This window comes from Pantoea stewartii (genome assembly GCF_011044475.1).
GTDB lineage: Bacteria > Pseudomonadota > Gammaproteobacteria > Enterobacterales > Enterobacteriaceae > Pantoea > Pantoea stewartii.
This window is the reverse complement of record NZ_CP049115.1, coordinates 3,902,107-3,959,038: the sequence shown is the minus strand read 5'-3', so window position 1 is coordinate 3,959,038 and position 56,932 is coordinate 3,902,107. Positions and strand designations below refer to the sequence as shown.

The window sequence follows — 56,932 nt, the reverse complement described above, 5'->3', positions numbered from 1 at the left end:
GCAAATCGCTGCCTGAGTGCGGTTGTAGGCTGTTACCAACACATTTTCACCTCATTATCGTCACGCTTGTGTCATTTAGAATGAATAAACTCCTTCCTGACCGTACGCAACAGACCGTTGTATCGACCCATAACCGCGATAAGTGAGAAAAACAGCCTTCATCTTGCGCTTTTCGCGTATTTCCCTAATTTCTTTTGATAATCCCACAAATTATTCAGCGATGCCGCCTGATATGCATTAAACTCATTTGTTACAACCGGATACATTTACATCCAAGGAGACAGGCATGCATCACACCACACCGCTGATCACCACTATTGTCGGGGCACTGGTTCTGGCTTTCCTCCTTGGTATGCTGGCTAACCGGTTACGAATTTCTCCGCTGGTGGGTTACCTTGTTGCTGGCGTTATGGCTGGCCCTTTTACACCCGGCTTTGTGGCAGACACGAATCTGGCGCCGGAACTGGCCGAACTGGGCGTGATTCTGCTGATGTTTGGCGTCGGTCTGCACTTTTCACTGAAGGACCTGATGTCGGTAAAGCGGATAGCCATTCCCGGCGCGATTGCACAGATCGCGGTAGCCACCTTGCTGGGAATGCTGATGTCGTGGGCGATGGGTTGGTCGTGGATGACCGGCCTGGTGTTTGGCTTGTGTCTTTCTACCGCCAGTACCGTGGTGTTGCTGCGTGCGTTAGAAGAACGGCAGCTGATTGAAAGCCAGCGCGGTCAAATTGCTATCGGCTGGTTAATTGTCGAAGACCTGGTGATGGTGCTTACGCTGGTCTTGCTGCCCGCCATTGCGGGCATGATGGAACAGGGCAACGCCAGCGCCAGCCTGGTAATCTGGGATCTGCTCTGGACCATCGGCAAAGTTGCCGCCTTTATGGTGCTGATGATGGTGGTAGGCCGCCGTGCGGTCCCCTGGATTCTGGCGAAAAGTGCGGCCACGGGTTCACGCGAGCTGTTTACGCTGTCTGTCCTGGCGCTGGCGCTGGGCATCGCATTTGGCGCCGTCGAGTTCTTCGACGTGTCTTTTGCGCTGGGTGCGTTCTTTGCCGGAATGGTGCTGAATGAATCGGAGTTAAGTCAGCGCGCTGCCCGTGACACGTTGCCGTTACGGGATGCTTTTGCAGTGCTGTTCTTTGTCTCTGTCGGCATGTTATTTGATCCCATGATCATGGTGAAAGAGCCGCTGGCCGTGCTGGGTGCGTTGGTGATTGTCGTCATCGGCAAATCCGCCGCCGCCTGGCTGTTGGTTTCGCTGCTGGGTCATTCGCGTCGGACAGCGATGACCATCTCGGTGAGTCTGGCGCAAATCGGCGAGTTTGCCTTTATTCTTGCCGGTCTGGGCATTTCACTTGGCCTGCTTGATGAAGAGGGCCGAAATCTGGTCCTGGCGGCCGCTATCCTTTCTATCATGCTCAATCCGGTTCTGTTTACGCTGCTGGGGCGTTACCTCGCCAAAAATGAAACGATGGAGCAGCAGACGCTGGAAGAAGCGTTGGAAGAAGAACAAGAGATTCCTGTGGATGTCTGCAACCATGCCGTCATCGTTGGCTATGGTCGCGTCGGCAACCTGCTGTGTGAGCAACTGATCAAACTGAATATTCCGGTGGTGGTGGTAGAAAGCTCCATCCCGCGCGTAAAAGCCTTACGGGATCAGGGGATCAGAGCGGTGCTGGCGAATGCCGCCCGCGCCAATACCCTGGCGCTGGCCCGGGTGGACTGTGCCAGCTGGCTGTTAGTCACTATCCCTAACGGCTACGAGGTAGGCGAAATTGTGACGGCAGCACGACAGAAGCAGGCTGATATCGATATTATCGTGCATGCCCATTATGACGATGAAGTGGAGTATATTCTGGAGCGCGGTGCAAACCACGTCGTTATGGGTGAGCGGGAAATTGCCGCCAGTATTATTCAGAAGTTACAGGAAAAGCTAACGCTGCAGGAAGAAAAAACCGTCAGCGAAGGTCAGCACTAATCCATCCCAAACGGCTGTCGCCCCGCTGAACTCTCAGAGATTCAGCGGGGCGTCTGACTTGTCGGCCTTAACGATCCCAGTAGGACTCTTCCAAACTGTCTTCACGCTCAGGCAAACCGCGCGTCAGTCGGGGCGAATGCTGATTCAGGACCTGATAGCTGACCCGGTTAGCATATTTGCAGACCTGCGCCAGCGACGAATAGGTCAGATAAGCACGCGCATGTTTACTGGAGTTAGGTACGTTGCGGCGATGGTAGTTATTCGCCGTAATGTCATGCAGCAACGCTGCCAGCGCGCCGTCCCCTGCTCCATTGGTATTCATGATCTTCTCCGGGCCGCCCATGTAGGGCGCGATGTGCGAGAAAGTGCGTAACGGCTGCTGACAATCCTGTTTACGCATTGCGCGACTGAATTCGTACTGGTTGAATTCAGCAATCGCGCCCGGTAACAAAGGATGGTTGGTTTTACGCTTAAATTCGTCTTCGGTATAGCCCGCCATATATAAACCGGTCGGCCCTGCCGTGCACAGCACCAGATCCACCCACTCCAGCGCCCTGTCCGAGGCCAGTAACGGGTCGGCCTCGCCCGTCAGCGCCAGCGCCTCTTCTTCGTTCATCGCCACAATCGACACGTGGTCACGCAGGAAATCACGCCAGAACTGAGGATTGTCACCTATCACGTGTTTCGTGCCTAACGTCAGCACCACCGGCACGTTGTGGCGCTTTGCATACTCGATAGCCTGCAGCGTCGCCTGTGGCATCGGTTCACCGTCTTTGCAACGCACCAGATACGAGGTCAGAACCAGCGCGGAAGAGCCCGCAATTACGTCCTCAGGCACACTTTCCGCTTTGAGCTGGTTCATCTGGCCAGGGCTAATCGCAAAGGTCCGATCGCCCTGATCGCCGATCAGGGTGAAACAGCGGCCAATCGCTCCGTCCACACCCTGAAGATAGTTAAGATCCATGCGGCTCGACGTATTACAAAGGTAACGATACGCATAACCGCCAATCTGAATGTTATTGCACATCACGCCCAGCAATACGGAACGGTCGTCCGCCAGCACGGAGAAATTGTGCAGCGTGTTGCCAATCGTGCCGCCTGCGAACTGGTGAGTAATCAGTTCGTCACGCATCAGTTCAGCGTACAGCGCTTCTGCCACGGCATCGTCAATGACCAGCGAATGGCCGGCACTCAGACCATAGCGGACCAGAAAGGCGTCATCGACTTTCGCTTCGATATCGACCAACGTCTGATCGATGCCCACTACCCAACTGCCGTCTTCGTTATCGAATGACGAGGACTGGAGAAGGGGATCGCGCGCGCTGACGGGAAAATAGTGTTTGGATTTACGTTTGCCGGGAAATTTCATGGTGACTGCCGTGAGGAAAAACAGGCAGAGAAGCATATCATATTCTCTGCGACGACTTTAACGCTGCGCGCGAATCCGTAGCTCGCCCATCCCGCCCTGCCAGACTCCGGCGCATCTGACGTATCAGCGTATATTACTGGCAGGCCATCTGATGAACGCCGGGACGTGGCGCCTGCAGGTTCATGACAGCCTGTAGGAGGATGCAGCACGACAGTAATGCGGTTCCGTACCTGTCAGGCAGCAAGGGCCAGAAAACGGTCTGCGACAAGCGCGGCTGGCGTTCAGAGGACAACGAAGAAGGAAAACGCAGGAAAGTATGGGTAGATTCACTACAGCAAAAGGGGCCAGTCGTGCCGGCCCCTCTCTGCTTAGCCCAGAATTTTAGCCAGCTCTGCACTCACGTCGGACACATTACGTGTGCCGTCGATTTTGTGGTACTCAGTGTTACCCGCTTCGGCTTCTTTGCTGTAGTAAGCAATCAGCGGTGCGGTTAGCTGATGGTATTCCACCAGACGTTTGCGCACCGTTTCTTCCTGATCGTCTTTACGCGTGGTCAGCTCTTCACCGGTCACGTCATCCTTGCCTTCCACCTTCGGTGGATTGAATTTGACATGGTAAACACGGCCTGATGGCGCATGAACACGGCGACCGACGATGCGTTCAACGATCAGTTCATCCGGCACAGCGAACTCCAGCACATAGTCCACTTTGATACCGGCTTCTTTCATTGCGTCAGCCTGAGGAATGGTGCGTGGGAAACCATCAAGCAGGAAACCGTTTTTGCAATCTTCCTGGGCGATGCGCTCTTTAACCAGCGCAATCACCAGCTCATCAGTAACCAGCTTGCCGGCATCCATAATGGCTTTCGCCTGGTTGCCCAGTTCGGTGCCCGCTTTAACCGCTGCACGCAACATGTCGCCAGTGGAGATCTGCGGAATGCCGTATTTCTCCATGATGAATTGGGCTTGAGTCCCCTTACCTGCGCCCGGAGCTCCGAGCAGAATAATACGCATTGCGTAAATCCCCTTGCGAATCGCATTGATGAATCTGAGAAGCGGAAGAACATACCATTATGATCCGCGCACCACAAGGAAGGGGCGGATCAACGCAGATCAGTGTACTGACTTTAGCCAGCGATCGCAGTGAGCGATGTCAGTGAAAAGGCATTTTCGGACTGGTAGCGGGTGCAATGGGGCTTTTAAGGCGGTTGCGCAACAAATATGGGTGCCGGAAAGCAGGCAGGAAGACTGCAGCCAAAAAAAACCGGTGAGGATCTCACCGGTTTCGTCGTCTTACGCCGTCAGCAGTTGGTTCATCCGACGGATAAACTGGTTAGGATCGTCCAGCGTGCCGCGCTCTGCCAGCAGGGCCTGATCCAGTAACAGCTCAATCCATTCACCGAAGCGGGCTTCATCCTGGGTATCTGCCACGCGCTTCACCAGTTGGTGATCGGGGTTGATCTCGAAGATATATTTCACTTCCGGCACGTCCTGTCCGGCCGCCGCGAACAGTTTGGCCATTTGCGTGGTCATCTCGTTTGCATCGGTGGTCACAATCGCAGGCGTATCGGTCAGACGGTGCGTCAGACGGACTTCTTTCACACGTTCGCCCAGCAGCGTTTTCACGCGCTCAACAAAAGGTTCCAGCGCTTTTTCCGCTTCTTTCTGCGCTTCCGTTTCTTCGTCAGCCAGCTTATCCAGCGCTTCATCCGCTTTGCTGACGGACTGGAAGGCCTTACCGTCGAACTCGGTCAGATAGCTCATCATCCATTCATCGATACGATCGGACAGCAGCAGGACCTCAATGCCTTTTTTACGGAACAGCTCCAGATGCGGACTGCTTTTCGCTGCAGCATAGCTGTCGGCGGTAATGTAGTAGATCTTCTCCTGACCCTCGACCATACGGCTGACGTAATCTTCCAGCGACACGGTTTGCGCCGCGCTCTCGCTTTGTGTGGTGGCAAAACGCAGCAGTTTGGCAATCGTCTCTTTGTTGGCGTGATCTTCAGCGGGGCCCTCTTTCAGGACCAGACCAAACTCTTTCCAGAAGGTCTGGTACTTTTCGCTGTCCTCTTTCGCCAGCTTCTCCAGCATCTGCAGAACACGTTTGGTCAACGCGCCGCGCAGATTCTGGGTAACACGGCTGTCCTGCAGAATCTCACGCGATACGTTGAGCGGCAGATCGTTAGAGTCAATCAGGCCGCGCACAAAGCGCAGGTAGTTCGGCATAAACTGCTCGGCGTCATCCATGATAAACACGCGCTGCACGTAGAGTTTCAGACCATGTTTATGGTCGCGGTTCCACATGTCGAACGGTGCGCGAGCCGGGATATATAGCAGGCTGGTGTACTCCTGTTTCCCTTCTACGCGGTTGTGGCTCCATGTCGCCGGATCGCTGAAATCATGGGCAATATGTTTGTAGAACTCTTTGTACTCTTCGTCGCTGATCTCTGACTTGCTGCGGGTCCACAGCGCCTGAGCTTTGTTGATTTTCTCCCAGGTCGTGGTGCCGCTTTCTTCATCTTTGGTTTCGATTTCAACCGGCAGCGCAATGTGGTCGGAGTATTTACCAATGATGTTGCGGACGCGCCAGCTGTCGAGGAATTCATCTTCGCCTTCACGCAGGTGCAAGGTGATTTCCGTACCGCGATCGGCTTTGCTGATGTCAGCGATGGTATACTCACCTTCACCTGCCGATTCCCAGAACACGCCTTCGTCTTCGGCGGCACCCGCCGCGCGCGTGCGCACCGAGACTTTGTCGGCAACGATAAAGGCCGAGTAGAAACCCACACCGAACTGACCGATCAGCTGACTGTCTTTGGCCTGATCGGAGCCCAGGGATTCCAGAAAGGCTTTGGTGCCGGATTTCGCAATAGTGCCAAGGTTTTCAATCACTTCATCACGGCGCATGCCGATACCGTTATCGCTCAGCGTGATGGTGCGGTTATCCTTATCGACAGAGAGACGCACGCGCAGGTCACCATCGCCTTCGTACAGGCTGGCATCAGACAGCGCGCGGAAGCGCAGTTTATCCGCCGCATCCGAGGCGTTGGAAATCAGTTCACGCAGGAAAATCTCTTTGTTTGAATAGAGAGAATGGATCATCAGGTGCAGAAGTTGTTTTACCTCTGACTGAAAGCCACGAGTCTCTTGTCCTTTCATGGTCATTGCTACCTCAACAGAATCAGATTTAACGAACGTTGAGGAGGATGTGGGGGTACATGCAGGATTTTCAAGCCGGCGTTTTTCACAACGCCGGCAAGCGTTTAAAATTTAATCTTCTGGCGGCCTGCCAGTGAGTGGGATAGCGTGGTGCCATCCACCATTTCCAGTTCGCCGCCCATCGGAACGCCATGCGCAATGCGGCTGGCTTCAACGCCATACTGGCCACATAATTCTGCAATGTAGTTCGCGGTCGCTTCGCCTTCCACGGTGGGGTTGGTCGCCAGGATCACTTCCTGAATCGCTTCCTTCTCCAGACGCTGTTCCAGCCGATCGAGACCGATATCTGCCGGGCCAATGCCATCCAGGGGCGAAAGATGGCCCATCAGAACGAAATAACGGCCGGCAAATTGCCCGGTTTGCTCAATAGCATGGATATCTGCCGGACTTTCCACCACGCAGATCTGACCGTTTTGCTGACGCCGGGGATTGGCGCAGATAGTGCAGATTTCCTGCTCGGTGAAGGTGCGGCAATCGGCACAGTGACCGATTTCCGACATTGCCCGGGTCAGCGCCTGTGCCAGCCGCATTCCCCCACTACGATCGCGCTGTAGCAGTTGGAACGCCATCCGTTGCGCCGACTTCGGCCCAACGCCCGGCAAACAGCGCAATGACTCCATTAAGGACTCTAGCAGTGGGCTGGTTTGCATCAGAACGGCATCTTGAAGCCTGGTGGCAACTGCATGCCTGAAGAGACAGACGCCATTTTCTCTTTCTGCGCTTCATCAATGCGACGCGCCGCGTCGTTGAAGGCGGCAGCGATCAAATCTTCCAGCATGTCTTTGTCATCTTCCAGCAGGCTGGGATCGACTTCCACACGGCGGCAGTTGTGGGCACCATTGATGGTCACTTTGACCATGCCTGCGCCTGATTCACCCGTGACTTCCAGGGCGGCAATTTCTTCCTGAACCTGGGCCATTTTGTCTTGCATCTGCTGGGCCTGTTTCATCAGGTTGCCCAATCCGCCTTTACCAAACATAGTTTTCTCTCTCTGCTGAGGCTACAACGCGGTTTATTCATAACGTTGCAGCGTGTTCAAACGGGTCGAATGCTTTCCTCATCCAAATCGGCATCGAAAAAGCGACGAAGGGTTTGAATGTGGCTGTCACTCAAGATGGACTGACGCGCCTGCGCCAGCTTCTCTTCATAAATGGCCTGACGCCACTCCAGTGGCGTCAATACCGTAGGATTATCGTCTTCAATAACCGACAGTTCAACCTGGTGTCCGGCAACCTGACTCAATGCGGCGGTCAGGGCCTGCTGCGCGGAGGCCGAATTCAGGTGGCGCTGGCTGGAACGTAAATGCAGGCAAATACCCTGCTCGGTGGTCTCTTTCCAGGCATTCAACGCCAGCTGTTGAACCAGTTTAGGCAGCGGCAAACCGGCCACCTCAGCCGCCCAGGCATCACGCTGCTGGGCTTCTTCAGCCAGCCGTGCGGCCAGCTCAGGATTTTTCTCATGCTCCAGCGCAGAACGCAAGGCTTTTGGCGTGGCGACGGGCGCGGCCGCTTCGGTTACGGGCGTCAGCGCTTTCCAGCGGTACGCCTCTTTTTTTACCGGCGCTTCAGGGGCGCGCTCACGCACACGCTGCTGACTGCGCTCGGTCACCGAGGCCAGTCGCTCAAGGGCAGAACTGGCCGGCCGCGCACCTGGCGCTGCCGGCTCACTCTTTTTTGCTTTGTTTGCTCCCTGGCGCAGCAGTTGGGTGCGCGCCTGCAGGAGCTGGCTGGTGGAACTGGACAGTGACGGTTCGGGTGCCGCTGGCGAGACAGACTGCGCGGTTGGTGCCGAAGCGGGTTCGGGTGCCGCCATTTGTGGCCTGGCAGCGGGCGCCGATTCGGTTGGCGACGGCGGTACGTTCTGTACCGGCACCGGCGCTGACTGCGCGGTCAGCGTGGGCCGCGCGATCGGCTCCGCGACGGCCGCTTTGGGATGAAACGCCAGCGCGCGCAATAAGGCCATCTCAATGCCCATACGACGATCGGGCGCAAGGGGTAAATCTTTGCGCCCCATCAGCAGGGTTTGATAATAAAGCTGCAGATCGGCAGGCGGCACGACGCGCGCCAGTTCCCGCAGGCGCAACGCATTGCTTTCTTCATCGTCGTTAAGAGAGGCAGGCAGTAACTGTACCATGGCAATGCGGTGCAGCAGGCGCAGCATCTCAACGAGCAATGCCTCCCAGTCAACCCCGCGCGAAGCTGCCTGCGCCAGCAACGCCATCACCTGTTCTCCGTTGCCGTCGACTACGGCTTCAAGCAGCCCCAGGGGTTGTTCATCGTCAAGCGTCCCGAGCATCGCCCCGACGGTCGCGCTGGTCACGCTGCCCTCGCCCATCGCAATGGCCTGGTCGGTAAGGCTCAGCGCATCGCGCATACTGCCATCGGCAGCTCGGGCCAGCAGTTGCAGCGCCCGCGGTTCCCGGGCGATCTGCTCCTGTTCTAATACGTTGTCGAGCTGCTGACGGATCTGGTCAACATCCAGCGCTTTAAGGTGAAACTGCAGACAACGGGACAGGATTGTCACCGGCAGTTTCTGCGGATCGGTCGTCGCCAGCAGGAATTTAACGTGTGAAGGCGGTTCTTCCAGCGTTTTCAGCAGCGCATTGAAGCTGTGACGCGACAGCATGTGCACTTCATCAATAAGGTAAACCTTGAAGCGGCCGCGGGCGGGCGCATACTGCACGTTATCAAGCAGATCGCGCGTGTCTTCCACTTTGGTGCGCGAGGCGGCATCAATTTCGATGAGATCGACAAAACGGCCCTGTTCGATCTCACGGCAGTTATCGCACTGGCCACAGGGCGTGGCGGTGATCCCGGTTTCGCAGTTAAGGCCTTTTGCCAGCAGACGGGCAATCGTGGTTTTCCCTACGCCCCGTGTGCCGGAGAAGAGATAAGCATGATGGATGCGTCCCAGAGACAATCCATTCGCCAGCGCCGTCAGAACATGTTCCTGACCGACAACATCAGCAAACGCCTGTGGACGCCATTTTCGGGCAAGTACCTGATAGCTCATGTGGTTTCGACGAATTTGGATGGAAATGTGAGCGCAGACGCACTGCAACCCCTGTATATGATTGCAGTAGTCTAACAGCTACGCTTTCACCTATCACTCGTTATCTTGAAGCGGTAAAGCGGAATGGCCCCACAGGTGCGCGAGGCCAGAAGCGAGGCTTAGTGGCCGGGGAAATTGACCAGGCTGTAGCTGTCAACGCCCAGCGCCTTGAGGCGGGCTTCCCCTGCCAAATCGAACAGGTTAATAATAAAAGCAGCATCTTTCACTTCACCGCCTGCACGACGGATCAGTTTGATCGTGGCTTCCAGCGTTCCGCCGGTCGCCAGCAGATCGTCGACCACCAGCACGACGTCGCCCGGCTGGATCGCATCTTTGTGCAATTCCAGTTGGTCGGTACCGTATTCCAGCTCGTAGGATTCGCTGTAGGTTTCACGTGGCAGTTTGCCCGGTTTACGCACCGGGACAAAACCCAGCCCCAGCCCCAGGGCAACCGGCGCACCAAAGAGGAAGCCACGCGCTTCTGTGCCGACAACTTTGGTGATGCCTTTATTACGGTAGCGCTCAACCAGCAGGGCGATGGACGCTGCATAGGCGTTCGGGTCTTCCAACAGGCTGGTGACGTCACGGAAAAGAATACCCGGCTTCGGGTAATCAGGAATACTTTTGATACTGTTTTTAATCAGTTCAAGCTGCTGCGCAGTGTCGGTCATAATCTTAAGCCTGGTAAAAAAATTCTGTTTTGCGCAGCTTCAATAGCGCCAATACCTGATTAAAGGTTCAGCGGAAATACATTCATAATGGGAAGCCGCACACGAAGAGGCCCAAATCTAAGCAAATGGCCGGCTAATTGCAACTTTATCGCGGAGGTAAACTGTCGTCTGGTGTTTCTGCCACCACCGGCATCCGCCACATAAACAGCAACAGAAGGCACAACATGATGCCCAGCATGATCCGTACCCACAGCACAGGCACCAGCCACAAGGATAACGCAAATGTCGCCACAATCAGTACGATGGCGCGGCTTTTTGCCCCTGGCGGTATGCCACGATGCTGTTGCCAGTGGCGAATATAGCGACCAAAGGGCGATTTCCAGAGCAGCCAGTGATGAAAACGTGGTGAAGAACGGGCAAAACACCACGCTGCCAGCAGCATGAATGGCGTTGTAGGTAATAAAGGTAATACAATGCCCAGTATGCCAAGCACTATCGCCAGCCAACCCAGGGTTAATAAGACAATGCGTTGCATACCTGCCACCCAATGCGTTTTCCGTTGCATGACTTTAGCATACCTGCGTTGGGCGCAATGAGTAAGCATCCGACGCGGCAAAGGCTGCATCACTGCCTTCTCACCTTGCGCCAGGCCATCCACAGCCATCCCGACGGCGAGTGTCGCTCGCCGCGTTTTGACAACCAACTTTTTACGACGAAAGGGACCCGACTGGCCGATTATCTGCAGGAGATTGAGCACAACTATCAGCGCCTTTGTCAGGCCGGCGAGGATGTGGAACGTAGCCAGTGGCTGGCGGGTCATCTGGTGGACCAAATCGCCGCCCTGCAGCGTGAAGCCAGTACCCAGCAACTTCGTAGCCGCGCAGAACGTGTCCGGCCTTCCGCCCGTCAGCAAAAATATCTGGAATACCGGGAATATGAGCGTCGACTACAGGCGATGATCGACCAGCGGGAGCAACGGCTGGCGCTGGCAGAAACCTTTGCCGTTCAGCAGCAGTTGAAAAAAGACCTGGAGGTACTGGAAGGCCGTATGGCACGCTGCCGGCAGGCGATCCGCTCGGTGGAGTGGGCAATGTCACTGTCAGACAGCCCGTTTAGCAGTTAATGCGCTATCTTTGCAAGACCGCCATCGCAGGATGGCACGCTTATCAGGCCCATGATACAACGTCGCAGGAGGAATGATGTCCCTGGAAACGGCCCCCGAAGAGGTCAAACTGGCGGTAGATTTGATTCAGCTGTTTGAAGAACACCAACTGTCGGTGGAAACGGTGTTGTCCGCCCTGGCCATTGTTCAGCGCGATTACGAAAAGAAACGCGACGAACAGCGCAAAGACTAAGCCTTTTTTGCCAGCGTCGGACTTAAGCGCAACATATCAATCAGGGCATCCACCAGTTCGGGCGCATCGGCAACCAGATCAAATTTGCCAGGCGTAAAAAGCCAGCTTTCCATCATGCCATTGACATAGCTGCGCATGATTAACGCCGCCTGTCGGGTCTGGAACGTTTCTGGAAGTTGCCCGGCATCAATGCACTGACGCAGTACGTCTTCTATTTCGTTGTAACGCTCAAGCAACAGACTTTGCTGGATACTTTTTACGGCAGCCATTTCCCCGACAAATTCGCATTTATGAAAGATGATTTCCATCAACGCACGGCGCTGCGGATCGCGCGCAGTCGCCTGAAAGATATAGACCAGCATCGCCCGTAAAATGGAGAGTGGATCACCGGGGTATTTTGTTTGATACTCAAGTTTCACTTCATTAAGCCCGGCATCGCAGCGAAGCCATATTTCGTTCAACAAATCGGCTTTGTTTTTGAAATGCCAGTAGATAGCGCCACGGGTTACGCTGGCTGCAGAAGCGATGTCCGCCAGGGAGGTGGCTGAAACCCCCTCTTTCGAAAACAGAGCAAGGGCGGCGTCCAGAATTTGATGCCGGGTTTCAAGAGCTTGCGCTTTGGTTTTTCGTGCCATAGGGGACTTTTTTTACAAACAGGTAAGTTTACATACATTTGTGAATGTATGTACCATAGCACGAGCTAAAATAATACGCAGCAATGGGTTCATGGCTTTGTGATCCATTGATCATTTGATATCGGACTCTAGAGGTTTATTTATGAACAAATTCAGAGGGTTAACGCCTCTGGCGGCCGTCCTGATGCTCTCAGGCAGCTTTGTGTTAACAGGATGTGACGGAAATAAATCCGACCAGGCCGCCCAACAACAGCCGCCGGAAGTCGGTGTTGTCACCGTTAAAAGTGAACCCCTAAAAATTTCGACCGAACTGCCTGGACGTACTCTGGCTTACCGTATTGCCGAAGTGCGTCCGCAGGTTTCCGGTATCATTCTGAAGCGTAACTTTATTGAAGGCAGTGAGATTAAAGCCGGTGAATCGCTCTATCAGATCGATCCCGCGACCTATCAGGCATCCTATGACAGCGCCAAAGCCGATTTAGCGAAAGCAGAGGCTAATGCACGTATAGCGCAACTGACGGTCAATCGTTATAAGCCACTGCTTGGCACCAAATATATCAGTCAGCAGGACTACGATAATGCCGTCGCCACCGCGGCACAAAACAATGCGGCCGTTCAGGCCGCGAAGGCTAACGTAGAAACCGCACGCATTAACCTGGCGTACACAAAAGTCTCTTCGCCTATTAGTGGCCGCATTGGTAAGTCATCCGTTACAGAAGGTGCGCTGGTACAAAGCGGGCAAACCACAGCGCTGGCCACGGTGCAGCAGTTGGATCCGATGTATGTCGATGTTACCCAGTCGAGTGAAGATTTCCTGCGTCTGCGTTCAGAACTGGAGTCCGGTCAGCTGAAACAGAACGATGGCAAAGCCAACGTTACCCTGCTGATGCAGAATGGTAAAAACTATGCTCAGCCGGGTACGCTGGAGTTCTCGGATGTGACCGTTGATCAAACCACCGGCTCGATCACCCTGCGCGCGATCTTCCCTAACCCTGATAAAGCCTTGCTGCCAGGGATGTTTGTACGTGCCCGTCTGGATGAAGGCACCAATCCAAACGCCCTGCTCGTTCCTCAGCAGGCGGTAACGCGCACACCAACCGGTGACGCCTCTGTCATGGTGGTCGGCGCGGACAACAAAGTTGAAGCACGTAAGATCAAAGCAGCCCAGGCTATTGGCGATAAATGGCTGGTAACAGAAGGTCTGAAAGCGGGCGAGCGTGTGATCTTTACAGGTCTGCAGCGTGCAAAACCGGGTGCACAAGTTACACCTAAAGAAGTCACAGACGATGCAAAAGCCGCAAAAGGTGATCCCTCTCAGGCCCAGTCTGCTAAAACATCGTCCTAACAGGAGCCGTTGATACATGGCTAAGTTCTTTATCGATCGCCCAATCTTTGCGTGGGTGCTGGCTATTATCGTCATGCTGGCGGGCGCGTTATCGATTATTAAATTACCGATTGAGCAATATCCCAATGTTGCGCCACCGGCCATTGAGATTCAGGCCAACTACCCTGGTGCTGACGCGAAAACGTTGCAAGACTCGGTGACTCAGGTCATCGAACAAAACATGAACGGTATTGATGGCCTGATGTATATGTCATCAAGCAGTGATTCCTCGGGTGCTCTGACGCTGACTATCTCCTTCCAGTCAGGGACTGACGCGGATATCGCGCAGGTTCAGGTGCAGAACAAACTGCAGCTGGCAATGCCACTGCTGCCTCAGGAAGTGCAACAACAGGGGATTCAGGTTAAAAAATCCTCCAGTAGCTTCCTGATGGTAGCGGGTTTCATCAGCGATGATGGCAGCATGACGCAGAACGATATTGCTGACTATGTTGCCTCTAACATCAAAGATCCTATCAGCCGTACGCCTGGCGTGGGTGATACCCAGGTCTTTGGTGCGCAGTACGCGATGCGCATCTGGATGGATCCGAGTAAGTTAAATAACTATCAGCTGACGCCGGTTGATGTGATCAATGCGCTTAAAACCCAGAACGCCCAGGTGGCTGCCGGTCAGTTAGGCGGAACACCGCCGGTACCGGGACAGCAGCTGAACGCCTCAATTATTGCGCAAACGCGTCTGACCTCCACCAAAGAGTTCGGCAACATTCTGCTGAAAGTGAATAACGATGGCTCTCAGGTGCGTCTGCGCGATGTGGCACAGATCGAACTGGGTGGTGAAAACTACGAGATCATTGCGCGCTATAACGGTAAGCCTGCGTCCGGTATCGGTATCAAACTGGCGACTGGCGCTAACGCCCTGAATACCGCCGAAGCCGTTAAAGCCGAACTGGCTAAGCTGCAGCCAACGTTCCCGGCGGGAATGAAGGTCGTTTATCCTTACGACACCACACCGTTCGTTAAAATTTCTATTTTCGAAGTGGTGAAAACACTGATGGAAGCGATTCTGTTGGTGTTCCTGGTGATGTATCTGTTCCTGCAAAACTTCCGAGCCACGCTGATTCCGACTATTGCCGTCCCGGTTGTGTTGCTGGGGACCTTCGCCATTATCGGCGCCTTTGGTTACTCGATAAACACCCTGACGATGTTCGGGATGGTGCTGGCCATCGGCCTGTTGGTGGATGACGCCATCGTGGTGGTCGAGAACGTCGAGCGCGTCATGGTGGAGGAAGGACTGCCACCGAAAGAAGCGACCAAGCGCTCGATGGAGCAGATTCAGGGCGCACTGGTCGGTATTGCCCTGGTGCTGTCAGCGGTCTTTATTCCCATGGCTTTCTTTGGTGGATCGACCGGCGTGATTTATCGTCAGTTCTCCATCACCATCGTGTCGGCCATGGCGCTGTCAGTACTGGTTGCGTTGATTCTGACGCCCGCACTCTGCGCCACTATGCTCAAGCCGGTAAAAAAAGGCGATCACGGTGCCACCAAAGGCTTCTTTGGCTGGTTCAACCGCCTGTTTGACAAGAGTACGCATCACTATGTTGACAGCGTAGGTCACATCGTTCGCGGTACGGGTCGCTATCTGCTGCTTTATCTGCTGATTGTGCTGGGAATGGCGTTTCTGTTCCTGCGTCTGCCTTCATCGTTCCTGCCGGAAGAAGATCAGGGCCTGTTACTGGCTCAGGCTCAGCTCCCTGCCGGTGCTACACAAGAGCGCACGCAGAAAGTGCTGGATCAGGTTTCTGATTACTTCCTGACGAAAGAAAAAGACTCGGTGAAATCTGTCTTTACCGTTGCGGGCTTTGGCTTTGCGGGCCGTGGACAGAATACCGGTATTGCCTTCGTCAGCCTCAAGCCGTGGGATGAGCGTACCAGCAGCGACATGAAAGTGCCTGCGATCCAGGGACGTGCAATGCAAGCGCTGGCGCAAATTAAAGACGGTATGGTCTTTGCGTTTAACCTGCCTGCCATTATCGAGTTAGGTAACGCGACCGGCTTTGACTTTGAACTTATCGATCAGGGTAACCTGGGGCATGAAAAGCTGACGCAGGCACGTAACCAGCTGTTTGGCATGATCGCACAACATCCGGATACGCTGGTCGGTGTGCGTCCCAACGGTCTGGAAGATACGCCGCAGTTCAAACTGGATATCGATCAGGAGAAAGCCCAGGCGCTGGGTGTCTCACTCAGTGATATCAATACCACGCTGGGCGCATCCTGGGGCGGCTCTTACGTTAATGACTTCATTGACCGCGGTCGTGTGAAGAAAGTCTACGTGATGGGTAAAGCTGATGCGCGTATGCTGCCTGACGACATCAATAAGTGGTATGTCCGAAACAGCAACGGCGAGATGGTGCCCTTCTCTGCCTTCTCATCAGCACGCTGGCAGTATGGTTCACCGCGTCTGGAACGTTACAACGGTTTACCGTCTATGGAAATCCTGGGGCAGGCAGCCCCTGGCAAGAGCTCCGGTGATGCCATGAACCTGATGGAAGAACTGGCTTCGAAACTGCCGTCGGGCATTGGCTTTGACTGGACCGGGATGTCCTATCAGGAACGTCTGTCGGGTAACCAGGCACCTGCCTTGTATGCCATTTCACTGATCGTCGTGTTCCTGTGCCTCGCGGCCCTGTATGAGAGCTGGTCCATTCCGTTCTCGGTCATGCTGGTGGTTCCGCTGGGCGTGGTCGGTGCATTGATCTTTACGACCTTGCGCGGACTGAGCAATGACGTTTACTTTGTCGTGGGGTTACTGACCACTATTGGCCTCTCGGCGAAGAACGCCATCCTGATCGTGGAATTTGCGAAGGACCTGATGGAGAAAGAAGGCAAAGGGCTGGTGGAAGCCACGCTTGAAGCCTGCCGTATGCGTCTGCGTCCTATCCTGATGACCTCACTGGCGTTTATTCTGGGCGTACTGCCGCTGGCCATCAGTACCGGTGCCGGCTCTGGTGCACAGAATGCGGTCGGTACAGGCGTCATGGGCGGGATGGTGACCGCGACCGCGCTGGCCATCTTCTTCGTACCGGTATTCTTTGTGGTGGTGCGTCGTCGCTTTGGTAAAAACAAAGCCGAGATCGAAAAGGGTCATCCCGTCGATCATCCTGACCACTCGCATTAATCTGTAAACTTAAAGGCCGCATCAGCGGCCTTTTTTAATGCCTCACGCCGTCTCTTTTTTGACAGCCGCAGGGATTAACCGCTGCCACGATGACGCTGGCTTGTATTATCGCGATAACTTCCTGTTCACTCGGGGTGAACGCTGCCTTCCTCACCCTCTTTTACATTCAGGCTGGTCACGTCCGGCGCGATCCCGGATGACCTGACGAGTCACTTTGCTTCTTTTCGGTCTTAACCGGTTCACGCTGATTTCACACCCGCTTCTTTCTCTTGTCTCTGCCCGGCTTCTTACCCTCTCGTCAGACTGCGCTGACGTGTCACGCGGCTGACAAGCGTGTCTGAAGCCACTTTGTCTTTGTGGCAGCGCAAATCTGTTCTTTCCTGTCTGCCTGAAGCACGGTCTGCCCTGCGCCTGTTCTCAGTCAGCGACAGCGTGCTGTCCGTTGCACGGTTTGCCCGCCATCGCCGCCCCGCTGTTTCCCCTGGGTTTTACAGGGTTGCATTCATATCGGCCACGGCGCATAATATTGTTATATTATAACATTGCATTGGTGAGAAGTATGAAAACGAATATTCATCCCTCCTATCGTGCCGTGGTGTTCCATGACACCTCGGCTGATGTCTTTTTCAAAATCGGTTCAACAATCAAAACCGACCGTACCGTTGAGTTTGAAGGCGAAACCCTGCCGTATGTGACGCTTGATGTCTCCTCGGCCTCTCATGTGTTTTACACCGGTAAGCAGAAAGACTTTGCCAAAGAAGGCAGTACCGCGCGCTTTAATCAGCGTTTTGGGCGTTTTCTGGGTCGGAAATAAGCGAGGGCAACATGCAGGTACTCAGCTCACTCCGTTGCGCAAAGCGTCGCCATCGGGATTGCAAAGTCGTTCGGCGTAAAGGCCGTATCTATGTCATCTGCAAAACGAATCCGCGCTTTAAAGCCGTGCAGGGAAGAAAGAAAAAACGTTGATGTGTCGTGAACCTTAGCCGGACTGTCTCTTTCGAGCCATTCCGGCTTTTTTTATGCTTAGCGCATGCTCTTGAGCATCACGTCAACGTTGTGTTTAAACGCGGCTTCATAGGTCGGCGCCGGTCCGGACGCGGTGGACAGCGCTTCCGGATAAAGCTCACCACCCGGCTTCGCGCCTGTCGCGCTGGCAATCTGCTTCACCAGACGGGGATCGGTCTGATTTTCCATAAAGTAGGTTTTGATATGCTCCTGCTTAAGTTGGGTGATCAAACTGGCTACATCGCTGGCGCTGGCTTCCGCTTCGGTGGAGAAACCAACCGGCGCAAGGAACGTGACGCCATAGCGTTGCCCAAAGTAACCGAAAGCATCATGGCTGGTCAGCACCTTACGTTTTTGCTGCGGAATGGCGGCAAAAGAGGTTTTGGCCCAGGCGTCCAGCTTTTGCAGTTGCTGAATATATTTTTCGCCGCGCTGACGGATATCTTCAGCGTCCTGGGGATCGGCCTTGATTAACGCATTCATTACGTTTTTGGCATAAATGGTGCCGTTATACATGCTGTTCCACGCATGGGGATCGGTAATGGTTTTGCCATCCTCTTCCATCGTGCGGGTTTCAATCCCTGTCGAGGCCACTACGGGCTCCCCTTTATAACCTGAGGCCGTCACCAGACGGTTCATCCAGCCCTCCAGACCAAGTCCGCTGACAAACACCACATCGGCTTTTGCCAGCGCTTCGCTGTCCTGCGGCGTCGGTTCAAAAGTATGGGGATCGCCATTGGGCCCGACCAGGCTTTTAACATGAACATGATCGCCGCCAATTTGTTTGACGATATCGGCCAGCACGGTAAAACTCGCCACCGCATCGATCGTTTTCGCCATGGTGAAGGGGCTGACGACTAATGCACCGATTGCCAGACTAATGGGTAATATCTTCATCGCTACCTCTGATTAATGGCGGCGCAGAATGCCACCGCACGGCCCTGTTAAGATGGAGAGAAAAAACAACATTGCGGCACTCAACACCACCGCCGGTCCGGCCGGCAGTGAAAAGTGCCAGGAAAGGACTAACCCCGTAAATGCCGACAGGACAGCCATCAACATGGCCGCGCCCAGCATCAGTACCAGATGACGGCTCCAGAATCGCGCGCTGGCGGCAGGCAACATCATCAGCCCGACCGACATCAGCGTGCCCAGCACCTGAAAACCCGCCACCAGGTTAAGCACCACCAGCGTCAGGAAAATACCGTGCACCAGCGGTGCGCTCCATTTACCTTGCGCACGCAGAAAATCCGCGTCAAAAGCGTCAATAACCAGAGGGCGATAGATCACCGCCAGCATCAAGAGGGTAAACGCGGCGATGCTGCCCACCACGATCAGGGCCGGGTTGTCCACCGCCAGCAATGAACCGAACAGGACGTGAAGCAGATCCACGCTGGAGCCACGCAGTGACACTAACGTCACGCCCAGCGCCAGCGAACCCAGATAGAAGCCGGCAAAACTCGCATCTTCTTTCAGTGGCGTATAACGGCTGACTGCACCGGACAATAACGCCACCGCCAGCCCCGCTATCAGCCCACCCACGCCCATCGCAACAAGGGATAAGCCTGAGATTAAATAGCCAATGGCGGCACCGGGCAGTACGGCATGGGATAACGCATCACCGATCAGGCTCATACGCCGTAAGGAGAGAAAGACGCCCAGCGGGGTGGCACTGAATGCCAGAGCAATACAGGCCACCAGCGCCCTGCGCATAAAGCTGAATTCAATAAAAGGTTGAATAAGCGTCACGGGGCAATGCTCCGTAACGGCGTCATAGCAACCGCACTGCGCTGATGCGATCCCTCATCCATTGACAGCACATCCGTAAAATAACGTTCAACTAACGGACGGTCATGCAACACGACCAGCAGCGTCGTGCCCGCCTGCTGCTGCTGCTGCAGAATTGACATCAGTAACGCCACCGTTTTGCTGTCAATGCCGTTAAAAGGCTCATCCAGCAGCCACAAGCGACTACGTTGCAGCATGAGCCGGGCAAACAGGACACGCTGTAGCTGGCCGCCAGACAATGTCGCGGGCTGAGCATCCGCATAATCACGCATCTGCACCGCATCCAGCGCGGCGTTTATCTCATTGCGCAGTGCCCGGTTAATGCCGCCAAACCAGCCACAGCGCGGCCAGCAGCCAATAGAAACCAGCTCAAACACGGTGAGCGGGAAACGCGTTTCCAGTTCGCTACGTTGCGGCAACCAGCCCACTTCACGGCGCGAGATCCGCACATCACACTGCCCGCTTACCGGGGGTAATAATCCGGCGATCGTCTTTATCAGGGTAGATTTACCGCTGCCGTTGGCACCGATTAAGGCGGTCATACTGCCCTGCGCCAGTTCTGTTGTCACAACGGGCGTGACCGCGCGTCCCTGATAACCTGCCTGCAAATGCCTGAACGTTATCACGGCTGCATTCCCCACCACATCGCCAGCGCCAGTACGGCGATTAACATCAATGCCACCAACAGCCGTCCACCGAGTGACATCAGCAGTCCACTTTGATTCATCACTACACCAAAAATGTTATAACATAACAACCATCATACCCGATGTTGTCCGCCCACTGGCACGGCAATGTGTTTCAAAAAATAAACCAGGGCACAAATTGCCCGTATAAGGCCCAATAAGAAGCAGCAGTGAATCAATCACTTGCTTAAATGAGAGCATCACAGAGCAATATTGCTGAAGAGGGGGACTTGCAAAGCGACAAAAGAACATCAATGATGGGTCTGAAGACATTTATTATGAGTACGCTATGTCAGTAAGCATTGAATGTGATGTTGCGCAGAATGAAACGGATTGCGTAAAATTAGCTACAATCATTGAACGGAATATTCTCAAAATAACAGAATCTCTGGTTGGCGATTTGCAATGGTATTCCGCAAACGCTCAGTTAGTACCAGACAGTTTAAAAGTTATTGATGTTCAGATGACCGGACCGAATAGATTTAAGTTACTTTACGATTTCCAGTGGAATTTATTTAATCCTTGTCTGGATTTAAATGAAACCATTACGCAAAATGAACAAGTCAGTTTTCATATCGGCCCTGCCGCGCTTGTGTTTGAGCCCATTGAGAATCACCGTCCCTCACCCGGAGATGAATTGTAATATTTAGTAATGGAGGTGAGCAGAACTAATGATTTTACACTATCCTTAATGCAGTCCGTTAATTATAAGCCCAACCACCACTTCCTGGCCGCTTCACCGAACCTGGCCGCATTGCGGTAACTTTGCTAGCTACGGAGGGGAAAAAGATGGACGAATACTCACCGAAACGGCATGATATTGCCCAGCTTAAATACGTGTGTGAGAGTTTGTTTGACGCCAGTATGGCAACATTAACCGACAGCCATCATGGCTGGGTAAATGACCCTACTGCCGATGGTAATTTACAGCTGAACGATCTGATAGAGCATATCGCCTCTTTCACTATGAATTACAAAATTAAGCATGCAGAAGACGAAGCGCTGATTACCCAAATCGATGAATATCTTGATGATACTTTTATGCTATTTAGCAACTATAGCGTTAACACTCAGGATCTGCAGCGCTGGCAACGTTCAGCAAAACGTTTATTTAATCTGTTTCAAGAAGAGTGCGCTTATCTTCAACAGCCAAGCCATTCATTATAGTACTGACGTGAGAACGGTTTATTTATGAACAAAACCCTGACTAAAACTGATTATTTGATGCGACTGAGACGTTGTCGCTCAATTGACACGCTCGAAAGAGTGATTGAGAAAAATAAGTATGAATTGTCCGATGATGAATTAGCCGTATTTTACTCCGCAGCCGATCACCGCCTGGCTGAACTGACGATGAACAAACTGTATGACAAAGTCCCCGTGTCAGTATGGAAATTTGTACGCTGAGTTAATTTTTGCGTTACGTTTAATCTGATTTAACCCGCCCGTTTCTGTTCGACTCGCCTGCCGGCAATGGATCGGCCCAGGCGAGCTTTGCCTGCCTGCGAAGAAAGAGGCGTGTCAAAAAAAGCGAGTGACAAGAGAGGAATCGGGTGGAGACAAAATGGTGGAGGCCCTGCCAGCTACATCCCGGCACACGCGTCACCTGCTGCGGCTGCTTCCTTCCGGACCTGACCGAGTTCACAAGCTAGCATTGCGGGAGAACCAACAGGGCCCCCATTGACAAGCCCTCATATCGAGAGCGCAGGCATTATCGGGGAAGCCTATGGCAATTGCAAGCCTGGCACGGATGACCGTTGGTTTCTTGTACGATCCCTGTAAATTACCCCCTTTATGTTAGCATTATGGTTCTTTTACTGGCAGGTAAGCCTATGAACTCAACCACTGACGGCTTTAAACAACGTATCTGGCAAATTGTGGCCGCCATTCCGCCCGGCAAGGTTACCACCTATGGCGATGTGGCATTACTGGCAGGCTCGCCCCGCGCGGCGCGCCAGGTGGGCGGCGTTCTGAGCCGCTTACCGGAAGGCAGTACGCTTCCCTGGCATCGGGTGATTAACCGTCACGGTACGCTTTCGCTCCAGGGCGAACGTTTTTTTCGTCAGCGTGAAGCGCTGGAAGCGGAAGGCGTGGAAGTTACGGAGGCAGGTCAGATCGATCTGGCTAAGTTTCGCTGGCAGTTTTAATACTGCAGGGCGGCACAGCGCGCCGCCCTGCCTCAGAGCCTTACATCGTTGTCGGTGCCGGCACGGCGGCGGACGGCGTAACCTGCGTGGGGGATGTCGGTGGCACAGTGGTGACGGCGCCAGGCTGAGTCTTCATCGGTACAGAAGGCACGGGCACTAACACCAGATCGGCTTTGGTGCCGCCCTGATTCACGACCGGTTTCACTTCTTCCGTAACGAAGGCCAGCTTGCCATTAACCGTAATTGCTGCGCTCAACAAAATGCGTGCATTTGGCTGAACATCCGCTGGGTTAAACGGCAGTATGAAATGGAACGGCGCCTGTTTCCCGTCGGTGCGAACCACGCGCTGTGCCAACACTTTGGACGGTGCATCTGCCACCGATGCATCAGACAGGGTCACTGTCAGGGCTGCATCAGGCGGTAACGCGATACGCTGACGAATATAAACCGCCCCGCTTACATTAGGCTGAGCGATGGTCGCCGTTTGTCCTGCGACCGCAGAGCCCAATGTCGGTGTCGGTACTGGTTTTCCTTTATGGGCACAACCTGCGAGAGCCATGGCCATCGCGACGCCACTTAACACATGCCAGAATTTCATCGATGTCGTCTCCTTTTGATCAGAATGATTTTTAGCAGTGAATCTTTATTACAGCGTTTCACTCGCCGTATAGCTTTAATGTTGGCACAAAATCAAAAGTTTGCCTGGTTGGATGAAAGTCCAAAAGTGTGGTTGACGGAAACTGGTCGGATCTTTCACACTTAACAAAATACATTTTCTCAGGATAGCGCCATGAGTCAGGCACTCGAAAATCTGCTTAATCTTATTCATCTGGAAAAACTCGACGAGGGGTTATTTCGCGGCCAGAGCGAAGATTTGGGCCTGCGTCAGGTATTTGGCGGTCAGGTCGTTGGACAGGCTCTCTTTGCGGCCAAACAGACCGTTCCAGAGGATCGGGGCGTTCACTCCTTTCACAGCTATTTTCTTCGCCCCGGCGACAGCCAAAAGGCGATTATTTACGATGTTGAAAGTCTGCGCGACGGCAAAAGTTTTAGCGCGCGCCGCGTCAGTGCCATCCAAAATGGTCAGCCGATCTTTTATATGACGGCATCCTTCCAGTCTCCGGAAAGCGGGTTTGAACATCAAAAACCGATGCCGCAGGTTAAAGGACCGGAAAACCTGGCCAACGAGCAGCAAATGGCGCAAAAAATGGCGCATATGCTGCCGGAAAAATTACGCGAAAAATTTGTCGCTGAACGCCCGCTGGAAATCCGCCCGGTACAGATCCACAACCCGTTAAGAGGCCATGTCGATAAACCGCAGCGTCAGGTGTGGATTCGGGCCAATGGCACCCTGCCCGACGATGTGCGTATCCATCAGTATCTCCTTGGCTATGCGTCCGATCTCAACTTTCTGCCTGTGGCCTTACAACCGCATGGTAAAGGTTTTCTTGAAGCCGATATGCAGGTGGCGACCATTGATCACTCTATGTGGTTCCATCGGCCACTGAACTTCAATGACTGGCTGCTTTACAGCGTGGAAAGCACCTCAGCATCGGGTGCACGCGGCTTTGTTCGCGGGGAGTTTTACAATCAACAGGGTGAGCTGGTCGCGTCTACCGTGCAGGAAGGCGTTATGCGTCAGCGCAGCGAATAGCAAAAAGGGGCGAATCATCGCCCCTTTTTATTTATTCAGACTGACAAGTTACTGGTTGTAAGCGTTCTCGCCATGGCTGTTGACGTCCAGACCTTCGCGCTCCTGCTCTTCCGGTACGCGCAGACCGACGATCATATCGGCCAGTTTAAAGCCAATAAAGGCAACGACGGCAGACCAGACAATGGTAACGCCCACGCTCAGCAACTGAATCGCAACCTGATGGCCCATGGTCACGCCAGGCGCATAACCCACGCCGCCAAGTGAAGATGAAGCAAACACGCCGGTCAGGATACAACCGATGATGCCACAGACACCGTGGACACCGAACACATCGCAGGGATCGTCAACGCGCAGCCATTTTTTCAGCGTTGTCACGCCCCAGATACCTGCCAGACCACCCACGATACCGATGATCAGCGCGCCGCCAACACCGACATAACCACAAGCCGGCGTGATGGCAACCAGACCAGCAATAAAGCCAGAACAGGCACCTAACAAAGACGGTTTACCACGCAGCGCCCACTCGCCAAAAGTCCAGGCCAGCACCGCACCCGCCGTCGCAACCACGGTATTCAGGAAGGCCAGAGCAGCAATTTCATTCGCAGCGGAAGCTGAACCGGCGTTAAAACCAAACCAGCCAACATACAGAATCGCAGTACCGGTGAACACCATCGGCAGGTTGTGTGGTTTGAATGCTTCTTTGCCAAAACCGGCACGTTTGCCCACCAGGTAAGCACCAACCAGACCGGCTACCGCAGCGTTAATGTGCACCACCGTGCCGCCCGCGAAGTCCAGTGCGCCATCCTGAGCCAGTAAGCCGCCCGCCCAGACCATATGCGCAATGGGAAGATAAGCCAGGGTCAGCCAGACACCGACAAAAATCAGCACCGCGGAGAAACGGATACGTTCCGCCAGCGCACCGACGACCAGACCGACCGTGATACAGGCAAAGGATGCCTGGAACGCGACGTGAATATATTGATAAAAGGTGCCCATGACGGCGGTCAGTGCAATGTTTTTCAGCATGGCCCAGTTGAAGCTGCCAAAGAAAGCATTGCCTTCGCTGAAGGCCAGTGAGTAGCCATAAACCACCCACAGTACGCACACCAGCGAGAAGGTCACCGCAACCTGTGTGAGCATCGACAGCACGTTTTTACTGCGGATCAGGCCGCCGTAAAACAGTGCAATCCCAGGAATTGACATAAACAGCACCAGTGCGGTGCAAATCATCATAAAGGCGTTGTCGGCTTTGTCCGCTACGGCAGGTGCCGCCATCGCCAGCGACGGTAACAGTGCCAGGCTGGTCAGGCCCAACTTGGTCAGCATTTTATTCATTTTTTTCCATCCCATCACATTACTGAGTCTTGTTTACAGTGCGGCTTCGTCGGTTTCGCCGGTACGTATGCGAATCACGCGCTGCAGTTCAGCAACGAAAATCTTGCCGTCGCCAATTTTTCCGGTGTAAGCCGCTTTACTGATTACGTCCACTACTTCGTCCAGTTGGTCATCGGCAATGGCGATATCAATTTTTACTTTCGGCAGAAAATTTACGCTGTATTCCGCCCCGCGATAGAGTTCAGCATGTCCTTTCTGACGCCCAAAACCTTTAACTTCGGAGACGGTCAGTCCCTGAATACCAATTGAAGACAATGCTTCTCGCACATCTTCCAGCTTGAACGGCTTAATCACGACGGTAACCAGCTTCATAGCCTCTCCTTAAGGATTAAAATAGGTCGGTCTCATGGACACGGAGAGACTTAAGCAAAGCCTGTGCCAGATATAATCAGTGGGCAAAATCACTATTCAGGCTGCGATAGAATCAGGGTTAGGAAACGCAGAATAAATAAGCAGGACGCAGTGACGGGATGACTAAGCGAAGCGGATGCACGCTTTTGGTGCTGTTAAGCACAAAGACGTGCATCCAAACGGGTCAACAAGGAAAAAATGCGCAAAAAAGGTGCAAATCATCCGGCACTGGTCAGCACCTCATCCGATTCGAGCCGATCACCTGCCTGCTGCAGCTGGTACATTTGCCAGTAACGGCCCTGCAAGGCCAGCAGCTGCTGATGATTCCCCTGCTCGACAACGCGGCCACGGTGCAAAACCAGAATCGTATCGGCCTCGGTGATAGTGGAAAGGCGGTGAGCAATCACTACCAGGGTCGTATATTGACGTAAGGTGCGCAGCGTGTGTTGGATCGCCTGCTCCGTGCCGGAGTCAATATTCGCGGTAGCTTCATCCAGTATTAAAATCTGCGGCAGTTGCACCAGCACCCGAGCCAGGGCCAGTAACTGTTTCTGCCCTACCGAGAGATTATTACCCTGCTCTCCCAGTCGGGTATGGATACCGTCAGGCAAGGCGCGCGCCAGCGGGGCCAGCTGTACCTGTTCAAGTACCGACCAGACCGCCTCTTCACTGATATCCCGACCCAGCCGTACATTCGCTAACAGCGTGTCGGCCAGCACCACCGGATCCTGCTGTACCATCGCGATACCGCGACGCAGTGCCTCATGGGAATACTGGTTAAGCGGACGATCGTCCAGGCGCACCTCGCCGCGCGTGGCGGGGTAATAGCCCATCAGCAAATTTGCCAGTGTGCTCTTGCCGCTGCCGGTATGTCCCACCAGGGCGACAAAGCCCCGCGAAGGCACGTCGAGATCAATATTACTCAGCACCTCACGATCGTCCCGGTAGGCAAAGCTCAGGTTCTCCAGCGTAATGCGCCCCGATTGCAGAGGCCGATCGTCATGACCGTAATGCTGCTGTGGCGCATCCATGAGTTCAAAAATACGTTCGCCCGCCACGACCGCCTGTTGCAGCATCGACTGCTGGGTGGTCAGTTCGATCAGCGGTTCATTGAGGCGCCCCAGATAGGTAATAAAGGCGTAAAGTACCCCAACTTCAAACACACCCGGCACCGAAAAGCTGAACAGCAACAGTAATCCGCAGAGTATCAGCGCGGAGAACAGGCTCAGCAGCGGTCGTAGCAGGAAACCATCCAGTCTGAGCGTTTCCATGCGCGCCAGATAATGTGAACGGCTGGCCTCCAGCATGCGTTCACCAAAGCGCGCCTGCTGGCGAAACTGTTGTATCACGCTCATTCCGCTGATGACTTCATTGAAGCCATTATTAATGTCTGCCAGGTAGCTGCGTACACGACGGGCTATCGGCGTGCTGTAGCGCTGATAAATCAGCATCACAATGAGCACCATCGGGAAAATTAACATCGCCACCAGCGCCATGCGCCAGTCCAGACTAAACATCGCCACCATCATGGCACCGACCAGCGCGGCGCTACGCAGCACCGTTGCCACCACCGTGACGTACAGATCCCGAACAACTTCGGTATCATTCGTGACCCGGGAAATAATTTGCCCGACCGGCTGCGTATCAAAGGCGCCGAGCGGCTGGCGCAGTGCCGCATTCATGGCGTCGGTACGCAGGCGCTGTACCACACCAATGGCGGCCCGGTTAAACAGTAAGGCCTGCCAGTAATGCAAAGCGGCAGCCAGAAGCTGCAACAGGATAAAACTTACGACCAGTCCCGCCACCGTGCCCCACGGCATCTGATGCTTTGCGACCAGATTATCAATAAAATAGCTCACCAGAACCGGACCGGTCACTTCTGCCGCGGCCGCAATCCACAGCATCAACACGGCCAGAGACAATGACTTGCGCCACGGGCTGCCATAGCTGAGCAGGCGTTTGAGCGTTGGCCACATACGTTGTGATTTAGCCATGTGCCACCTCTTCTTCCCTCTCATCGTCGTCCAGTGCCGCTTCCAGCTGTTGGTAACGGTACATATCGCGATACCAGCCAGGCATATTTGCCAGCCCGGCATGATCGCCACGTTGTGCCACCGTGCCTTTTTGCAGCACCAGAATTTCGCTGGCCTCTGTCAGCGCCGACAAACGATGCGCACTGATAATGATCGTTCGCCCTCTGCCCCACTGCCGCAGATTATGCAGGATGTCGTGTTCAGTGCGACCATCAACCGCCGAGAGTGCATCATCAAGCACCAGAATTTCCGCATTCATCAGCAAGGCACGGGCGATGGAAATGCGTTGTTTTTGACCACCCGACAGCATGACGCCGCGCTCGCCCACCTCGGTTTCATAGCCCTGCGGCAGACGCAGAATATCCTCGTGCACGCAGGCCATTTTCGCCGCCTGCTCAATCTCGTCCTGCGTGGCGTTGGGCTTACCCAACGCAATATTACGGGCCACACTGTCCGAGAACAGGAACGGAGTTTGGCTCACCACGGCCAGGCGACTGCGCCAGCTGTCCAGACGCAGCGACGGCAGCGGGATGGCATGGTAGCGAATATCACCTTGCTGAATGTCGAAATGACGCTGAATCAGACTCAGTAACGTGGTTTTACCACTGCCGGTCGGGCCACACAGCCCCAGCATATCGCCCGGTTTTAACTGGAAGGTGACATTGCTTAATACCGCACCGGCACTGGCGGGATAATGAAATTCGCGGATAGCCACCTGCAGCGTTCCCGCCGGCTCAGGCAAGGTGTGATCACCGTCTTCCACCACTGGCGCTTCGGATAATAATGCGCGGATGCGGCTCCAGGCTGCGCTGCCACGTTCAACGATGTTAAACATCCATGCCAGCGCCAGCATCGGCCAAATCATCAGGCCAAGATACATTACAAAGCTGGTGAGCTGGCCCAAGGTCATGTCTCCGTGCCACACCAGCCAGCTTCCGCCGCCTATCGCCAGCAGGTTGGCAAAACCAATGGCAATATAGATGGTGGGATCGAAACGCGCATCCACCCGGGCAACGCGCAGATTTTTTTCGCCGGTATCGCGTGCAATATCGGCAAACTGCTGGGACTGATGCTGCTCAAGTCCAAATGCTTTGATCATACGGATACTGGTCAGGCTCTCCTGCGTTTGATCGTTCAGGCTGGAAAAGGCGGCCTGAGCCAGTTTGAAACGGTTATGGAGTTGCTCGCCATAGCGGTGAATTACCAGTGCCATAAACGGCATCGGAATAAGCGAAATCAGCGTTAACTGCCAGCTGATTTGGGTACTCATGGCAATCAGCACAACACATCCCATCACCAGCGAATCCACCAGCGTGAGCACGCCTTCCCCGGCAGCAAAAACCACGCGATCCACATCGTTCGTGGCACGGGCAATGAGATCGCCGGTGCGATGGCGCAGGTAAAAGGCGGGCTGCTGTCGGCTGAGCTGACGGTAAAAGTCCTCGCGTAATTCGACGGCGAGTTGATAGGACGCGCCAAACAACAGCACGCGCCAGACATAACGCAGCAGATAAACCACGACGGCAGTCAGCAGCATCACCCCAATCCACATCATAATGCGGCTGGCGCTCATGCTGTGATGCGTTACGCCGTCAACCACCACGCCAACCACCCACGGCGGCAGAAGTTGCAGCACGGCAATGATGATTAATAAAGTGACGGCGCCCAGATAACGCCGCCACTCACGGATAAAATACCAACTTAACTGGCTGAATAATCGCACAAGGCAGCTCTCAATCTCAGGTAATCAGGGGGCAACCGGCAGGGCTGTAGTGTATTTGATCTCTTCCATCGCAAAGCTGGAGGTCACATCGATCAGGCCTGTTACACCATTAACTAAACGCTTATAGAAGGCATCATAACTTTTCATGTCGGCAACCTGAATACGCAGCAGATAATCATACTCCCCGGCCATGCGATAGAAGCCCATCACTTCAGGCATGCTTTGCACTACCGACACAAATTCCTGATACCAGTCTTTGCTGTGCTGGGTGGTTTTCACAAACATAAAGGCGGTAAGTGACAGGCCGAGTTTTTCATTATCAAGTAGGGCAACGCGTGCGCGGATGAAGCCATCTTCTTCCAGCTTTTTCAGGCGCTTCCAGCAGGGCGTGGTGGTGAGGTTAACCGCATCCGCCAGTACCTGGAGCGAAACTGTGCAATCCTGCTGCAGCATCGCCAGCAGTTTAAGGTCGATTTTATCTAACATGCGCACTCCGGTAGAAATTTTTTCTCCATTACGCCGATCTTACTGCAAAAGCTGCAAGCTCTTTTTCCTGCACGTGCCTTAAAATAGGGGCTTTCACCCGGTCGGAAATAACCCTTATGTCTTCATGCTGGATACGCCACGCGATAAACGAAATCAATGCTGACTTTCAACGCTCTGCGGATACGCATCTGATCCGCTTTGCATTGCCCGATTTCCCGGGAATCGGGTTCTATCTGAAAGACGAAAGTACGCATCCCAGCGGCAGCCTGAAACACCGTCTGGCGCGGTCATTGTTTCTTTATGCTCTCGCTAATGGCTGGATCAAACAGGGTACGCCCGTGATTGAAGCGTCATCGGGCAGCACCGCCGTCTCAGAGGCGTATTTTGCCCGCCTGCTGGGCCTGCCCTTTATCGCCGTGATGCCAGCCAGTACGGCCCGACGTAAAATCGAACAAATCACGTTCTATGGTGGACAGTGTCATTTTGTGAGCGATCCCTGTCAGCTTTATGCCGAATCAGAACGGCTGGCGCGGGAACTGAATGGCCACTTCATGGATCAGTTCACCTATGCAGAGCGGGCAACTGACTGGCGCGGCAATAACAACATTGCCGAGAGTATTTTCCGCCAGATGGCGAATGAGCCTTTTCCTGTTCCTCATACGCTGATTATGAGTGCGGGAACCGGTGGGACCTCCGCAACGCTTGGCCGCTACATTCGCTATCAGGGATGCGATACCCGTTTGCTGGTTGTTGATCCGGAGCATTCCGTGTTTTACGACTACTGGCGAAACCGTGATGCCTTGCTCACCGGTCAGCGCGGCAGCATGATTGAAGGCATTGGACGTCCGCGCGTGGAGCCGTCGTTTATGCCCGACGTTATTGATGAAATGATCAAAGTCCCGGATGCAGCCTCGATTGCCGCCATGCTTAAGCTGGAAACCCTGCTGGGGCGTAAACCGGGCCCGTCTACCGGCACAAACTTCTGGGGCATGATGCAGGTGGCCAAACGCCTGCGCGCCAATAACCAACAGGGTTCACTGGTTACCCTGCTGTGCGACAGCGGCGAGCGCTATCCTGACACTTACTACCAGCCTGACTGGGTCGCACAACATATTGGTGATATCACGCCCTGGCAGCGCGAACTGGAATAATATTTCACCCCGCCAGGCAGATATAACCTGATGTGATCGCCGCCTGCAGCTGTTCAGCGGCGCACTCAGGTATTACCATAAGCGCAAATGTTTAAACTGGGATATCTCATGAAACGCGCTGTTGTGGTGTTTAGCGGTGGGCAAGACTCCACCACCTGTCTGGTTCAGGCTTTGCAACGTTATGATGAAGTGCACTGTGTGACCTTTGATTACGGTCAGCGTCATCGTGAAGAGATTGACGTTGCCCGCGACCTGGCCCTGAAGCTGGGTGCCCGTGCTCATAAAGTGCTGGATGTGACGATGCTGAATGCGCTGGCGGTGAGCAGCCTGACACGTGACAGCATCCCGGTGCCATCGTATGACCCGACTGCAACCGGCCTGCCCAGCACCTTTGTCCCCGGCCGCAATATCCTGTTTCTGACCCTGGCATCAGTTTATGCCTATCAGGTTGAAGCGGAAGCGGTCATCACAGGCGTTTGCGAGACCGACTTCTCGGGCTACCCCGACTGCCGCGATGAGTTTGTCAAGGCGCTCAACCATGCCGTCAGCCTGGGCATGGCGCGTAACATTCGTTTTGAAACACCGCTGATGTGGCTTAATAAAGCCGAAACCTGGGCGCTGGCCGATTACTGGCAGCAGCTCACCTTAATCCGCGAAGACACCCTTACCTGCTACAACGGCATTAAAGGCGATGGTTGCGGCGACTGTGCCGCCTGCCATCTGCGGGCCAATGGCCTGAAGGCCTATCAGCAGGATCGCGCTGGCATTATGGCCGCCATGAAGGCCAAAACAGGTCTGGAATAATACTTTTGCGGCGACGATGGCGTGTCGCCGCCTCAATCAGGCCGGCTTCATTAATCTTTCCAGTCGCTGCCGCAGTTCTCCTTCGAGCGGAACGGCTTTTTGCGTGCGAAGATCAATGCACACAAACGTCAGTGCAGCATCCGCGACCACCGTTTCACTGCCCGCTAACAAAATGTGTTGAGTGATGATGCCACTTTTCCCATTGAGTTGCTTAATATCACTGCTGACCTCCAGTACGTCGCCCAATACGGCCGGGCGACGATAATTGATATTGATGTTTACCACCACAAAAGCCAGTTTTTGCTCAAGCAGCCAGGTAAAGGCCTCTGCTTCTTCCAGCCATTGCCAGCGCGCTTCCTCTAAAAATTCCAGATAACGCGCATTGTTAACATGCTGGTAAACATCCAGATGGTAGCCGCGCACTTTTATCGTGGTCTGCATGATCCTTCTCCTGCTGCTTATTGACTGGTTGGACCTGTTCACTCTAGCAGAGTCCCGCCCTGACAGCAGGTTAAGCATCAGAGTTGCGCTTCACTTCACAATTTTAACCGTGAGGCATTTCGCTCCACCAGCGCGTGACCAAAGCCAGGCACGTCTTTCAGTTGATCCACCGCCGTGAACGGCCCGTATTCTTCACGATAGCTGACGATAGACTGCGCCTTTTTCAGACCAACGCCATTCATCACCGCCGAGAGTTGCTCCGCCGTGGCTTCATTGATACTGACCTGCTCCTGATGCGGCATTGAAACCTGTGCAGCCTGTGTCTCACTGGGGGTTTCCGCCGCTGCCAGTGGCGTTTGAACGAGGGCGCCACACAGGGCGAGGGAAAGATAAAAGGCATGTAAGTGGGTTTTAGCCATGCTGTGTTTCTCCTTGTGTTAAACAGCAGGCTCAGCGTGTCATGTCCGCTAAACAGACTCAAAGGGCAACGTTCTAAAATGGAAAAGGCCGCATAAGCGGCCTTTAGTCATTTCAGCTGTTACCTGAAATTTGCGAGGATTACTGCATTTGAGCAGCGGCACCGTATTTGATTTTGGCCGCTTTACGCAGGTTTTGCAGTAAGGCTTCAAAGGTCAGTTGCGCGTTGTTTTGCGTGACGCCTTTGACCATCTCGTCAATCTGCGCCTGAGGCAGGCTACCGGTTGTAACCTTATTCACCGCGATCAGCACCACATTGCCTTGCATGTCCTCACCCACGCCCCATGACGGTTTGTTATCCGCTGGCTCTGGCAGGTTGAAGGCAGCCTGAGCAACGGGATCCTGCGTGTTACGGTCAACCGTTTTGCTGGCGCTTAACGTCAGACCTGCGGCTTTCAGCACATCCGGTTTACCGGCTTTCAGCTCGGCTAACAGTTTATCAGCCTGGGCTTTTGCCTGTTGCGTCGCTTTATCATGCTTGATCGTCTCGGTGATTTGCGCTTTTACCTTGTCGAGGGGTTCCACCGCTTCGGGTTTATGCGCACTGATACGCAGCACAAAGGCACGATCGCCATCGACATTGATGATGTCAGAGTTATTTCCGGGCGCACCGTTTTGTCCCACTAACCCACCATTGAAGATGGCCTGCTTAACGGCATCAAAGTCGAGATCTTTAGGCACATCGTCACGGCTGAACCAGCCTGTTTCTGTGGCCTTCATACCTGACGCCTGCTCTGCACCAGCCAGCGACTCATTATCATTGCTCGCGGCTTCACTGACTTTCTGCTGCAGTTTGTAGAATTCCGCCTGTGCTTTATCCTGTTTGACCGCGTCCGCGATCTCATCACGTACTTCCGCCAGCGGTTTAACCTGCTCAGGCTTGATGTCGTCAAGACGGGCAATCAGGAAACCCACAGAAGACTTGATTACACCGGAAAGCTGACCCTTTTCTTTCAGTCCCGCATTCTTCAGCTCGTCTGGCGTCGTTGACGGCTCAAGCCAGCCCATATCGCCGCCTTTACGGGAAGAGATTGGGTCAATGGATTTGGTTTTTGCCAGTTCCGCGAAATCCGCGCCGCCTTTCAGCTGCGCCAGAATAGCGTCGGCATCGGCTTCGGTTTTGGTCTGAATCACGCTGTAACGATCGCGCTGGGGCTGCGTGTAGTCCGCTTTATGTTGATCGTACCAGGCCTGAATATCCGCATCGCTGGCATTTTCCTGCATGCTGGCGGCATCCAGTTTGATATAGCTTACGCGGAACTGCTCAGGGGCCATAAAGCTGCTTTTATGTTGCTGATAATACTGGTTGATTTCGTCGTCATTGACGGTTTGCTTTGCAGCCAGAGCATTCACATCGAGGGTAGCCGTCTGAATATCACGCTTTTGCGCCACCAAATCCACAAGCTTAGTGGTTTCATTTTTCAGCATAAAATCGGTATTCGCGACCGCATTGATCAGCTGTTGGGTGGCCAGTTGTTTACGCAACGCTTCGGCATACTGATCCGGCGTGAATCCCATATTGCGGATCATCGCATTGTATTTAGCATTATCGAACTTGCCGTTGGTCTGAAACGCAGACTGGCTGAAGATAGCCTGTTTGACCTGATCGTCACTGATGGCAATATGCAGATCTTTTATGTAGGTATCCAGTAATGCCTGGTCAATCAGCTGAGACAGCGCCTGCTGGCGCATCTGCTGCATGTAACCTTCGTTGCCCGCAAGCTGCGAGAACTGATCACCCAGCATCTGCTGCTGACGATTGCGCTCGTTGTTGAACGCCTGCTCTAACTGCGCACGGCTGATCTCCTGGCCATTAACTTTGGCCGCATAATCGTTGTTACCGCCAATCAGATAGTTGCCAACGCCGGTCAGCACAAAGGAGAGAATGATCAACCCCAAAATAATCTTGAGCACGACATGGTTCGACGCCGCGCGTAAATTGTCCATCATGGTATGACAACACTCCGCTGTAGTGTGAATGTAAAGCCCTGCCGCAATAACGCCATCTTCCCGACGCATTACTCCGCTGCAAGTCTGGCTGGCAGCATGCATCCTGTTGAGACAAGTCTCGCAACCTTAAACCGCCTCTCCGGATGTAAAAAAGGCACATCTTATTGATGTGCCCGTATGTTACATGAGAACGCGTTAACCGTCCTCTAATCCACTCAAGAAAATGTGTTATTGAGTGGTGGCGTTGTCATTAGTTGACAGCGTCTTTCAGTGCTTTACCTGCACGGAAACCCGGTACTTTACCTGCCGGGATAGTAATCTCTTTACCGGTTTGTGGGTTACGGCCGGTGCGCGCTGCACGCTCACGTACTGAGAAAGTGCCGAAACCTACCAGCGCCACTTCATCTCCGCTTTTCAGCGCGTCAGAAACAGAGCCCATAAATGCATCTAAAACACGTCCTGCTGCTGCTTTAGAAATGTCGGCATCGGCAGCAATTTTATCGATCAGTTGTGACTTATTCACTCTATTCATCCCCTCTTTATTATTTCACATCGTACCCACGCTTCCTGTCGGGCACGAACGCGCAGCAAGTTATATCAAGCCTTATATGCCGAAACAACGGTAATCCTCTTATAACATCGCTTCAGCAGCCACCTAAATTAGCGGGACAAAAAAAAGCTGGCAAGCACCAATTGGTGTTGCCAGCGCGGCTTTTTAACGCTTTATGCCATTAATCACTATTTTGCGGTAGCTACCTGCATACCGTAAGGCGCGTTTTCCAGTGCCAGGTTCAGCACTTCCTCAATACGTTTGACCGGATGAATTTCCAGATCGGCAATCACGTTCTGAGGAATTTCTTCCAGATCGCGTTTGTTTTCGTCCGGGATCAGCACCACTTTAATACCACCGCGGTGTGCCGCCAGCAGCTTTTCTTTCAGCCCGCCGATAGGCAGGACCTGACCACGCAGGGTGATCTCACCGGTCATCGCGACGTTTGAACGCACCGGGTTACCGGTCAGGCAGGACACCAGGGCAGTACACATGGCAATACCGGCACTGGGACCATCTTTCGGCGTCGCGCCTTCCGGTACGTGCACATGGATATCGCGTTTTTCATAGAAATCGCCATTGATACCCAGTTTTTCCGCCCGGGCGCGGACGACAGTCAGCGCGGCCTGAATGGATTCCTGCATGACTTCGCCCAGCGAACCGGTATAAGTCAGCTTGCCTTTACCCGGTACACAGGCGGTTTCAATGGTCAGCAAATCGCCACCCACTTCCGTCCAGGCCAGACCTGTTACCTGACCCACGCGGTTTTCGCTGTCGGCGCGGCCATAGTCAAAACGCTGCACCCCAAGGAAATCCTTCAGGTTTTCACCATTAATGGTGATGTGCTTTTTGGTTTTGTCCATCAGCAGCGTTTTCACTGCTTTACGGCACAGCTTGGACAGTTCACGTTCCAGGCTACGCACACCGGCTTCACGCGTGTAGTAACGAATGATGCCGATGATAGCGCTGTCTTCGACGGTGATCTCAGACGATTTCAGGGCGTTACGCTCAATCTGCTTCGGCAGTAAATGCTGCTTGGCGATATTGAGTTTTTCGTCCTCGGTATAGCCAGACAGACGAATCACTTCCATACGATCCAGCAGTGGAGCCGGAATGTTCATGGAGTTCGACGTCGCCACAAACATCACATCAGACAGATCGTAATCGACTTCCAGATAGTGATCGTTAAAGGCGATGTTCTGTTCAGGATCCAGCACTTCCAGCAGCGCTGAGGCCGGATCGCCGCGCATATCCGACGACATTTTGTCGATTTCATCCAACAGGAACAGCGGGTTTTTCACGCCGACTTTCGCCATCTTCTGAATCAACTTGCCCGGCATAGAGCCAATATAGGTACGGCGATGACCGCGAATTTCCGCTTCATCCCGCACGCCGCCGAGGGCCATGCGTACATACTTACGCCCGGTTGCTTTCGCAATAGACTGACCCAGCGAGGTTTTACCCACGCCCGGCGGTCCCACCAAACACAGAATCGGCCCTTTAATTTTGCTGACGCGACTTTGCACCGCAAGGTACTCAAGGATGCGGTCTTTGACGCGTTCCAGGCCATAATGGTCGGTATCCAGCGTTTCCTGGGCTTTGCGCAGATCTTTCTTCACTTTGCTGCGCGCATTCCACGGAACCTGAACCATCCAGTCGATATAGCCGCGCACCACGGTCGCCTCGGCAGACATCGGCGACATCATTTTCAGCTTCTGCAGTTCTGCTTCAGCTTTCTCACGCGCTTCCTGCGGCATTTTGGCCGCATCGATTTTACGTTTTAACGCTTCGTACTCGTCAGGCGTATCATCCATCTCGCCCAGCTCTTTCTGAATGGCCTTCATCTGCTCATTCAGGTAGTACTCACGCTGGCTCTTTTCCATCTGCTTTTTGACGCGATTGCGAATGCGTTTCTCAACCTGCAGCAGATCGATTTCAGATTCCATCATGGCCATCAGATATTCCAGACGTTCATTGACGTCTGACATCTCCAGCACTGACTGTTTATCCGCGAGTTTTAATGGCATGTGCGCCGCCACCGTATCCGCCAGGCGCGCCGCATCATCAATATTGTTCAGTGACGTTAAGACCTCAGGCGGGATCTTTTTATTCAGTTTGATATAGCCTTCAAACTGATTGATCGCCGTGCGCACCAGCACTTCCTGCTCGCGCTCTTCAATCTCCGGAGAGACCAGATATTCCGCCTGGGCGACAAAATGGTCACCGTTGTCAGCCAGCGTAGTGATATTGGCACGCTGTAAACCTTCAACCAGCACTTTTACCGTTCCGTCTGGCAGTTTTAACATCTGCAGTACGGAGGCAATGGTACCCACTGAAAAAAGATCGTTTATGCCAGGTTCATCCGTTGAAGCCTCTTTCTGTGCGACCAGCATGATCTTTTTATCATGATCCATTGCGGCTTCGAGGCACCGAATTGATTTTTCCCGGCCAACAAACAACGGAATTACCATGTGCGGATAAACTACCACGTCGCGCAACGGCAGGACGGGGATTTCAATGCGTTCAGAACGCTCAGGATTCATAGAGCTCTCTCTTAGTTTAGTGTCCGCAAGGTGATGGGTACCGCATCAGGCAGGTGTGCGGTCAAACCCACAGGTGTCTGAGTATATGGGGATGATTGTCAGACATTCAATGTCACAACGGTGAGAAATGCAAAAGGGGAAAGATTTTCCCCTTTATAGATGGCACAATGTGGACGATTTGTTTATTTATTCGCCAGAAGCCTGAGCTTCGTGCTTGCCATAAATCAGCATGGGTTCAGACTGACCTTCAATCACCGACTCATCAATCACCACTTTCTCGACATCTTCCATGGACGGCAGATCGTACATGGTTTCGAGCAGCGCGCCTTCCACGATAGAACGCAGACCGCGCGCACCGGTTTTACGTGACATCGCCTTTTTAGCAATCGCCGTCAGGGCTTCGTCACGGAACTCCAGCTCAACGCCTTCCAGGTTAAACAACGCCTGATACTGCTTGGTGAGTGCGTTTTTCGGCTCACGCAGAATCTGAATCAGCGCTTCCTCACTCAGTTCATTGAGCGTGGCTACCACAGGCAGACGGCCAATGAATTCTGGGATCAGGCCAAATTTGATCAGATCTTCCGGCTCACATTGCGCCAGTAACTCGCCTTCTGTTGCCTTCTGTGATTTACCTTTCACCGTTGCGCCAAAGCCAATGCCTGAACCGGTTTCAACGCGCTGCGAGATAACCTTATCCAGACCGGCGAAGGCGCCACCACAGATAAACAGAATCTTAGAGGTATCGACCTGCAAAAACTCCTGCTGCGGATGCTTACGGCCACCCTGCGGCGGCACGGCGGCGACGGTGCCTTCAATCAACTTCAGTAACGCCTGCTGCACACCCTCACCCGATACGTCGCGGGTGATCGATGGGTTGTCTGATTTACGTGAAATTTTATCGATTTCATCGATATAGACGATACCACGTTGGGCTTTCTGCACATCGTAGTCACATTTTTGCAGCAGCTTCTGGATGATATTTTCGACGTCTTCCCCCACATAACCGGCTTCGGTCAGCGTGGTTGCATCCGCCATGGTAAAAGGCACATCCAGTAAACGGGCCAGGGTTTCAGCCAGCAACGTTTTACCGCTACCGGTCGGACCGATCAGCAGAATGTTACTTTTGCCCAGTTCGATACCGTTGCTGGTATCCCCGTTGCGTAAACGTTTGTAGTGGTTGTACACCGCCACGGCCAGGACTTTTTTGGCCCGTTCCTGACCAATAACGTAATCGTCGAGGTGATGGCGGATCTCATGCGGCGTAGGCAGCGCACTACGTTCGCGATGCGGGGCAACCTCTTTAATCTCTTCGCGAATAATGTCGTTACACAGATCAACGCACTCATCGCAGATATACACTGACGGCCCGGCAATCAGCTTACGCACTTCATGCTGGCTTTTGCCGCAAAAAGAGCAGTACAGCAACTTTCCTGAACCGTCTTTGCGCTTATCTGTCATCAGTTAACCTCTTCTTGTTCTCAGGCCGTACCAGCCGTACAGCACTGGCCGTGGGTACACGGCCGATGTTCATTCAACCCGTCATTATCTTGTCCTGTTAACTATAGACCAGAGACAAGGTGAAGTTAGGGCTTATTGGCGATGCGTCAGGATTGAATCGACCAATCCATACTCTACCGCTTCGCTGGCGGAGAGGAAACGGTCACGCTCAGTGTCACGCTCAATTTCTTCCAGTGACTTACCGGTATGTTCCGCCATCAGCTCGTTCATGCGCTGCTTCACTTTCAAAATTTCACGCGCATGAATCTCAATGTCGGTCGCCTGTCCCTGATAGCCACCCAGCGGTTGGTGAATCATCACGCGTGAGTTTGGCAGGCAGAAACGCTTGCCTTTCGTCCCGGCTGTCAGCAGGAAAGCCCCCATTGAGCAGGCCTGGCCCATACAAATGGTGCTGACGTCAGGCTTGATAAACTTCATGGTGTCATAAATTGACATGCCAGCCGTAATGACGCCACCCGGTGAGTTGATATAAAGGTAAATATCTTTTTCCGGGTTCTCCGCTTCCAGAAACAGCATCTGGGCCACAATCAGGTTAGCCATGTGATCTTCTACTTGGCCGGTTAAGAAGATAACGCGCTCTTTAAGCAGACGGGAATAGATGTCGTATGAACGCTCGCCGCGCGAGGTTTGCTCGACCACCATTGGCACCAACGCATTGTGCGGTGCAGTAAACTCACGATCGCCACTGTATGACATTACCGTCTCCTGGATAAATTTCATTGGCAACATTCTGTACCGATTTTACGTAAGACGAGCAACAAAAACTATGCTCTGCCTCTTACCGACAACATCAGGACGGTTAATCAGTCAGCCGAACTGTTTTTTGCATACTCCCTCTATCTTGGGATAGTGCTCAGTTGTTTCAAGCATAACAACCTTTTCATCAATCGCTAACCCGGAAAAAGCGATGCGTGAACAATTCGCCTAAAAATTAATCAAATAGCGACAGGCCCGTTGCCAGAAAGCGTATTACAGAAAAAAGCCCGCGACTTTTCAGGCGCGGGCTTTAGCACAAGGGGTTAAACGGACGATCAGGCCTGAGCGGTCTGATTCATCAGTTCCTGGAAGTTAGTTTCTTTTTCAGAAACTTTGGCTTTCGCCAGCACAGCTTCAACCGCCTGCTCTTCCAGCGCCACATTGCGCATGTTGTTCATCAGCTCGTTATTTTTGCTGTAGAACTCGATCACTTCCTGCGGATCTTCGTAAGCAGACGCCATTTCTTCGATCAGCACTTTAACGCGATCTTCATCGGCTTTCAGCTCGTGCGTGCGAATCACTTCGCCCAGCAGCAGACCGACCACAACGCGACGCTTCGCCTGCTCTTCGAACAGTTCGCGTGGCAGTTCCAGCGCTTGCTTCTCGTTACCACCAAAGCGTTGTGCAGCCTGACGACGCAGAACGTCTATTTCGCTGTCGATCAGCGCAGCAGGCACATCAATAGGGTTCGCTTCAACCAGACCGTCGATAGCCTGTGTCTTCACGCGGTTACGAATCGCGCCTTTCAGCTCACGTTCCATGTTCTTACGCACTTCCGCACGCAGGCCCGCAACCGAACCATCTTCCACGCCGAAACGCTTGATGAATTCTTCGGTCAGTTCTGGCAGTTCGCGCGTTTCCACTTTCTTCAGCGCGATCTCGAACTTCGCGTCTTTCCCTTTCAGGTTTTCCGCGTGGTAGTCGTCAGGGAATTTCACGTCGATAGTGAAGGTTTCGCCTGCTTTGTGACCCACAACGCCTTCTTCAAAGCCTGGGATCATACGGCCCTGGCCCATGGCCAGAACGAAGTCAGATGCTTTGCCGCCTTCGAATTCTTCGCCGTCAACAGAACCGGTGAAATCGAGGGTAGCGCGGTCTTCAGCACCCGCTGCAGCGTCGGTTTCAATCCAGTTAGCCTGCTGCTTGCGCAGCGTTTCCAGCATGGTATCGACATCGGCGTCGGTCACTTCGACCTGAGGCTTTTCAACTTCGATGTTTTCCAGGCCTTTCAGCTCAACTTCTGGATACACTTCGAACTCAACCGCATAGGTGAAGTCCTGACCTTCTTTGTATTCGCCTGGCACATAGTTAGGCGCGCCAGCCGGATTGATCTTCTCTTTGATGATGGCGTCAACAAAGTTACGCGTCATCAGATCGCCCAGCACGTCCTGGCGCACAGAAGCACCGTAGCGCTGCGCGACGATGTTCATGGGCACTTTGCCTTTACGGAAACCATCGATACGGACTTTCTTCGCCACATCCACCAGTTCTTTTTTAACGGCGCTTTCGATGCTGTCAGCTGCGACAGTAATCGTAATGCGACGGCCCAGGCCCTGAGTGGTTTCTACAGAAACTTGCATCTTGTTACCTCAAAAAATCACGTGCTCGGTCAACTTCAGACACCACACATTAATTAATGCGCCGTATCTAACAACCGGGACGGCTTCCGTGAAGAGAACCTGATCCCTGTTACCAGAAGCGTCCCGAAGACATTCCGGAAAAATAGACGCAGCATTATAGCGGCATCACTGAGATGAGTCGAGGACGCTAAGTCACCACTTTTCAGGGAGTTTGCTGCTTTTTTGAGCCAGGTAACGCGTTTAGCAAGGATAAAACACAAAAACGGCCCGCAGGCCGTTTAAAAAGAGAGGGTGTTATGCGAGTGTGCCCGCGCCGCGACAGTTCGGCGAAGCGAGTACCGTATCCTGCAATCCTTCCCACTCTTTCAGGGTATAAGTATGCAAGGCCAGTGCGTGAACACTTCCCGCCAGCTCAGCACTGAGTTCACCATAAATTGCGCGATGGCGGGCAAGAAAACGCTGACCGGTAAAAACGTCGCTGACAATCACCACTTTGAAATGGCTTTCAGAACCGGCAGGCACATTGTGTCGGTAGCTTTCATCATGCACTTCCAGATGAGCCGGCTCAAAAGCCAGGCGCAGCTTCTCTTCTATCTGTTCTCGAATCATGGTTTTACCCTCAATGGCGAGCGCTGTGCCCCATCTGTTTAAATATTAGTCCGTTTTTGGCTGCGCAACGCGACAGCGGACGTAATATTATCACTCCGTCGCCCTCTTCGCTTGTGCCTTGTCAGGCGGGGAATATGAAAAGGTAGAGAGCAAGAAAAATCGCCTTGCGCGGTTTACCTTGTGGCAAAGGGCTTTATTCACTGCACCGCTTTGCTATGATGGCCGCAGTTTTTGCACACCAACCCATGACACTAACGAGAAAGCGTATGTTGAAAAAACTGTTATTCCCGCTGCTGGCTGCTTTTATCCTGGCCGGTTGCGCTTCCAGCAACAACACATTGACCATTCAACCTAAGATTCAGCTGCCACAGCGCGATCCGAGCCTGATGGGCATTACGGTGAGTATCAACGGCGCCGATCAGCGTCGCGATCAGGCGCTGGCAAAAGTTAATCGCGATGGACAACTGGTCAGCCTGACCCCGTCGCGCGATCTGCGTTTCTTACTTCAGGAAGTGCTGGAGAAACAAATGACAGCGCGCGGCTATATGGTCGGTCCTAATGGCGCGGTTGATCTGCAAATCATCGTCAATAATCTGTATGCCGACGTCACCCAGGGTGATGTGCGTTACAGCATTACCACCAAGGCGGATATCTCTATCGTGGCGACCGCGAAAAATGGCAATAAACAGATTAAAAATTACCGCCAGACCTATAGCGTAGAAGGGGCTTTCAGCGCCACCAATCAGAAAATCACCAATGCTGTGAATTCTACGCTGAGCGACGTGATCGCCGATATGGCGCAGGACACCAGCGTCAACGACTTCATCAAACAAAACGCCCGTTAATCAGGTCTTTTGCCCGGCACCCGGCCGGGCACTTTTCAAGGTCAGTATGAATCACTACTTCCGTGTCTTCCGCCAAAAAAATGCAGCCATTTTACTCCTTCTGGGATTCGCATCAGGTTTGCCTCTGGCCTTAACCAGCGGGACGCTGCAGGCGTGGATGACGGTTGATAATATCGATTTGAAAACCATCGGATTCTTTTCACTGGTGGGCCAGGCCTATGTGTTTAAGTTTCTCTGGTCCCCCATGATGGATCGCTTCACGCCGCCGCTTCTCGGTCGGCGCAGAGGCTGGTTGCTCATCACGCAACTGGCACTGGTGGCCAGCATTGTGGCAATGGGCTTTTTGCAGCCCAGCCGGGATTTAACCCTGATGGCGGCACTAGCGGTACTGATTGCATTCTGTTCTGCGTCACAGGATATCGTCTTCGATGCCTGGAAAACGGATGTGTTGCCGCCGGAAGAACGCGGAAGTGGCGCTGCCATCACGGTGTTAGGCTATCGCCTGGCAATGTTGATATCGGGCGGTCTGGCGCTGTGGCTGGCCGATCGCTATCTCGGCTGGGAGGCGACTTACTGGCTCATGGCCCTGCTCCTGCTGCCCTGTCTTATCGCAACCTGTCTTGCCAAAGAGCCGGACAACGCGCAGGCCGCGCCGCGTACGCTACGTCAGGCGGTTGTCGATCCTCTGCACGATTTTTTTAATCGCAACAACGCCTGGCTGCTGATCACGCTCATCATTCTTTACAAGCTCGGCGATGCATTTGCCGCCTCTCTCACCACCACCTTTTTGATTCGCGGCGTGGGATTTAATCCTGGCGACGTCGGGCTGGTAAACAAAACGCTGGGCTTGCTGGCGACCATCATTGGCGCGCTTTATGGCGGCATGCTGATGCAACGCCTGAGCCTGTTTCGCGCGTTAATGATTTTTGGCCTGCTCCAGGCGGTGTCGAATTTCGGCTACTGGCTGCTGGCGGTCACCGACAAACACCTCTGGAGCATGGCGAGCGCGGTCTTTATTGAGAACCTGTGTGGCGGAATGGGAACCGCTGCGTTTGTCGCGCTGCTGATGACGCTGTGTAATAAGTCCTTCTCGGCGACGCAGTTCGCCCTGCTGTCTGCGCTTTCAGCGGTAGGCCGGGTTTACGTGGGACCTGCAGCCGGTTATCTGGTCGAGATCTGGGGCTGGCCAACGTTCTACGCCTTTACCGTTTTCGCCGGTCTGCCGGGCCTGGCCCTGCTGGCTTTTTGTCGCGGTACACTGGACTTTACCCAAAAAACCGGCCAGTTTTTGCCGCGCCGCTATTTTTCCACAGGCTACCGCTGGACGAAACGGCTGTTTGCAGGCGGATGCGGGTTACTGGCGCTATGGCTGCTGTCGCTGGCGCTGAATGCAACGGGTATGCTCACGCTTTCGGCATGGCTGGCTCCGCTGTTTGAAGCCGGTATGGCGCTGGCGCTTTGCGGTGTGCTGTACGGTGTGGTGCTGGATTATCGCGCATTGAGAAAGGCCGGGAATTGACCTTTTGCCTCATAATCGCCCAGTCGCAGGTGCCATTTCAGCCAATTGGTTAAGCGAACCTAATTTGTCTTTGCGTGTCAATTTACAAAAAATATTTTTATCATGTGCGCGCTTCGGGCAAGATATTTAAATCCGGTACGCAATTAATTAAGTTAAAAATCAGAGAAAAAATGATGCAATATTGTTAAATAATTGGGTATTAAAAGTCAGGGTTATTCCTTTCCTACTTTTGTTTAACCCCGCATCCATCTCTTTTTGTTATATTACTGCCAACTGCTTGTCCACGTTAATAATTTGTCACCGAGAACAACATCTGTGACACTCTTAGCAAAAGGTGTCAACATGGTTCTGACACATCCTTAAGCTGGTTTACACTGCATAAACCTTCCCGTAAAATGCGCGCACACTTAAACGACAATAGAGCCCTTTGTCATTGAGGTCGTTAAATGAGACTCAGTAAATACAATAAAAGTTTGGGGATTTTGTCATTAATCGCAGGCACTTTATTAATGAGTGGCTGCGATAATGCATTGTTAAATCCCAAAGGACAGATTGCGCTGGAGCAACGTTCGCTGATACTGACCGCTTTTGGTCTGATGATGATCGTCGTGATTCCTGCAGTCTTAATGGCCGTCGTGTTTGCCTGGAAATATCGGGCGTCGAACACGAATGCTAAGTACAGCCCTAACTGGTCACACTCCAATAAAGTGGAAGCTGTGGTCTGGACCATTCCGATCCTGATCATCGTTTTCCTTGGTGTACTGACCTGGAAATCAACCCATGCGCTGGAGCCAAGCAAACCCCTGGCCTCTGACGTGAAACCGGTTGAAATTGACGTCGTTGCTCTGGACTGGAAATGGTTATTCATTTATCCAGAACAAGGTATTGCGACAGTTAACCAGATTGCCTTCCCGGCAAACACCCCGGTTAACTTCAAAATCACCTCCAACTCCGTCATGAACTCCTTCTTTATTCCTACGCTCGGTAGCCAGATCTACGCGATGGCGGGCATGCAGACCAAACTGCACCTGATTGCCAACGAGCCAGGAACTTTCGACGGTATTTCCGCCAACTTCAGTGGTCGCGGTTTCTCTGGCATGAAGTTCAAAGCCATTGCAACCAAAGACGATGCGGAGTTCCAGCAGTGGGTTGCCAAAGTAAAAGCGGCACCTAACACGCTGATGACGATGGATGATTTCGAGAAAGTGGCTGTGCCAAGCGAAAATCACCCGGTGGAATATTTCTCTTCAGCTAATCCTGAACTGTTCTTGCAGGTCATTAACAAGTTCATGAATAGCCACGGGAAAATGGACATGTCTGAACACAAAGGCATGGACATGAGTCACACCGCTACCGCGGGAGCCGAGGAATAATACGATGTTCGGAAAATTAACTCTGGATGCAGTGCCCTACCATGAACCGATTATCATGGTTACGGTTGCCGGCATCATCATTGCAGGTCTGGCGATCGTCTCTGCCATCACCTACTTTGGTAAGTGGAAATATCTGTGGTCTGAATGGCTGACGTCAATCGACCATAAAAAACTGGGTATCATGTATATCATCATGGCGTTCGTCATGCTGCTGCGCGGCTTTGCTGACGCCGTGATGATGCGTACCCAACAGGTTCTGGCTTCCTCCGGGGAAGCAGGCATATTGCCCCCTCATCACTACGACCAGATCTTTACCGCTCACGGCGTAATCATGATCTTCTTCGTGGCGATGCCATTCGTGGTGGGTCTGATGAACATTGCCGTACCGTTGCAAATCGGTGCGCGTGACGTTGCCTTCCCGTTCCTGAACAACCTGAGCTTCTGGTTTACCGCAATCGGTGTGATTCTGGTTAACCTGTCTCTGGGTGTCGGCGAATTCGCGCAAACTGGCTGGCTGGCCTATCCACCGCTGTCGGGGGCAGAATACAGTCCCGGCGTGGGGGTGGATTACTGGATCTGGAGTCTCCAGCTTTCCGGTATTGGTACAACCCTGACCGGTATTAACTTCTTCGTGACCATTCTGAAGATGCGTGCGCCGGGCATGGACCTGTTCAAAATGCCCGTCTTTACCTGGGCTGCGCTGTGCACCAACGTCCTGATCATCGCTGCGTTCCCGGTTCTGACCGTGACTCTGGCGCTGTTGACACTTGATCGTTACCTCGACTTCCATTTCTTTACTAATGATATGGGCGGTAACATGATGATGTACGTCAACCTGATCTGGGTCTGGGGTCACCCAGAGGTGTACATTCTTGTTCTGCCGGTGTTTGGTGTCTTCTCCGAAGTCACGGCCACCTTCTCGAAAAAACGTCTGTTTGGTTATACCTCACTGGTCTGGGCGACCATCGCCATTACCGTGTTGTCGTTCATCGTCTGGCTGCACCACTTCTTCACCATGGGTGCCGGTGCCAACGTTAACGCCTTCTTCGGTATCATGACGATGATCATCGCGATTCCGACCGGGGTTAAAATCTTTAACTGGCTGTTCACCATGTATCAGGGTCGCATTCAGATGCACTCTGCGATGCTGTGGACCGTAGGCTTCCTGGTCACCTTCTCTGTGGGTGGTATGACCGGTGTTCTGCTGGCCGTTCCGGGCGCTGACTTTGTCCTGCACAACAGTCTGTTCCTGATTGCGCACTTCCATAACGTGATTATCGGTGGTGTGGTATTCGGTTGTATGGCGGGTGTGACCTACTGGTTCCCGAAAGCCTTCGGCTTTACCCTGAACGAAACCTGGGGCAAACGTGCTTTCTGGTTCTGGATCATCGGCTTCTTCGTTGCCTTTATGCCGCTGTACGCACTGGGCTTCATGGGAATGACCCGTCGTCTGAGCCAGGATATCGATCCTCAGTTCCACTCTCTGCTGGTTGTTGCAGCGGTAGGTGCGGGTCTGATTGCCTGCGGTATTATTTGTCAGCTGATCATGTTCTACGTGTCTGTACGTGACCGCGACCAGAACCGTGACCTGACTGGCGATCCGTGGGGTGGCCGTACGCTGGAGTGGGCAACCTCTTCACCACCGCCGTTCTATAACTTTGCTGTTATCCCGCATGTGCATGAGCGTGACGCTTTCTGGGAAATGAAAGAGAAAGGCGAAGCGTACAAGCAGCCGGCTAAATATGAAGAAATTCATATGCCGAAAAACAGCGGTGCTGCGATTGTTATTGCCGCGTTTGCGACCATCTTCGGTTTTGCGATGATCTGGCATATCTGGTGGCTGGCAGGTCTTACTTTCCTCGGCATGATCGTAAGCTGGATCGTGAAGAGCTTCGACGAAGACGTGGACTACTACGTCCCTGTTGCCGAAGTAGAGAAGATTGAAAAGCAGCACTTTGACGAAATCAGCAAAGCAGGTCTGAAATAATGTCAACTACCGTAAAACACCACCACGACGCCCATGCGGAGCATGGGCATCACGATGCAGGAGCCAATAAAGTCTTTGGCTTCTGGATCTACCTGATGAGTGACTGCATTATCTTTGCAACCCTGTTTGCGACCTATGCAGTTATGGTTAACAACACCGCCGGCGGCCCGGCAGGCAAAGATATCTTTGAACTGCCGTTCGTGCTGGTTGAAACCGCCCTGCTGTTATTAAGCTCCATCACCTACGGCATGGCTGTTATCGCCATGAACAAGGAAAACAAAGGCGCCGTTATCGGCTGGCTGGCGTTGACCTTCCTGTTTGGTGCGGGCTTTATCGGGATGGAAATCTATGAATTCCATCACCTGATTGCTGAAGGCTTCGGTCCAAACCGTAGTGGCTTCCTGTCCGGCTTCTTTACACTGGTCGGTACGCATGGTCTGCACGTGACCTCGGGTCTGATCTGGATGGCCGTGCTGATGTTCCAGATCGCGAAACGCGGTCTGAACGCCACTAACCGTACCCGTATCATGTGTCTGAGCCTGTTCTGGCACTTCCTGGACGTGGTTTGGATCTGCGTGTTTACCGTTGTTTATCTGATGGGAGCCATGTAATGAGTCATTCTGTTAACGAACATGGTGCATCACACGGTAGCGTGAAGTCTTACATGATCGGCTTCATCCTCTCTATCATCCTGACGGCAATCCCGTTCTGGATGGTAATGGATGGTAGTGCTTCTCATGGAACCATCCTCGGCGTTGTGCTGGTCTGTGCAGTCGTTCAGGTGCTGGTTCACCTGGTTTACTTCCTGCATCTGGACAGCAAATCTGAGGGCGGCTGGAACATGGTGGCCATTGTCTTCTCAGCAATCATTATCCTGATTGTTGTGGTTGGCTCACTGTGGATCATGTGGAACCTCAACTACAATATGATGCCCCACTAAAGAGTCTGTGTAATGTTTAAGCAATACCTGCAAGTTACAAAGCCAGGAATTATTTTCGGGAATTTAATTTCTGTGATTGGCGGATTTTTGCTGGCCTCTAAGGGCAGCATTGATTACGCCCTGTTTCTCACCTCACTGGTTGGCGTGTCGCTGGTGGTTGCGTCAGGTTGTGTCTTCAACAACGTGATTGACCGCGATATCGACATCAAGATGGAGAGAACCAGGAATCGGGTGCTGGTTAAAGGCCTTATCTCCGCGAAAGTAAGCCTGGTGTATGCCACTGTGTTGGGTATTGCTGGCTTTGCACTGCTGTATTTCGGTGCTAACCCGCTGGCCATGTGGCTGGCGGTGATGGGCTTCGTGGTATACGTTGGCGTTTACAGCCTGTATATGAAGCGTCATTCGGTTTACGGTACGCTGATTGGTAGCTTGTCTGGCGCTGCGCCGCCGGTGATTGGCTACTGTGCCGTGACCAATGAGTTCGATGCGGGCGCCCTGATCCTGCTGGCGATTTTTAGCCTGTGGCAGATGCCGCACTCCTATGCGATTGCTATCTTCCGCTTTAAGGATTACCAGGCTGCCAACATCCCGGTCTTACCGGTTGTGAAAGGCATCTCTGTGGCAAAAAATCATATTACGCTCTATATCCTGGCGTTTATGATTGCCACGCTGATGCTGACGCTGGGTGGCTATGCAGGCTATAAATATCTGGTCGTTGCCGCTGCCGTCAGCGTCTGGTGGCTGGGCATGGCGCTGTCAGGTTATAAAACCTCAAACGATCGGGTTTGGGCACGTAAGCTGTTTGTCTTCTCCATCGTCGCCATCACCGCGCTGAGCGTGATGATGTCAGTGGATTTCATGACGCCAGCGTCAAAAGATTTGCTGACTTACGTGCGCTGATGTGTACCAAAACAGCATGAAACGGGCGCGATTTTCGCGCCCTTTCTTTTTGTTACGACTGCTTAAGAACTATTGTTTTACCCTTCCACTCTCCCTCCCTAAAATAAATGCAGCACATCAACAGAGGTAGGAATGAACGATAATAAAATGACTCCGGTGGAGCTGCGCGCCACATGGGGCCTTGGCACGGTCTTTTCCCTGCGTATGCTGGGAATGTTTATGGTCCTGCCGGTATTGACCACCTATGGCATGGCACTCCAGGGAGCGAGTGAAACCTTAATCGGTCTGGCCATTGGCATTTATGGCCTGGCTCAGGCCATTTTCCAGATCCCCTTTGGCCTGCTGTCCGATCGTATTGGACGCAAGCCTCTGATTGTGGGCGGCCTGCTGCTGTTTGTCCTTGGCAGCGTGATTGCCGCCAGCACGGAATCCATTTGGGGCATCATCCTTGGCCGGGCGTTGCAGGGTTCGGGCGCGATTGCGGCCGCCGTGATGGCGCTGCTGTCGGATTTAACGCGTGAACAGAACCGCACCAAAGCGATGGCGTTTATTGGCATCAGTTTTGGCGTTACCTTTGCGATTGCGATGGTGGTGGGACCGATTGTGACCCACGCGCTGGGCCTGCATGCGCTGTTCTGGATGATCGCAACGCTGGCGACGCTGGGTATTCTCATTACGCTTTGGGTGGTCCCCTCCTCCACTCAGCATGTCCTGAACCGTGAGTCGGGCATGGTGCGCGGCAGCTTTAAAAAAGTGCTGGCCAACCCGCGCCTGGTAAAACTGAATCTTGGCATCTTCTTTTTGCATATCCTGTTGATGTCGAGCTTTGTTGCGCTGCCCGACCAGTTTGAACAGGCGGGATTACCGCCATCAGAACACTGGAAGGTCTATTTAACGACCATGCTGATCGCCTTTGCGGGCGTCGTGCCTTTTATCATTTATGCAGAAGTGAAGCGCAAAATGAAGCGCGTCTTTGTCGGCTGTGTCGGCATGATGGTCATCGCAGAAATTGTTTTATGGGGCGCGCAGGGCCATTTCTGGACGCTGGTGCTCGGCGTACAGCTCTTCTTCCTCGCCTTTAACCTGATGGAAGCCATCCTGCCTTCCCTGGTCAGTAAGGAATCGCCTGCCGGTTACAAAGGGACAGCAATGGGGCTTTACTCCACCAGCCAGTTTCTGGGCGTTGCGATCGGCGGAAGCCTGGGCGGTTGGGTGTTCGGTCATTTTGATGCGCAAACTGTGTTTATGGTGGGAGCGATTGTGGCGGCAATCTGGCTGTTCGTCAGTATGACCATGCAGGAACCGCCCTACGTCAGCAGTCTGCGCATTGTGCTGAGTGATGCGGCGCTGGCAGTACCGAATCTGGAGAAGCGCCTGAAGGCCCAGCCTGGAGTGAACGCGGTGCTGATCGTACCGGAAGAAAAAAGCGCTTACATTAAGATCGACAGTAAGATCACCAGCCGACCGGAGCTTGAAGCCCTTATCGGCGGTGGCTAATCCCCTGCCCTCACCGGGTTTGTTGTCTTTGACAAACCCGGTTCCTCCCGTTTATCCCCGCGCAAAATGCGTCCCTCTGGTCACGCAATTTACGTCACGGACATCAGCACCTTGCAGGGCAAAAGCGTTGCTGTCGCGGAAGGGGATCAGTGACAGCCAGACTGGTGTCACAGTCAGGCTGCCAACCCGACAGGATGCCTCAGAGGGCATCCTGTGCTCACGTGCTGAGTGGAGGGATTAATCGCGGAAGTTTTTGAACTGGAAAGGCTGGCCCAGGTTGCCATTACGCACCAGCGCCATTGCGCCCTGTAAATCATCACGAGACTTACCCGTTACGCGCAGAGATTCGCCCTGAATCTGCGTCTGCACTTTCAGCTTGCTGTCTTTAATCAGCTTCACCAGCTTTTTCGCGACGTCGCTTTCAATGCCTTTTTTCATTTTGGCATCCACGCTCCAGCTTTTGCCGCTGTGTTCAATCTCTTCTGGTACTTCCAGCGCCGCGCCTTCAATACCGCGCTTGAGCATTTTCTCGCGCAGGATATCCACCAGCTGCTTTACCTGAAAATCCGATTCACTGATGACCTTAATGGTTTCATTTTTTTCATTGAGTTCGTAACTGGCAGTGACGTTGCGAAAATCAAAACGCGTCGACAGTTCACGGTTAGCATTCTCTACTGCGTTGCGAACTTCCTGCATGTCGACTTCTGAAACGATATCGAAAGATGGCATCTCTTCTTCTCCTGAGGCTAAACTGGCATGCATAATACGCGTCTTACGGCACTAAATAAAATCGCACTGTGTAGCGCTATACTTAACTCATTGCCACAGCGCATAAATAATAAGCCCGCGAGCGGGAGGCAGCATGAAAATAACCGTATTAGGATGTGGCGCATTGGGCCAGGTGTGGCTCACCGCTCTTGCCCATTGCGGGCACGATGTTCAGGGCTGGTTACGCGTACCTCAGCCCTACTGCTCAGCGAATGTAATCGATCCGCTGGGGCGCGTGACGAACCGGACCTTCATTGCCAACGATCCGCTGTTTTTGGCGCAGAGCCAGCTGCTGTTGGTGACGCTGAAAGCCCCGCAGGTATCAACGGCCGTAAAAAATCTGGAAAGCGTGATGTCAGAAAACTGCCCGGTTTTGCTGTTGCACAATGGCATGGGCACGCTTGGCGAATTAAAAGGTCTGACGCAGCCGCTGTTACGCGGTATCACCACGCACGCCGCAATGCGGGATGGCACGGTCATTAAGCACGTCGCCACGGGCGTCACCCATATTGGTCCCGGCAACCGTAAAAGCGAGCACTGGAGTGAGGTCGCCGATGTGCTGCACGAAGCGCTGCCCGATGTCGCCTGGCATGACAATATCCGGGCGGCCTGCTGGCGTAAGCTGGCGGTAAACTGTGTGATCAACCCACTCAGCGTGGTTTACGACTGTCAGAATGGCGCACTGCGTCAGCATCAGGCCGACATCATCACCTTATGTGACGAAATCAGTTGGGTTATGGAGCGTGAAGGCCAGTCCGTGGCCAGCCAGAGCCTGCAGGATCAGGTGCTGAATGTGATTGAGACGACCGCCGCCAACACCTCATCAATGCTGCAGGATATACGCGCTCAGCGACTGACGGAAATTGAATACATCACCGGCTTTCTGCTGCGTCGCGCACGCACTCACGGCTTAGTGTTACCTGAAAACACCCGGCTGTACGACATGATTAAACGCAAGGAGTCTTATTATGGGCGCGAACGCCTCGGTACTGGTCTGTCTGGCTCATGGCAGTGAAGAGACGGAAGCCGTTACCACACTCGATCTGCTGGTCCGTGGCGGGATAAAGACGGTGACCGCCAGCGTGGAAAGCGATGGCTGCCGTGAAATCGTCTGTTCGCGCGGCGTTCGCCTGCTGGCCGACGTCCCGCTGGTCGAGGTGGCGGACAACGCCTACGATGCCATTGTCCTGCCCGGCGGACTAAAAGGAGCCGAGACATTTCGTGACAGTCCGCTGTTGGTTGAAACCGTACGCCAGTTTCATTTGTCAGGACGTATTGTTGCGGCCATCTGCGCAGCCGCTGGCACGGTACTGGTGCCGCATAACCTGTTTCCGGTCGGCAATATGACAGGGTTTCCCGGTTTAAAGTCCACCATACCGGAAGAGAAATGGATGGAACGTCGTGTCGTCTGGGATCCGCGAGTCAATTTGCTCACCAGTCAGGGACCGGGCACGGCGATGGATTTTGCGCTGAAATTAATTGATTTGCTAGCAGGCAGTGATAAAGCACGTGAGGTCGCGGCACAACTGGTGCTGGCGCCGGGTATTTACGACTATCAGGCCAGTTAAGTCGCCGGTTCAGACGCCTGCCGGACGCTCTGTGCTCGTCTTGCCCTGGTACGCAAGGCGAGCACAGGGGGAAGCGGTCAGTGACCGCTATGCGGATTACGGACGATATACCTTCACGTTTTTAAATCCCTGCTCATGCAGATAGAGCGCCTGTAATTTACTCATCACACCGCGATCGCAGTACAACAGCCAGGTTTTGTTCTGATCAAGGTCGCCAAACTGCGTACTGAGTTTGTAGAAAGGCATCGACTTCACCTCCGTTCCCGCCAGCTGTAGCGGTTTGTCTTCCTGCTCATCCACCGAGCGGATATCCAGCACGCTGTCGTTTTCGTTCAGCAAGCCGACCGTCTCAACCTCAACCACCTCTTCCTGCGTCTGCTCCGCGATTTCGCGAATATCCACATTGGTCGCCTCGGCCACCATACGTTCCAGAATCGCGAAATCAAACTGGCTTTCTTCGGCTTCGATTTTGCCTTTTACCGCTTTGACCGTCGGGCTTTTCGAAATCACGCCACAATATTCCGGCATGGTGCTGGCAAAGTCTTCGGTGCCGATTTCACGCGCCACTTTAATAATGTGCTCTTTGTCGTGGGAAATCAGCGGGCGCAAAATCAACGTATCGGAGGCATTGTCGATCAGTCGCAGATTGGTCAGCGTCTGGCTGGAGACCTGCCCCACCGCTTCGCCTGTGACCAGGGCCTGTACGCCATAACGTTCCGCCACCATTGAGGCTGCACGGACCATCATACGTTTCAGCACCACGCCCATTTGACCGTCGTCGATTTTTTCTAAAATTTCGCCGACAACTGGCTCAAAGTTGATTGCCACAAAACGTACACGGTGCGAACGGCCAAAGCGGTTCCACAGATAATGGGCGACCTGACGTACGCCGATTTCATGTGCCGCGCCGCCCAGGTTAAAGAAGCAGTAGTGAACGCGGCTGCCACGACGCATCAGCATGTAGCTGGAAACGCCGGAGTCAAATCCACCTGAGATGAGCGACAGCACATCTTCCTGGGTACCAATCGGGAAGCCGCCCAGCCCTTCATAGCGTGCGGTGACCAGCGTTAAGCGGTTTTCTTCCACTTCGAGGTTAACCGTCACCTCAGGTTTCTTAAGCTGAACGGTGGCGCTGGCGATGTGCTGATTTAGCCCGCCGCCAACATAGCGCTCGACGTCCTGCGAACTGAAGCTGTGTTTGCCACGGCGCTTAACCCGCACGCAAAAGGTTTTGTTTTCCAGGCTGTCGCGATACTGTGCCAGCGTCTGCTCGAAAATATCGTGGATGTCGGTATATTCGCGCTCTTCAACCGCAAGGACATGATGAATACCCGGGATGCGCATCAGCTCATCGGGAATAATCTGCCGCATGGCTTCATCTTTGCAGCGCACTTCAATATGATCCCAAAAACGCACCACCGCGATCTCATCGCTGACCGTTTTGAGCACGTTGCGGATATTACTGGCAAGAATCTTAATAAAGCGCAGACGCACCGACTGACTCTTGATGGTGATTTCAGGAAATAACTTGACGATAAACTTCATGGCAATACAGCTTCGTTGGGCAAATAAGTGCTAAAACAGGCTGCACTTAGCTGGTAAGATCATAAAATTGCGGGGTGACAGGCGCATCCGCATCCGAGGCGCGAGAGTATATCACCTTTACCCGGTGACTGCTTCTGCAACAGCATGCACATTGATTATTTTGCTAATCATTCTCTCTCAGCTACCATGACCGATTGCAAGATAACGTTCCAACCGTGAGTCGACACGAAATATGCCGAAAAAAGCCGAACAGCCAGCCAGCTTTGAAACGTCATTGCAGCAGCTGGAGCAGATTGTTAATCGTCTGGAAAGTGGTGAACTGCCGTTGGAAGACGCCCTGAATGAATTTGAGCGCGGCGTGCAGTTAGCGCGCAATGGCCAGCAAACGTTGCAGCAAGCCGAGCAGCGCGTGCGCATTCTCCTCAGCGACGATAACGATGCCGACCTCTCCTCTTTCACGCCGGAAAACAACTAATGGATTTTCCTGAACTGCTCAATGCGTATCACCAGCAGGTGAACCACGCGTTGATGGGCTACCTGGATGCCCTCCCTTTTCAGAGTTCTCCTCTGGTGAATGCCATGCAGTATGGGGCACTATTAGGTGGCAAACGCATGCGCCCGTTTCTGGTTTACGCAACCGGCACCATGCTCAATGCGAATAAAGCCAGTCTCGATGTGCCTGCAGCGGCTGTCGAATGTATTCACGCCTATTCACTGATTCATGACGATTTGCCGGCAATGGACAATGATGCGTTACGTCGTGGGCAACCGACCTGCCATATCAAATATGGTGAAGATACCGCCATTCTTGCCGGTGATGCGCTACAAACGCTGGCCTTTTCTATTCTGGCCGACCAGCCCATGCCGGGCGTGAGTGCGGAATACCGCCTCGCTATGCTGTCAGAGCTGGCCAGGGCCAGCGGCGTAGCGGGCATGTGCGGCGGGCAGGCGCTGGATCTGGCGGCAGAAGGTCAGTCTGTCGATCTTCATCAACTGGAACAGATCCATCGTCACAAAACGGGGGCGTTGATTCGCTCAGCCGTGCGACTCGGTGCTTTTGCTGCCGGCGACGCGGGCCGTGAAGCGCTGCCGTATCTTGACCGCTATGCGGATGCCATCGGCCTGGCCTTTCAGGTGCAGGATGACATCCTGGATGTGACGGGCGACACAGCCGTTATCGGAAAACGTCAAGGTGCCGATCAAGATCTTGGAAAAAGCACCTATCCTTCATTGATGGGTCTGGATAATGCCCGGATTAAGGCACTGGATTTATACCAGGAAGCCGTGGATGCTTTGCACATGCTCTCTGCAAAATCCTATGACACCTCTGCCCTGAAGGCGCTGGCGAGCTTCGTAATTGAACGCGATAAATAACTTCCATGATGAGTCACTGATGAGTTTTGATACTACAAAATACCCGACACTGGCGCAGGCAGAAACGGTACAGGCACTACGTGCCCTGCCTAAAGAAAAATTGCCTGCGCTCTGCAATGAGCTGCGCCAGTATTTATTAGACAGCGTGAGCCGCTCAAGCGGCCAT

56 protein-coding genes, 1 other RNA gene and 1 other annotated feature (1 of these 58 cut by a window edge) are annotated in these 56,932 nt (G+C 53.4%); of the genes, 27 read left to right on the top strand and 30 right to left on the bottom strand.

What is annotated here, in order from left to right; all coding sequences use genetic code 11:
- Positions 1 to 286 precede the first annotated feature (286 nt).
- Positions 287 to 1,981, top strand: coding sequence for a YbaL family putative K(+) efflux transporter (ybaL, locus tag G5574_RS18625; protein WP_039338468.1), 1,695 nt, complete (start codon positions 287 to 289; stop codon positions 1,979 to 1,981).
- Positions 1,982 to 2,048: 67 nt separating this feature from the next.
- Here ybaL and G5574_RS18620 read toward each other — a convergent pair whose 3' ends face one another.
- From G5574_RS18620 to G5574_RS18585, 8 genes are all read right to left on the bottom strand, one after another.
- Positions 2,049 to 3,350, bottom strand: a complete 1,302-nt coding sequence (locus G5574_RS18620; protein WP_164483026.1) for an inosine/guanosine kinase — start codon at positions 3,348 to 3,350, stop codon at positions 2,049 to 2,051.
- Positions 3,351 to 3,718: 368 nt separating this feature from the next.
- Positions 3,719 to 4,363 carry an adenylate kinase gene (adk, locus tag G5574_RS18615; RefSeq protein WP_033738701.1) on the bottom strand — a complete coding sequence of 215 codons (645 nt, stop codon included), beginning with the start codon at positions 4,361 to 4,363 and terminating at the stop codon, positions 3,719 to 3,721.
- A gap of 279 nt (positions 4,364 to 4,642) precedes the next feature.
- Positions 4,643 to 6,517, bottom strand: a complete 1,875-nt coding sequence (gene htpG, locus G5574_RS18610) for a molecular chaperone HtpG (protein WP_033738700.1) — start codon at positions 6,515 to 6,517, stop codon at positions 4,643 to 4,645.
- A 98-nt stretch (positions 6,518 to 6,615) separates the two neighbouring features.
- Entirely contained in the window at positions 6,616 to 7,221 is a 606-nt protein-coding gene (gene recR / locus G5574_RS18605) for a recombination mediator RecR (RefSeq protein WP_006117920.1), read from the bottom strand.
- Positions 7,221 to 7,550: a YbaB/EbfC family nucleoid-associated protein gene (locus tag G5574_RS18600; protein ID WP_033738698.1), complete on the bottom strand. Its 330-nt coding sequence runs from the start codon at positions 7,548 to 7,550 to the stop codon at positions 7,221 to 7,223. Before G5574_RS18600 ends, recR begins: the two co-directional genes overlap by 1 nt.
- A gap of 56 nt (positions 7,551 to 7,606) precedes the next feature.
- Positions 7,607 to 9,583 carry a DNA polymerase III subunit gamma/tau gene (gene dnaX / locus G5574_RS18595; protein WP_164483025.1) on the bottom strand — a complete coding sequence of 659 codons (1,977 nt, stop codon included), beginning with the start codon at positions 9,581 to 9,583 and terminating at the stop codon, positions 7,607 to 7,609.
- Positions 8,204 to 8,265 (bottom strand) — a sequence feature (DnaX frameshifting element). (Overlaps the previous gene by 62 nt.)
- A 158-nt stretch (positions 9,584 to 9,741) precedes the next feature.
- Positions 9,742 to 10,293, bottom strand: a complete 552-nt coding sequence (apt, locus tag G5574_RS18590) for an adenine phosphoribosyltransferase (protein ID WP_006117923.1) — start codon at positions 10,291 to 10,293, stop codon at positions 9,742 to 9,744.
- Between the two features lie 145 nt (positions 10,294 to 10,438).
- On the bottom strand, positions 10,439 to 10,828 hold the full coding sequence (locus G5574_RS18585; RefSeq protein WP_164483258.1) for a DUF454 family protein: 390 nt from the start codon (positions 10,826 to 10,828) through the stop codon (positions 10,439 to 10,441).
- Positions 10,829 to 10,885: 57 nt separating this feature from the next.
- On the opposite strand from G5574_RS18585, the gene priC reads away from it, so the two are divergent.
- Both priC and rsmS read left to right on the top strand, forming a co-directional pair.
- Entirely contained in the window at positions 10,886 to 11,416 is a 531-nt protein-coding gene (gene priC / locus G5574_RS18580) for a primosomal replication protein PriC (protein WP_162286737.1), read from the top strand.
- A 76-nt stretch (positions 11,417 to 11,492) separates the two neighbouring features.
- The gene (gene rsmS, locus G5574_RS18575; protein ID WP_006117926.1) at positions 11,493 to 11,648 is read left to right on the top strand and encodes a pleiotropic regulatory protein RsmS; all 156 of its coding nucleotides are present in this window, start codon (positions 11,493 to 11,495) and stop codon (positions 11,646 to 11,648) included.
- Here rsmS and acrR read toward each other — a convergent pair.
- Positions 11,645 to 12,283, bottom strand: a complete 639-nt coding sequence (gene acrR / locus G5574_RS18570) for a multidrug efflux transporter transcriptional repressor AcrR (RefSeq protein WP_039338471.1) — start codon at positions 12,281 to 12,283, stop codon at positions 11,645 to 11,647. The genes rsmS and acrR overlap by 4 nt on opposite strands.
- Positions 12,284 to 12,425: 142 nt before the next feature.
- On the opposite strand from acrR, the gene G5574_RS18565 reads away from it, so the two are divergent.
- From G5574_RS18565 to ykgO, 4 genes are all read left to right on the top strand, one after another.
- Positions 12,426 to 13,628: an efflux RND transporter periplasmic adaptor subunit gene (locus G5574_RS18565; protein WP_006117928.1), complete on the top strand. Its 1,203-nt coding sequence runs from the start codon at positions 12,426 to 12,428 to the stop codon at positions 13,626 to 13,628.
- Positions 13,629 to 13,644: 16 nt separating this feature from the next.
- Positions 13,645 to 16,803, top strand: coding sequence for a multidrug efflux RND transporter permease subunit AcrB (locus G5574_RS18560; RefSeq protein ID WP_033738689.1), 3,159 nt, complete (start codon positions 13,645 to 13,647; stop codon positions 16,801 to 16,803).
- A 559-nt stretch (positions 16,804 to 17,362) separates the two neighbouring features.
- A complete protein-coding gene (locus tag G5574_RS18555; protein WP_164483024.1) occupies positions 17,363 to 17,617 on the top strand; it encodes a type B 50S ribosomal protein L31 in 255 nt (84 codons plus the stop codon).
- 11 nt (positions 17,618 to 17,628) lie between these two features.
- Positions 17,629 to 17,769: a type B 50S ribosomal protein L36 gene (gene ykgO, locus G5574_RS18550; RefSeq protein WP_006117931.1), complete on the top strand. Its 141-nt coding sequence runs from the start codon at positions 17,629 to 17,631 to the stop codon at positions 17,767 to 17,769.
- A 57-nt stretch (positions 17,770 to 17,826) separates the two neighbouring features.
- On the opposite strand, the gene G5574_RS18545 is transcribed toward ykgO, so the two are convergent.
- From G5574_RS18545 to G5574_RS18535, 3 genes are read right to left on the bottom strand one after another with little or no spacing between them, the layout of a single operon-like run.
- Positions 17,827 to 18,705, bottom strand: a complete 879-nt coding sequence (locus G5574_RS18545) for a metal ABC transporter substrate-binding protein (RefSeq protein WP_033738684.1) — start codon at positions 18,703 to 18,705, stop codon at positions 17,827 to 17,829.
- A gap of 12 nt (positions 18,706 to 18,717) precedes the next feature.
- Entirely contained in the window at positions 18,718 to 19,557 is an 840-nt protein-coding gene (locus G5574_RS18540; protein ID WP_006117933.1) for a metal ABC transporter permease, read from the bottom strand.
- The gene (locus G5574_RS18535) at positions 19,554 to 20,222 is read right to left on the bottom strand and encodes a metal ABC transporter ATP-binding protein (RefSeq protein WP_033738793.1); all 669 of its coding nucleotides are present in this window, start codon (positions 20,220 to 20,222) and stop codon (positions 19,554 to 19,556) included. The genes G5574_RS18540 and G5574_RS18535 overlap by 4 nt, the downstream gene beginning before the upstream one ends.
- A gap of 349 nt (positions 20,223 to 20,571) precedes the next feature.
- Between G5574_RS18535 and G5574_RS18530 the strand changes: the two genes are divergently transcribed.
- The 3 genes from G5574_RS18530 to G5574_RS18520 all read left to right on the top strand — a co-directional run bounded on the left by G5574_RS18530 (position 20,572) and on the right by G5574_RS18520 (position 21,689).
- Positions 20,572 to 20,925: a hypothetical protein gene (locus G5574_RS18530; protein WP_033738682.1), complete on the top strand. Its 354-nt coding sequence runs from the start codon at positions 20,572 to 20,574 to the stop codon at positions 20,923 to 20,925.
- Positions 20,926 to 21,071: 146 nt separating this feature from the next.
- Complete coding sequence (tomB, locus tag G5574_RS18525) at positions 21,072 to 21,449, top strand: Hha toxicity modulator TomB (protein WP_039338473.1); 378 nt, start codon at positions 21,072 to 21,074, stop codon at positions 21,447 to 21,449.
- A 24-nt stretch (positions 21,450 to 21,473) separates the two neighbouring features.
- Positions 21,474 to 21,689 carry an HHA domain-containing protein gene (locus G5574_RS18520; protein WP_006117940.1) on the top strand — a complete coding sequence of 72 codons (216 nt, stop codon included), beginning with the start codon at positions 21,474 to 21,476 and terminating at the stop codon, positions 21,687 to 21,689.
- 167 nt (positions 21,690 to 21,856) lie between these two features.
- Here G5574_RS18520 and ffs read toward each other — a convergent pair.
- Positions 21,857 to 21,953: signal recognition particle sRNA small type (gene ffs, locus G5574_RS18515), an RNA gene on the bottom strand.
- Positions 21,954 to 22,087: 134 nt separating this feature from the next.
- Between ffs and G5574_RS18510 the strand changes: the two genes are divergently transcribed.
- Positions 22,088 to 22,429 (top strand): MGMT family protein, encoded by a 342-nt coding sequence (locus tag G5574_RS18510; RefSeq protein WP_152998336.1) that lies wholly within the window; start codon positions 22,088 to 22,090, stop codon positions 22,427 to 22,429.
- Positions 22,430 to 22,469: 40 nt separating this feature from the next.
- On the opposite strand, the gene G5574_RS18505 is transcribed toward G5574_RS18510, so the two are convergent.
- A complete protein-coding gene (locus G5574_RS18505) occupies positions 22,470 to 23,027 on the bottom strand; it encodes a YbaY family lipoprotein (protein WP_006117943.1) in 558 nt (185 codons plus the stop codon).
- Between the two features lie 192 nt (positions 23,028 to 23,219).
- Between G5574_RS18505 and tesB the strand changes: the two genes are divergently transcribed.
- On the top strand, positions 23,220 to 24,083 hold the full coding sequence (gene tesB / locus G5574_RS18500; protein ID WP_006117944.1) for an acyl-CoA thioesterase II: 864 nt from the start codon (positions 23,220 to 23,222) through the stop codon (positions 24,081 to 24,083).
- A 48-nt stretch (positions 24,084 to 24,131) separates the two neighbouring features.
- Here tesB and amtB read toward each other — a convergent pair whose 3' ends face one another.
- The 5 genes from amtB to G5574_RS18475 all read right to left on the bottom strand — a co-directional run bounded on the left by amtB (position 24,132) and on the right by G5574_RS18475 (position 30,071).
- Positions 24,132 to 25,418 carry an ammonium transporter AmtB gene (amtB, locus tag G5574_RS18495; RefSeq protein WP_033738675.1) on the bottom strand — a complete coding sequence of 429 codons (1,287 nt, stop codon included), beginning with the start codon at positions 25,416 to 25,418 and terminating at the stop codon, positions 24,132 to 24,134.
- Positions 25,419 to 25,451: 33 nt separating this feature from the next.
- On the bottom strand, positions 25,452 to 25,790 hold the full coding sequence (gene glnK, locus G5574_RS18490; protein WP_003850469.1) for a P-II family nitrogen regulator: 339 nt from the start codon (positions 25,788 to 25,790) through the stop codon (positions 25,452 to 25,454).
- A gap of 257 nt (positions 25,791 to 26,047) precedes the next feature.
- The gene (locus G5574_RS18485; protein WP_006117947.1) at positions 26,048 to 27,823 is read right to left on the bottom strand and encodes a SmdB family multidrug efflux ABC transporter permease/ATP-binding protein; all 1,776 of its coding nucleotides are present in this window, start codon (positions 27,821 to 27,823) and stop codon (positions 26,048 to 26,050) included.
- The gene (locus G5574_RS18480; protein ID WP_033738672.1) at positions 27,816 to 29,585 is read right to left on the bottom strand and encodes a SmdA family multidrug ABC transporter permease/ATP-binding protein; all 1,770 of its coding nucleotides are present in this window, start codon (positions 29,583 to 29,585) and stop codon (positions 27,816 to 27,818) included. Before G5574_RS18480 ends, G5574_RS18485 begins: the two co-directional genes overlap by 8 nt.
- Positions 29,586 to 29,609: 24 nt before the next feature.
- A complete protein-coding gene (locus G5574_RS18475) occupies positions 29,610 to 30,071 on the bottom strand; it encodes an Lrp/AsnC family transcriptional regulator (RefSeq protein ID WP_033738670.1) in 462 nt (153 codons plus the stop codon).
- A gap of 116 nt (positions 30,072 to 30,187) precedes the next feature.
- Here G5574_RS18475 and G5574_RS18470 point away from each other — a divergent pair, with 116 nt between their 5' ends.
- On the top strand, positions 30,188 to 31,222 hold the full coding sequence (locus G5574_RS18470; RefSeq protein ID WP_164483023.1) for a PLP-dependent cysteine synthase family protein: 1,035 nt from the start codon (positions 30,188 to 30,190) through the stop codon (positions 31,220 to 31,222).
- Positions 31,223 to 31,330: 108 nt separating this feature from the next.
- Positions 31,331 to 32,026, top strand: coding sequence for a 7-cyano-7-deazaguanine synthase QueC (gene queC, locus G5574_RS18465; RefSeq protein ID WP_006117951.1), 696 nt, complete (start codon positions 31,331 to 31,333; stop codon positions 32,024 to 32,026).
- A 36-nt stretch (positions 32,027 to 32,062) separates the two neighbouring features.
- Here the strand turns inward: queC and G5574_RS18460 are convergent, their stop codons facing one another.
- The 9 genes from G5574_RS18460 to bolA form a co-directional block, all read right to left on the bottom strand.
- Complete coding sequence (locus G5574_RS18460) at positions 32,063 to 32,467, bottom strand: acyl-CoA thioesterase (RefSeq protein WP_006117953.1); 405 nt, start codon at positions 32,465 to 32,467, stop codon at positions 32,063 to 32,065.
- Between the two features lie 95 nt (positions 32,468 to 32,562).
- Entirely contained in the window at positions 32,563 to 32,886 is a 324-nt protein-coding gene (locus G5574_RS18455) for a helix-hairpin-helix domain-containing protein (protein ID WP_033738667.1), read from the bottom strand.
- A 139-nt stretch (positions 32,887 to 33,025) separates the two neighbouring features.
- Positions 33,026 to 34,894 (bottom strand): peptidylprolyl isomerase, encoded by a 1,869-nt coding sequence (gene ppiD / locus G5574_RS18450; RefSeq protein ID WP_039338626.1) that lies wholly within the window; start codon positions 34,892 to 34,894, stop codon positions 33,026 to 33,028.
- A gap of 250 nt (positions 34,895 to 35,144) precedes the next feature.
- Complete coding sequence (gene hupB, locus G5574_RS18445) at positions 35,145 to 35,417, bottom strand: nucleoid-associated protein HU-beta (protein WP_006117956.1); 273 nt, start codon at positions 35,415 to 35,417, stop codon at positions 35,145 to 35,147.
- A 215-nt stretch (positions 35,418 to 35,632) separates the two neighbouring features.
- Complete coding sequence (lon, locus tag G5574_RS18440; RefSeq protein WP_033738666.1) at positions 35,633 to 37,987, bottom strand: endopeptidase La; 2,355 nt, start codon at positions 37,985 to 37,987, stop codon at positions 35,633 to 35,635.
- Between the two features lie 186 nt (positions 37,988 to 38,173).
- Positions 38,174 to 39,445 carry an ATP-dependent protease ATP-binding subunit ClpX gene (gene clpX, locus G5574_RS18435; protein WP_033738665.1) on the bottom strand — a complete coding sequence of 424 codons (1,272 nt, stop codon included), beginning with the start codon at positions 39,443 to 39,445 and terminating at the stop codon, positions 38,174 to 38,176.
- Positions 39,446 to 39,577: 132 nt separating this feature from the next.
- On the bottom strand, positions 39,578 to 40,201 hold the full coding sequence (gene clpP / locus G5574_RS18430) for an ATP-dependent Clp endopeptidase proteolytic subunit ClpP (protein ID WP_006117959.1): 624 nt from the start codon (positions 40,199 to 40,201) through the stop codon (positions 39,578 to 39,580).
- A 335-nt stretch (positions 40,202 to 40,536) separates the two neighbouring features.
- On the bottom strand, positions 40,537 to 41,841 hold the full coding sequence (gene tig / locus G5574_RS18425) for a trigger factor (protein WP_164483022.1): 1,305 nt from the start codon (positions 41,839 to 41,841) through the stop codon (positions 40,537 to 40,539).
- Positions 41,842 to 42,135: 294 nt separating this feature from the next.
- Positions 42,136 to 42,450, bottom strand: a complete 315-nt coding sequence (gene bolA, locus G5574_RS18420) for a transcriptional regulator BolA (protein WP_006117961.1) — start codon at positions 42,448 to 42,450, stop codon at positions 42,136 to 42,138.
- A gap of 266 nt (positions 42,451 to 42,716) precedes the next feature.
- Here bolA and G5574_RS18415 point away from each other — a divergent pair, with 266 nt between their 5' ends.
- The 8 genes from G5574_RS18415 (at position 42,717) to G5574_RS18380 (ending at position 51,511) form a co-directional block, all read left to right on the top strand.
- Positions 42,717 to 43,295 carry a lipoprotein gene (locus G5574_RS18415; protein ID WP_006117962.1) on the top strand — a complete coding sequence of 193 codons (579 nt, stop codon included), beginning with the start codon at positions 42,717 to 42,719 and terminating at the stop codon, positions 43,293 to 43,295.
- Between the two features lie 46 nt (positions 43,296 to 43,341).
- Positions 43,342 to 44,814, top strand: coding sequence for a muropeptide MFS transporter AmpG (gene ampG / locus G5574_RS18410; protein WP_164483021.1), 1,473 nt, complete (start codon positions 43,342 to 43,344; stop codon positions 44,812 to 44,814).
- A 446-nt stretch (positions 44,815 to 45,260) separates the two neighbouring features.
- Complete coding sequence (gene cyoA / locus G5574_RS18405; RefSeq protein WP_033738657.1) at positions 45,261 to 46,187, top strand: cytochrome o ubiquinol oxidase subunit II; 927 nt, start codon at positions 45,261 to 45,263, stop codon at positions 46,185 to 46,187.
- A 4-nt stretch (positions 46,188 to 46,191) separates the two neighbouring features.
- Entirely contained in the window at positions 46,192 to 48,174 is a 1,983-nt protein-coding gene (gene cyoB, locus G5574_RS18400; protein ID WP_033738655.1) for a cytochrome o ubiquinol oxidase subunit I, read from the top strand.
- Positions 48,174 to 48,785, top strand: coding sequence for a cytochrome o ubiquinol oxidase subunit III (locus G5574_RS18395; RefSeq protein WP_006117966.1), 612 nt, complete (start codon positions 48,174 to 48,176; stop codon positions 48,783 to 48,785). The genes cyoB and G5574_RS18395 overlap by 1 nt, the downstream gene beginning before the upstream one ends.
- A complete protein-coding gene (locus G5574_RS18390; RefSeq protein WP_006117967.1) occupies positions 48,785 to 49,114 on the top strand; it encodes a cytochrome o ubiquinol oxidase subunit IV in 330 nt (109 codons plus the stop codon). The genes G5574_RS18395 and G5574_RS18390 overlap by 1 nt, the downstream gene beginning before the upstream one ends.
- A 12-nt stretch (positions 49,115 to 49,126) precedes the next feature.
- Positions 49,127 to 50,014: a heme o synthase gene (gene cyoE, locus G5574_RS18385; RefSeq protein WP_006117969.1), complete on the top strand. Its 888-nt coding sequence runs from the start codon at positions 49,127 to 49,129 to the stop codon at positions 50,012 to 50,014.
- A gap of 132 nt (positions 50,015 to 50,146) precedes the next feature.
- Complete coding sequence (locus G5574_RS18380) at positions 50,147 to 51,511, top strand: MFS transporter (RefSeq protein WP_006117970.1); 1,365 nt, start codon at positions 50,147 to 50,149, stop codon at positions 51,509 to 51,511.
- A 237-nt stretch (positions 51,512 to 51,748) separates the two neighbouring features.
- Here G5574_RS18380 and G5574_RS18375 read toward each other — a convergent pair whose 3' ends face one another.
- The gene (locus G5574_RS18375; RefSeq protein WP_006117971.1) at positions 51,749 to 52,240 is read right to left on the bottom strand and encodes a YajQ family cyclic di-GMP-binding protein; all 492 of its coding nucleotides are present in this window, start codon (positions 52,238 to 52,240) and stop codon (positions 51,749 to 51,751) included.
- Between the two features lie 133 nt (positions 52,241 to 52,373).
- Between G5574_RS18375 and panE the strand changes: the two genes are divergently transcribed.
- Together panE and yajL are read left to right on the top strand one after the other, a co-directional pair.
- On the top strand, positions 52,374 to 53,294 hold the full coding sequence (panE, locus tag G5574_RS18370; RefSeq protein ID WP_033738652.1) for a 2-dehydropantoate 2-reductase: 921 nt from the start codon (positions 52,374 to 52,376) through the stop codon (positions 53,292 to 53,294).
- Positions 53,248 to 53,847 (top strand): protein deglycase YajL, encoded by a 600-nt coding sequence (yajL, locus tag G5574_RS18365; protein WP_006117973.1) that lies wholly within the window; start codon positions 53,248 to 53,250, stop codon positions 53,845 to 53,847. The genes panE and yajL overlap by 47 nt, the downstream gene beginning before the upstream one ends.
- A 96-nt stretch (positions 53,848 to 53,943) precedes the next feature.
- Here yajL and thiI read toward each other — a convergent pair whose 3' ends face one another.
- Positions 53,944 to 55,392: a tRNA uracil 4-sulfurtransferase ThiI gene (thiI, locus tag G5574_RS18360; protein WP_039338476.1), complete on the bottom strand. Its 1,449-nt coding sequence runs from the start codon at positions 55,390 to 55,392 to the stop codon at positions 53,944 to 53,946.
- Positions 55,393 to 55,624: 232 nt separating this feature from the next.
- Here thiI and xseB point away from each other — a divergent pair, with 232 nt between their 5' ends.
- The 3 genes in view from xseB to dxs are tightly spaced (at most 19 nt apart) and all read left to right on the top strand, a layout consistent with a single transcriptional unit that may run on beyond the window.
- Complete coding sequence (gene xseB, locus G5574_RS18355) at positions 55,625 to 55,867, top strand: exodeoxyribonuclease VII small subunit (protein WP_006117975.1); 243 nt, start codon at positions 55,625 to 55,627, stop codon at positions 55,865 to 55,867.
- Positions 55,867 to 56,766 (top strand): (2E,6E)-farnesyl diphosphate synthase, encoded by a 900-nt coding sequence (gene ispA / locus G5574_RS18350; RefSeq protein WP_164483020.1) that lies wholly within the window; start codon positions 55,867 to 55,869, stop codon positions 56,764 to 56,766. Before xseB ends, ispA begins: the two co-directional genes overlap by 1 nt.
- Before the next feature lie 19 nt (positions 56,767 to 56,785).
- Positions 56,786 to 56,932 carry the beginning of a 1-deoxy-D-xylulose-5-phosphate synthase gene (gene dxs, locus G5574_RS18345; protein ID WP_164483019.1) on the top strand. It continues 1,719 nt past the right edge of the window, so the window shows 147 of its 1,866 coding nt (coding positions 1-147); it begins with the start codon at positions 56,786 to 56,788; its stop codon lies off the right edge, out of view.

Coding starts and splice junctions, on each gene's coding strand:
- G5574_RS18470 (WP_164483023.1), top strand. CDS start 30,188: ATGTCTTCATGCTGGATACGCCACGCGATAAACGAAATCAATGCTGAC.
- htpG (WP_033738700.1), bottom strand. CDS start 6,517: ATGACCATGAAAGGACAAGAGACTCGTGGCTTTCAGTCAGAGGTAAAA.
- G5574_RS18455 (WP_033738667.1), bottom strand. CDS start 32,886: ATGGCTAAAACCCACTTACATGCCTTTTATCTTTCCCTCGCCCTGTGT.
- queC (WP_006117951.1), top strand. CDS start 31,331: ATGAAACGCGCTGTTGTGGTGTTTAGCGGTGGGCAAGACTCCACCACC.
- thiI (WP_039338476.1), bottom strand. CDS start 55,392: ATGAAGTTTATCGTCAAGTTATTTCCTGAAATCACCATCAAGAGTCAG.
- glnK (WP_003850469.1), bottom strand. CDS start 25,790: ATGAAGCTGGTTACCGTCGTGATTAAGCCGTTCAAGCTGGAAGATGTG.
- ybaL (WP_039338468.1), top strand. CDS start 287: ATGCATCACACCACACCGCTGATCACCACTATTGTCGGGGCACTGGTT.
- tomB (WP_039338473.1), top strand. CDS start 21,072: ATGGACGAATACTCACCGAAACGGCATGATATTGCCCAGCTTAAATAC.
- G5574_RS18545 (WP_033738684.1), bottom strand. CDS start 18,705: ATGAAGATATTACCCATTAGTCTGGCAATCGGTGCATTAGTCGTCAGC.
- G5574_RS18565 (WP_006117928.1), top strand. CDS start 12,426: ATGAACAAATTCAGAGGGTTAACGCCTCTGGCGGCCGTCCTGATGCTC.
- ykgO (WP_006117931.1), top strand. CDS start 17,629: ATGCAGGTACTCAGCTCACTCCGTTGCGCAAAGCGTCGCCATCGGGAT.
- cyoA (WP_033738657.1), top strand. CDS start 45,261: ATGAGACTCAGTAAATACAATAAAAGTTTGGGGATTTTGTCATTAATC.
- clpP (WP_006117959.1), bottom strand. CDS start 40,201: ATGTCATACAGTGGCGATCGTGAGTTTACTGCACCGCACAATGCGTTG.
- clpX (WP_033738665.1), bottom strand. CDS start 39,445: ATGACAGATAAGCGCAAAGACGGTTCAGGAAAGTTGCTGTACTGCTCT.
- G5574_RS18530 (WP_033738682.1), top strand. CDS start 20,572: ATGTCAGTAAGCATTGAATGTGATGTTGCGCAGAATGAAACGGATTGC.
- ppiD (WP_039338626.1), bottom strand. CDS start 34,894: ATGATGGACAATTTACGCGCGGCGTCGAACCATGTCGTGCTCAAGATT.
- G5574_RS18460 (WP_006117953.1), bottom strand. CDS start 32,467: ATGCAGACCACGATAAAAGTGCGCGGCTACCATCTGGATGTTTACCAG.
- lon (WP_033738666.1), bottom strand. CDS start 37,987: ATGAATCCTGAGCGTTCTGAACGCATTGAAATCCCCGTCCTGCCGTTG.
- dnaX (WP_164483025.1), bottom strand. CDS start 9,583: ATGAGCTATCAGGTACTTGCCCGAAAATGGCGTCCACAGGCGTTTGCT.
- acrR (WP_039338471.1), bottom strand. CDS start 12,283: ATGGCACGAAAAACCAAAGCGCAAGCTCTTGAAACCCGGCATCAAATT.
- panE (WP_033738652.1), top strand. CDS start 52,374: ATGAAAATAACCGTATTAGGATGTGGCGCATTGGGCCAGGTGTGGCTC.
- G5574_RS18380 (WP_006117970.1), top strand. CDS start 50,147: ATGAACGATAATAAAATGACTCCGGTGGAGCTGCGCGCCACATGGGGC.
- priC (WP_162286737.1), top strand. CDS start 10,886: ATGAGTAAGCATCCGACGCGGCAAAGGCTGCATCACTGCCTTCTCACC.
- rsmS (WP_006117926.1), top strand. CDS start 11,493: ATGTCCCTGGAAACGGCCCCCGAAGAGGTCAAACTGGCGGTAGATTTG.
- G5574_RS18505 (WP_006117943.1), bottom strand. CDS start 23,027: ATGAAATTCTGGCATGTGTTAAGTGGCGTCGCGATGGCCATGGCTCTC.
- G5574_RS18600 (WP_033738698.1), bottom strand. CDS start 7,550: ATGTTTGGTAAAGGCGGATTGGGCAACCTGATGAAACAGGCCCAGCAG.
- cyoB (WP_033738655.1), top strand. CDS start 46,192: ATGTTCGGAAAATTAACTCTGGATGCAGTGCCCTACCATGAACCGATT.
- tig (WP_164483022.1), bottom strand. CDS start 41,841: ATGCAAGTTTCTGTAGAAACCACTCAGGGCCTGGGCCGTCGCATTACG.
- G5574_RS18395 (WP_006117966.1), top strand. CDS start 48,174: ATGTCAACTACCGTAAAACACCACCACGACGCCCATGCGGAGCATGGG.
- recR (WP_006117920.1), bottom strand. CDS start 7,221: ATGCAAACCAGCCCACTGCTAGAGTCCTTAATGGAGTCATTGCGCTGT.
- G5574_RS18520 (WP_006117940.1), top strand. CDS start 21,474: ATGAACAAAACCCTGACTAAAACTGATTATTTGATGCGACTGAGACGT.
- bolA (WP_006117961.1), bottom strand. CDS start 42,450: ATGATTCGAGAACAGATAGAAGAGAAGCTGCGCCTGGCTTTTGAGCCG.
- G5574_RS18485 (WP_006117947.1), bottom strand. CDS start 27,823: ATGGCTAAATCACAACGTATGTGGCCAACGCTCAAACGCCTGCTCAGC.
- cyoE (WP_006117969.1), top strand. CDS start 49,127: ATGTTTAAGCAATACCTGCAAGTTACAAAGCCAGGAATTATTTTCGGG.
- tesB (WP_006117944.1), top strand. CDS start 23,220: ATGAGTCAGGCACTCGAAAATCTGCTTAATCTTATTCATCTGGAAAAA.
- G5574_RS18585 (WP_164483258.1), bottom strand. CDS start 10,828: ATGCAACGCATTGTCTTATTAACCCTGGGTTGGCTGGCGATAGTGCTT.
- G5574_RS18390 (WP_006117967.1), top strand. CDS start 48,785: ATGAGTCATTCTGTTAACGAACATGGTGCATCACACGGTAGCGTGAAG.
- adk (WP_033738701.1), bottom strand. CDS start 4,363: ATGCGTATTATTCTGCTCGGAGCTCCGGGCGCAGGTAAGGGGACTCAA.
- G5574_RS18415 (WP_006117962.1), top strand. CDS start 42,717: ATGTTGAAAAAACTGTTATTCCCGCTGCTGGCTGCTTTTATCCTGGCC.
- G5574_RS18620 (WP_164483026.1), bottom strand. CDS start 3,350: ATGAAATTTCCCGGCAAACGTAAATCCAAACACTATTTTCCCGTCAGC.
- G5574_RS18555 (WP_164483024.1), top strand. CDS start 17,363: ATGAAAACGAATATTCATCCCTCCTATCGTGCCGTGGTGTTCCATGAC.
- apt (WP_006117923.1), bottom strand. CDS start 10,293: ATGACCGACACTGCGCAGCAGCTTGAACTGATTAAAAACAGTATCAAA.
- ampG (WP_164483021.1), top strand. CDS start 43,342: ATGAATCACTACTTCCGTGTCTTCCGCCAAAAAAATGCAGCCATTTTA.
- xseB (WP_006117975.1), top strand. CDS start 55,625: ATGCCGAAAAAAGCCGAACAGCCAGCCAGCTTTGAAACGTCATTGCAG.
- G5574_RS18475 (WP_033738670.1), bottom strand. CDS start 30,071: ATGTTAGATAAAATCGACCTTAAACTGCTGGCGATGCTGCAGCAGGAT.
- yajL (WP_006117973.1), top strand. CDS start 53,248: ATGGGCGCGAACGCCTCGGTACTGGTCTGTCTGGCTCATGGCAGTGAA.
- amtB (WP_033738675.1), bottom strand. CDS start 25,418: ATGAATAAAATGCTGACCAAGTTGGGCCTGACCAGCCTGGCACTGTTA.
- G5574_RS18560 (WP_033738689.1), top strand. CDS start 13,645: ATGGCTAAGTTCTTTATCGATCGCCCAATCTTTGCGTGGGTGCTGGCT.
- ispA (WP_164483020.1), top strand. CDS start 55,867: ATGGATTTTCCTGAACTGCTCAATGCGTATCACCAGCAGGTGAACCAC.
- G5574_RS18510 (WP_152998336.1), top strand. CDS start 22,088: ATGGTTCTTTTACTGGCAGGTAAGCCTATGAACTCAACCACTGACGGC.
- G5574_RS18375 (WP_006117971.1), bottom strand. CDS start 52,240: ATGCCATCTTTCGATATCGTTTCAGAAGTCGACATGCAGGAAGTTCGC.